The 57,671-nt window shown below is 72.3% G+C and carries 30 protein-coding genes (2 of these 30 cut by a window edge); 17 read left to right on the top strand and 13 right to left on the bottom strand.

What is annotated here, in order from left to right:
• The 11 genes from ACFYY7_RS07060 to ACFYY7_RS07010 form a co-directional block, all read left to right on the top strand.
• Positions 1–9,070, top strand: the 3' portion of a protein-coding gene (locus tag ACFYY7_RS07060; protein WP_388658077.1) for an SDR family NAD(P)-dependent oxidoreductase. Its footprint begins 4,247 nt before the window's first position; 9,070 of the gene's 13,317 nt are visible here — the last part of the coding sequence; the start codon falls outside the window, past its left edge; it ends in the stop codon at positions 9,068–9,070.
• Complete coding sequence (locus ACFYY7_RS07055) at positions 9,063–20,468, top strand: SDR family NAD(P)-dependent oxidoreductase (protein ID WP_388658074.1); 11,406 nt, start codon at positions 9,063–9,065, stop codon at positions 20,466–20,468. Before ACFYY7_RS07060 ends, ACFYY7_RS07055 begins: the two co-directional genes overlap by 8 nt.
• Positions 20,465–21,313, top strand: coding sequence for an ATP-binding cassette domain-containing protein (locus tag ACFYY7_RS07050; RefSeq protein WP_388658071.1), 849 nt, complete (start codon positions 20,465–20,467; stop codon positions 21,311–21,313). Before ACFYY7_RS07055 ends, ACFYY7_RS07050 begins: the two co-directional genes overlap by 4 nt.
• Entirely contained in the window at positions 21,310–22,059 is a 750-nt protein-coding gene (locus tag ACFYY7_RS07045) for a hypothetical protein (RefSeq protein ID WP_388658068.1), read from the top strand. Before ACFYY7_RS07050 ends, ACFYY7_RS07045 begins: the two co-directional genes overlap by 4 nt.
• Positions 22,056–22,760, top strand: coding sequence for a hypothetical protein (locus tag ACFYY7_RS07040; RefSeq protein WP_388658066.1), 705 nt, complete (start codon positions 22,056–22,058; stop codon positions 22,758–22,760). Before ACFYY7_RS07045 ends, ACFYY7_RS07040 begins: the two co-directional genes overlap by 4 nt.
• Positions 22,757–23,413, top strand: a complete 657-nt coding sequence (locus ACFYY7_RS07035; protein WP_388658063.1) for a 4'-phosphopantetheinyl transferase — start codon at positions 22,757–22,759, stop codon at positions 23,411–23,413. Before ACFYY7_RS07040 ends, ACFYY7_RS07035 begins: the two co-directional genes overlap by 4 nt.
• Before the next feature lie 187 nt (positions 23,414–23,600).
• Positions 23,601–23,900, top strand: coding sequence for a TIGR02679 domain-containing protein (locus ACFYY7_RS07030; protein WP_388658406.1), 300 nt, complete (start codon positions 23,601–23,603; stop codon positions 23,898–23,900).
• Between the two features lie 448 nt (positions 23,901–24,348).
• The gene (locus ACFYY7_RS07025) at positions 24,349–24,762 is read left to right on the top strand and encodes an SseB family protein (protein WP_388658061.1); all 414 of its coding nucleotides are present in this window, start codon (positions 24,349–24,351) and stop codon (positions 24,760–24,762) included.
• The gene (locus ACFYY7_RS07020) at positions 24,759–25,361 is read left to right on the top strand and encodes a hypothetical protein (protein WP_388658059.1); all 603 of its coding nucleotides are present in this window, start codon (positions 24,759–24,761) and stop codon (positions 25,359–25,361) included. Before ACFYY7_RS07025 ends, ACFYY7_RS07020 begins: the two co-directional genes overlap by 4 nt.
• Positions 25,361–29,959 (top strand): putative T7SS-secreted protein, encoded by a 4,599-nt coding sequence (locus tag ACFYY7_RS07015; RefSeq protein WP_388658056.1) that lies wholly within the window; start codon positions 25,361–25,363, stop codon positions 29,957–29,959. Before ACFYY7_RS07020 ends, ACFYY7_RS07015 begins: the two co-directional genes overlap by 1 nt.
• A gap of 4 nt (positions 29,960–29,963) precedes the next feature.
• Positions 29,964–30,440: a hypothetical protein gene (locus ACFYY7_RS07010; RefSeq protein ID WP_388658055.1), complete on the top strand. Its 477-nt coding sequence runs from the start codon at positions 29,964–29,966 to the stop codon at positions 30,438–30,440.
• Between the two features lie 361 nt (positions 30,441–30,801).
• On the opposite strand, the gene ACFYY7_RS07005 is transcribed toward ACFYY7_RS07010, so the two are convergent.
• The gene (locus ACFYY7_RS07005) at positions 30,802–31,158 is read right to left on the bottom strand and encodes a hypothetical protein (protein WP_388658052.1); all 357 of its coding nucleotides are present in this window, start codon (positions 31,156–31,158) and stop codon (positions 30,802–30,804) included.
• A 410-nt stretch (positions 31,159–31,568) separates the two neighbouring features.
• Here ACFYY7_RS07005 and ACFYY7_RS07000 point away from each other — a divergent pair, with 410 nt between their 5' ends.
• A complete protein-coding gene (locus ACFYY7_RS07000) occupies positions 31,569–32,435 on the top strand; it encodes a peptidoglycan-binding protein (protein WP_388658404.1) in 867 nt (288 codons plus the stop codon).
• A 29-nt stretch (positions 32,436–32,464) separates the two neighbouring features.
• On the opposite strand, the gene ACFYY7_RS06995 is transcribed toward ACFYY7_RS07000, so the two are convergent.
• Complete coding sequence (locus tag ACFYY7_RS06995; protein WP_388658050.1) at positions 32,465–36,805, bottom strand: tetratricopeptide repeat protein; 4,341 nt, start codon at positions 36,803–36,805, stop codon at positions 32,465–32,467.
• Positions 36,806–36,843: 38 nt separating this feature from the next.
• A complete protein-coding gene (locus ACFYY7_RS06990) occupies positions 36,844–37,173 on the bottom strand; it encodes a CU044_2847 family protein (RefSeq protein ID WP_266729200.1) in 330 nt (109 codons plus the stop codon).
• A gap of 169 nt (positions 37,174–37,342) precedes the next feature.
• On the opposite strand from ACFYY7_RS06990, the gene ACFYY7_RS06985 reads away from it, so the two are divergent.
• Positions 37,343–38,368, top strand: coding sequence for a hypothetical protein (locus tag ACFYY7_RS06985; protein ID WP_388658047.1), 1,026 nt, complete (start codon positions 37,343–37,345; stop codon positions 38,366–38,368).
• Positions 38,369–38,553: 185 nt separating this feature from the next.
• Here ACFYY7_RS06985 and ACFYY7_RS06980 read toward each other — a convergent pair whose 3' ends face one another.
• The 9 genes from ACFYY7_RS06980 to ACFYY7_RS06940 form a co-directional block, all read right to left on the bottom strand.
• On the bottom strand, positions 38,554–38,919 hold the full coding sequence (locus ACFYY7_RS06980; RefSeq protein ID WP_376625529.1) for a PH domain-containing protein: 366 nt from the start codon (positions 38,917–38,919) through the stop codon (positions 38,554–38,556).
• Positions 38,920–39,283: 364 nt separating this feature from the next.
• Complete coding sequence (locus ACFYY7_RS06975; RefSeq protein WP_388658043.1) at positions 39,284–41,875, bottom strand: AAA family ATPase; 2,592 nt, start codon at positions 41,873–41,875, stop codon at positions 39,284–39,286.
• Positions 41,872–43,248 carry a hypothetical protein gene (locus tag ACFYY7_RS06970; RefSeq protein ID WP_388658040.1) on the bottom strand — a complete coding sequence of 459 codons (1,377 nt, stop codon included), beginning with the start codon at positions 43,246–43,248 and terminating at the stop codon, positions 41,872–41,874. The genes ACFYY7_RS06975 and ACFYY7_RS06970 overlap by 4 nt, the downstream gene beginning before the upstream one ends.
• Positions 43,238–43,915, bottom strand: coding sequence for a 4Fe-4S single cluster domain-containing protein (locus tag ACFYY7_RS06965; RefSeq protein WP_388658038.1), 678 nt, complete (start codon positions 43,913–43,915; stop codon positions 43,238–43,240). The genes ACFYY7_RS06970 and ACFYY7_RS06965 overlap by 11 nt, the downstream gene beginning before the upstream one ends.
• Complete coding sequence (locus tag ACFYY7_RS06960) at positions 43,912–45,474, bottom strand: VWA domain-containing protein (protein WP_388658035.1); 1,563 nt, start codon at positions 45,472–45,474, stop codon at positions 43,912–43,914. Before ACFYY7_RS06960 ends, ACFYY7_RS06965 begins: the two co-directional genes overlap by 4 nt.
• Positions 45,471–46,862, bottom strand: a complete 1,392-nt coding sequence (locus tag ACFYY7_RS06955) for a hypothetical protein (RefSeq protein WP_388658033.1) — start codon at positions 46,860–46,862, stop codon at positions 45,471–45,473. Before ACFYY7_RS06955 ends, ACFYY7_RS06960 begins: the two co-directional genes overlap by 4 nt.
• A complete protein-coding gene (locus ACFYY7_RS06950; RefSeq protein ID WP_388658030.1) occupies positions 46,859–49,516 on the bottom strand; it encodes a hypothetical protein in 2,658 nt (885 codons plus the stop codon). The genes ACFYY7_RS06955 and ACFYY7_RS06950 overlap by 4 nt, the downstream gene beginning before the upstream one ends.
• The gene (locus ACFYY7_RS06945; protein WP_388658029.1) at positions 49,510–50,718 is read right to left on the bottom strand and encodes a hypothetical protein; all 1,209 of its coding nucleotides are present in this window, start codon (positions 50,716–50,718) and stop codon (positions 49,510–49,512) included. The genes ACFYY7_RS06950 and ACFYY7_RS06945 overlap by 7 nt, the downstream gene beginning before the upstream one ends.
• Positions 50,719–50,747: 29 nt before the next feature.
• The gene (locus ACFYY7_RS06940; RefSeq protein WP_388658027.1) at positions 50,748–52,586 is read right to left on the bottom strand and encodes a hypothetical protein; all 1,839 of its coding nucleotides are present in this window, start codon (positions 52,584–52,586) and stop codon (positions 50,748–50,750) included.
• Positions 52,587–53,296: 710 nt separating this feature from the next.
• Here ACFYY7_RS06940 and ACFYY7_RS06935 point away from each other — a divergent pair.
• The 4 genes from ACFYY7_RS06935 to ACFYY7_RS06920 all read left to right on the top strand — a co-directional run bounded on the left by ACFYY7_RS06935 (position 53,297) and on the right by ACFYY7_RS06920 (position 56,948).
• Complete coding sequence (locus ACFYY7_RS06935) at positions 53,297–54,181, top strand: Gfo/Idh/MocA family protein (protein ID WP_388658024.1); 885 nt, start codon at positions 53,297–53,299, stop codon at positions 54,179–54,181.
• A gap of 300 nt (positions 54,182–54,481) precedes the next feature.
• Positions 54,482–55,162 carry a 4'-phosphopantetheinyl transferase gene (locus tag ACFYY7_RS06930; RefSeq protein WP_388658021.1) on the top strand — a complete coding sequence of 227 codons (681 nt, stop codon included), beginning with the start codon at positions 54,482–54,484 and terminating at the stop codon, positions 55,160–55,162.
• An 11-nt stretch (positions 55,163–55,173) separates the two neighbouring features.
• Positions 55,174–56,316, top strand: coding sequence for a P1 family peptidase (locus ACFYY7_RS06925; RefSeq protein WP_388658019.1), 1,143 nt, complete (start codon positions 55,174–55,176; stop codon positions 56,314–56,316).
• An 80-nt stretch (positions 56,317–56,396) separates the two neighbouring features.
• Positions 56,397–56,948 (top strand): hypothetical protein, encoded by a 552-nt coding sequence (locus tag ACFYY7_RS06920; RefSeq protein WP_388658016.1) that lies wholly within the window; start codon positions 56,397–56,399, stop codon positions 56,946–56,948.
• A gap of 61 nt (positions 56,949–57,009) precedes the next feature.
• On the opposite strand, the gene ACFYY7_RS06915 is transcribed toward ACFYY7_RS06920, so the two are convergent.
• A protein-coding gene (locus tag ACFYY7_RS06915) for an acyl-CoA thioester hydrolase/BAAT C-terminal domain-containing protein (protein WP_388658014.1) crosses the window boundary here: on the bottom strand, positions 57,010–57,671 show its 3' portion. 133 nt of this gene lie beyond the right edge of the window; 662 of the gene's 795 nt are visible here — the last part of the coding sequence; its start codon lies off the right edge, out of view; its stop codon occupies positions 57,010–57,012.

The raw sequence follows: 57,671 nt of genomic DNA, 5'->3' as shown, positions 1-57,671 counted from the left end.
CTCCGCCAGCTCGGTGACCGGTGTCGCCGGGCAGGCCGACTACGCCTACGCCAATGCCTTCCTCGACGGCTTCGCCGCATGGCGCGAGGACCGCCGCCGGGCCGGGCAGCGCTCCGGTGCGACGGTGTCGGTCGCGTGGCCGCTGTGGGAGGCGGGCGGCATGGACGTGGACGACAGCGCCAAGCGGTGGATCGAGGAGCACCTCGGTTGGGTCCCATTGCCCGTGGAGACGGGCCTGGAGCTGTTCGAGGAGACACTGCGCGGCCGGGACACACGGCTCGCGGTCTTCCACGGCCACCGGCCGCGGATCCTCGGCTCGCTCGCACTGTCCGACGACGGACCGAGGCCGGCCGCCCCGCCGGCCGCCCCGACCGCCCCGGCCGCGGAGCCCTCCGCGGACTCCTCGCCGCCGATCGAAACGAGAGAAGTGGAGCCACGTCCAGATCTCGCGCCCGCGGCGCAGGCACTGCTGAGCCACCTGACCCGCACAGTGGCGGCGGAACTCAAGCTGCCGGCCGAACGTCTCGACCCGCGCACGAGGTTCGAGCGGCTGGGGCTCGAGTCGGTGATGGTCATGAACCTCACCCGAGACCTGGAGACGGTGTTCGGAGCGCTGCCCAAGACGCTGTTCTTCGAATACCAGTGTCTGGCGGACCTCTGCGCGCACCTGGTGGAGACCCACCCGGACGCCGTGGCGGCCCGCTTCGGCAGCGCACCGCAGACCTCGCCGAAGACCGCACCTGCCGCACCGGCCCAGGCCGCACCGGTACCCGCGGCCGTCCGCACGGCCGGCGGCGGCGAGCGGCACGACGAGCCGATCGCTGTCGTCGGCCTCGGCGGCCGCTACCCGATGGCGGACACCCTGGACGAGTTCTGGGCGAACCTGCGTCAGGGCCGCGACTGCATCACGGAGATCCCGGCCTCGCGCTGGGACCACTCCCGGTACTTCGACCCCGCCGCGGACACCCCGGGCAAGAGCTACTCCAAGTGGGGCGGCTTCCTGCGCGACGTCGACCGCTTCGATCCGCTGTTCTTCAACATCTCGCCGCGCGAGGCGAAGCTGATGGACCCCCAGGAACGTCTGTTCCTGGAGACCGCCTGGCACACCCTGGAGGACGCAGGGCACAGCCGTGCCTCGCTGGCCGGGCGCCGGGTCGGCGTCTTCGTCGGGGTCATGTACGCCCAGTACCAGCTCTACGGTGCCCACCCCGCCATGCAGGCCCGGGGCTTCATCCCCAGCTCGCTGTCGGCTTCGGTGGCCAACCGGGTCTCGTACACGCTGGACCTGACCGGCCCCAGCCTCGCGCTGGACACCATGTGCTCCTCGTCGCTGACGGCGCTCCACCTCGCCTGCGCGAGTATCCGGCTCGGTGACTGCGACGAGGCGATCGCGGGAGGCGTCAACGCGATCCTGCACCCCAACCGGTACCTCCAGATCAGCCAGGCCAAGTTCGCCTCCACCGACGGCCGTTGCCGCAGCTTCGGGGATGGCGGCGACGGCTACGTGCCCGGTGAGGGCGTCGGCGCGGTACTGCTCAAGCCGCTGAGCCGGGCCGAGGCCGACGGCGACCACATCTACGCGGTCATCCGCGGCAGCGCGGTCAACCACGGCGGCCGGAGCAACGGCTACACCGTCCCGAGCCCGGTCGCCCAGAGCGACGTGATCGGCCGTGCCCTGCGCACCGCCGGAGTGGACCCGGCGGACCTGGACTACATCGAGGCCCACGGCACGGGAACCTCGCTCGGGGACCCGATCGAGGTCGCCGGTCTGGTCAAGGCGTTCGCGCACGCGGGCTCCCCGCGCACGTCCGACTGCCCGATCGGCTCGGTGAAGTCGAACATCGGCCACCTGGAGTCGGCGGCCGGCATCGCCGGTCTGACCAAGATCCTGCTCCAGTTCCGGCACGCCGAGCTGGCACCGTCCCTGCACGCCGAACGGCTCAACGCGAACGTCGTCTTCGAGGGCTCCGGACTCCGGGTGCAGCGCACGCTGGAGCCTTGGCCCGCCCGGACGGCCGACGGGCGCGAACGCCCCCGGATCGCTGCCGTCAGCTCCTTCGGAGCGGGCGGCACCAACGCCCACGTCATCGTCGAGCAGTACCAGCCGCGGGAGGTCGCTGTGGCAGCCGAAGAACGCCCCGAACTGATCACACTGTCCGCCCGCACCGAGGCCCAGCTGATGCGACTGGCAGCCGACCTGGCCGAGCGGGTGGGCCCGGCGGGCGCGCCGGCGAGCGAGGAGGTTCTGACGGGTCTTCGGACGCTCGCCGGAGACGTCCTGGGCGTCGCGGGACCGGAGATCTCGCCGGACGAGGACCTGGAGAACCTCGGCTTCGACGCCGCGGCACTGGCCGAGCTGGCGAACCGGCTCCAGTACGCCCACGAAGTGGACATCACCCCCGCCACACTCGCGGAGGTCCGCACCCTGCGGGCCCTGGCCGGCCAGGTGTCGGCCGCGGCCGTGGCCCCGTCGACGTACCGGCTGGGCGACATCGCCTTCACGCTGCGGGCGGGACGCGAGCCGCAGGAGGAGCGGCTGGCCCTGGTGGCCTCGGACGTGTCCGAACTGGCCCTCATGCTCCGCCGGTTCTGCGCCGGCGAGGAGGTGCCGGGGCTGTTCCGCGGCCGGGCGGCGAGCGCCGAGGCCGGGCCGTGGAGCTCGCTGCTGGACGGCGACGAGGGCGAGGCGTTCCTGGCAGCCGTGCAGCGCAGCGGAGACCTCGGCAAGCTGGCCCGGCTCTGGGCGTCCGGTCTGGACTCGGCGGCGTCCGCGCCGGCGCCCGTCGTCGGTGCGCGCCGGGTGTCGCTGCCCACGTACCCCTTCGCCCGCGACCGGTACTGGCTGCCGGAGGACATGGACACCGGCCTGCCGACCGGGCCCGTCCCGGCAGAGACCCCGGCACCGGCGCCGATCACGCCCGCCGCGTCCGCGCCGCCCGCGCCCACCCCGTCGGCCGGGCCGGCCGTGGCCCCCGCTCCGCTCGCGCGGCCGGCACACCCCGCGCCGCTTCCGGCCACCGTGCCGGCGGTGCCGATCACGGCCGTCGCACCGGCGCCCGCCCCGTGGGAGCAAGTGCGGAAGGTCATCGTCGAGTCCATGGCGGCCGTCCTGGAGATTCCGGCCGAAGAGTTCGGTCCGGATGTCCCGCACTCGGACTTCGGGGTGGACTCCGTCCTCGCGGTCGAGATCGTGGACCGGATCAACCGGGACCTCGGCGCGGAGCTCAAGCCGACGGACTTCTTCAGCTACTCCACGCTGCGTGGGCTCACCGACCACGTGACGCGGGCCGGTGGCCTGCGGCTGCCCGCCGAGCCGGTCGCCGAACCCGTGCCCACCGCCCCCACCGCGCCGGCCGTGCAGCCGGCACCGGCCGCGCATCCGGCTCCCGCCACGGCGGCTCCCGCGGCGCCGGCCGTCGTCGCCCCCGGCGACGTCGCGGTGATCGGCATGTCCGGCCGCTTCCCCGACGCGGCCGACCTGGACCAGCTCTGGGCCAACCTTGCCGCCGGCCGGGACTCGGTCCGGGAGATCCCCGCCGAACGGTGGGACGTGAACCACCACTGGGACCCCGACCCGCAGGCTCCCGGGAAGACGTACGGCAAGTGGGGATCCGTCCTGGCGGACATCGACCGGTTCGACCCCGACTTCTTCGGCATGTCGCCGCGCGAGGCACGGCTGATGGACCCTCAGCAGCGCCTCTACCTGATGGAGGCCTGGCGGGCCCTGGAGGACGCCGGCTACTCCGACCGCATGCTGGACGGGACCGAGTGCCATGCCTTCGTCGGCACCGCCATGGGCGACTACCACCATCTGCTGCGCGAGAGCGGGGTCCCGGTGGAGGGGTACACCTTCATGGGGACGCACCCCGCCGTGCTCTCCTCCCGTCTCTCCTACCACCTCAACCTGCGTGGCCCGAGCCTCGCCGTGGACACCTCCTGCTCGTCCTCGCTGATGGCCGTGCACCTGGCCTGCGAGGCGATCCGGGCGGGCCGCTGCGAGCTGGCCGTGGCCGGTGGCGTGGCCGCACTGAGCACTCCCGAGCTGCACATCCTGGCCAGCAAGGCCGGGATGCTCTCGCCCACCGGCCGCTGCCGGAGCTTCGACGACTGTGCCGACGGGTTCGTCCCGGGTGAGGGCGTCGGCGTGCTGGTGCTCAAGAGCCTCGAAAGGGCTCTGGCGGACGGTGACCACATCCACGGCGTGATCGCCGCCTCCGGTGCCAACCAGGACGGCCGGAGCAACGGCATCACCGCGCCCAGCATGCCCGCCCAGCAGCAGCTGGAGCAGGCGGTGTACGGGCGGTTCGGCATCGACCCCGACCGGATCGGGTACGTCGAGTGCCACGGCACGGGCACCCGGCTCGGCGACCCCATCGAGATCGAGGCGCTCACCACCACCTTCCGGGACGCCACCGCGCGCACCGGATACTGCGCGATCGGTTCGATCAAGTCGAACCTCGGCCACACGCTGACCGCCGCCGGGGTCGCGGGCGTCATCAAGACCCTGCTCAGCCTGAAGCACGGCCAGCTGCCGCCGTCCCTGCACTTCGACACGCCCAACCGCTACATCCCCTTCGCGGACAGCCCGTTCTACGTCAACACCGAACTGACCGCGTGGCCGCAGCCGCTGGACGGCGGACCGCGCCACGCGGCGGTCAGCTCCTTCGGCTTCAGCGGCACCAACGTCCACGCGGTGGTGCGCGAGGCCCCGGCGCTGCCCGTCCGGCCGGCCGAGCTGCCCGGCCGGTGGCGGCTCTGCCCCGTATCGGCCAAGTCCGAGCGTGCCCTGGACGAGCGGCTGGGCGCCCTGTACGACTGGCTCGCCGCCGAAAGCACCCGCCACGAGTGGCGCGACATCGCCCACACCCTCGGTGCCGGCCGCTCCCACTTCACGGTCCGGGCGGTGTTCGTCGCCCGCTCCGCGCAGGAGCTGCGCGAACTGATCGCCGAGTACCGGCGCTCGGGCCGGGGGCCGGGGGCCGGTACCGGACCGCTAGTGCCCCAACAGGCAACGTTCGCCCCGTCACGACGCCCGGCACGCACTCTCGCCGCACCGGCCGAAAGCCCAAGTACGTCCAGTACGAGGACTTCCGGCCGGCACGCCGAGAGCACGCACCGGACGCCGCTCCTTGACGGGCAAACGTTGCCTGCCGGGGCACTAGCCGACCTGGCGGAGCGCTATCTGGAGGGCGAAGAGCTCGACTGGGACTCCCTGCGGGACGGCGAGCCGTGCCGCCGGATCCCGATGCCGACCTACCCCTTCGCCCGCGAGCGGTACTGGGTGCCCGGTACGACGGATGCTCCCGCGCGAACCGCGCCGCCCGCGGCACCGCTCGCACCGGCCGCCCGCCCCGCCCCGCGCGAGGGCGAGGAGCACGTCTTCCGCCACCGGCTGGCGGTGGACCAGCCCCTGATCCGCGACCACGTCGTCGACGGCCGGCCGCTGCTGCCCGCCGCCGGCCACCTCTCGCTCGTCCACCACGACCTGCGCGAGCTCGCCGGGGACGGCCCGGTCACGCTGACCCGGGCGGTCTGGCTGCGGCCGCTGTTCGTCGAGGCCGACCGTGAGATCGAGATCGGCATCCGGTCCGAGGGCGCCGGCCGCTACTCCTTCCAGGTGCGCGGTACCGAACCCGGCGGCGCCACCACGGTGTTCAGCAGCGGCACGGCCCGGACCGGCGCCGGCCCCGACCGGCGGGTGGACCTCGCCGCGGTCCGGGCCACCTGCCCGGACCGCCTCACCGCGGAGGGCCACTACGCACTCTTCACCCGGATGGACATCCGCTACGGTCCGCACTTCCGCACCGTGCGGGAGATCCACCGGGGCGGGACCGAGGCGCTGGCCGCGCTGGTCCACGACGGAGCCGGACCGGACATCCCGGCGGGCATCCTGGACGGCGCCGTCCAGACCGTCGCGGCGCTCCAGCCGGACAGCGGGGGCCGGCAGCGCCCGCAGGTGCCGTTCGCGATGGACGAGATCCACGTGCTGCGCCCGGTGCCGGCGGAGTGCTTCGCCCATGTCCGGCAGACGCGGGAGGGGGAGTGCTCGGTGTCGATCGTCGACGCCGAGGGCCGCCCCTGCATCGTGATCGAGGGCTTCTCGTACCGTGAGTTGAAGGAGCCGGTACGCACCCGGCTCTACGTACCGCGGTGGAGTGAGCTCGATTGCCCGGCCCCGACCCCGGCAGACGGGACCGCCCCCGTGCTGGTGATCGCCCCGCCGCAGGACCACGGGCTCGCCGCGAGGATCGCCGAGCGGCACCGCGGCGCCCGGGTGGACGTCCTCCGCCTCGACCCGGCGGCCGGCCCGTCGGCCCTCGCGGCCGGACTGGCAGGACTGCCGCAGCCGCAGAAGGTCTACTTCCTCGGCGGCCTGCCCCAGGACCCCGGCGCGGACCTGCTCGACCTGGCGGCCGCGGAACGAAGCCAGGAACTCGGCTTGCGCTCACTGTTCCGCCTGGTCAAGGCGCTGCTCTCGGGCGGGGCCGGCGAGCGGGCGACGGCCCTGACCTCGGTGACCGCCGACGGCCACGCCCTGACACCTGGCGAGCAGCCCCGGCCGTCCGCCGCCGCCCTCTTCGGATTCACCCGCTCCCTGGCCAAGGAGCAGCCGTCCTGGCAGGTGGGCTGCCTCGACCTCGGCCTGCGCGAGCTCGCCGAGGACGGCGAGGCCGTCGCGGAAGCCGTGGTGGCCGAACCCGGCCACCCCGAGGGCCATGAGACCGTGCTGCGGCAGGGCCGCCGGTGGACCCGGGTGCTGGCGGCCGCCGAGCCGGCCGACCCGGCCGGCACACCGCTGCGCCACGGCGGTACGTATCTGATCCTCGGCGGCGCCGGCGGCATCGGCGCCGAGCTCGCCCTCCACCTGGCCCGCCGCGCGGCGGCCCGGGTGGTCCTGGTCGGCCGGCGCCCGCACTCCGCCGCGATCGACGAGCAGCTGCGGGCGATCGAGGCGGCCGGCGGGCGCGGGCTGTACGTCCGGGCCGACGGCACGGACGACGCGGCCATGACCGCGGCCGTCGCCACCGCCAAGCAGCGCTTCGGGGCGATCCACGGGGCTTTCCACTCCGCGCTGGTCCTGCGGGACGGCAGGATCGACGGCCTCGACGAAGCGGCCTTCGAGGCCGCCCTCACCCCGAAGGTGCGCGGCGCGCTGGTGCTGGCCAGGGCGCTGCGGACGGAGAGCCTGGACTTCCTGGTCTTCTTCTCCTCCGCCAACTCCTTCAGCGGCAACCTCGGACAGTCCAACTACGCGGCGGGCTGCACCTTCAAGGACGCCTTCGCCACCGCCCTGGCCGCCACCGGAGTTCCGGCCCGGATCGTCAACTGGGGCTACTGGGGCGAGGTGGGCATCGTTGCCAAGGCCGGCTACCGACGGCGGATGGAGGCCCTCGGCGTGCACTCCATCGGCGTCGCCGAGGGCATGGCGGCACTGGAGACCGTTCTGGCCCACCGGATACCGCAGGCCATGGCGCTCAAGGCGGAACAGCGCGTCCTGGGCCGGTTCGGCGTGGTGGACGAGGCCGGCGACGGGACACCGGGCGAGCGGCTGCTCCGCGCCCACGCCGGGCTCAACGCCCTCGGCGCGAGCCTGGCCGCCCGTTCGCTCCAAGAGCTCGGTGCCTTCAGGGCCGCCGGCGAGGAGCGCTCGGCGGCCCGGCTGGCCGCGGATCTCGCGATCGTCCCCCGACACCACGAACTCTTCGGCACCCTCCTGGGGATCGTGGCCGGTGCCGGGTACCTCGCCCGCGAGGGCGACCGCCTGCTGGCGACCCGGGCGGTCGAGGAACTGCCCCGCCGTGACCTCGCGGCCGAGGCGAAGCAGCTGACCGCCGAGCACCCCGAGGTAGCCGCCCACACCGACCTGCTGACGGCCTGCCTGGCCGAGTACCCGCAGCTGCTCCGGGGCGAGACGGACCCCACCGAGGTGATGTTCCCCGGCTCCTCGATGGAACGGGTCGAACGCATCTACCGCGGCGATCCGCTCTCCGACCGGCTCAACCAGCAGGCCGCGCAAGCGGTCGGCGACCATCTCGCGGGCCGCCCGCCCGGGGCCCGGATCCGCGTCCTCGAAGTGGGTGCGGGCACGGGAGGCACCACCGAGCGGGTACTGGCGGCGGTGGCCCCGTACGGTGCCCACGTCGAGTACGTCTACACGGACCTCTCGGCGGCCTTCCTGCGCCACGGCAGGCGCCGGTTCGGCGCCCAGCACCCGTACGTGACCTTCGCCCGCCTCGACATCGAGCAGAACCCGCTCGACCAGGGCTTCCGGCAGGGCAGCTTCGACCTGGTGGTGGCGGCCAACGTGCTGCACGCCACCAAGGACCTGCGGCGCACGCTGGCCCACGTCGCGCTGCTGCTCGGCGAGCACGGCCGGCTGGTGCTGAGCGAGACCACCGGGTTCACGCCGTTCACCACGCTCACCTTCGGCCTGCTGGAAGGCTGGTGGCTCCGCGAGGACGGGGCGCTGCGCATTCCGGGCTCCCCGCTCGCGGACGTGCCGACCTGGCAGCGGCTGCTGGCCGAGGCCGGGCTCGGCACCACGGCCGTCCACTCCCCGGTGGAGGGCTCCGCCGACGGCCTCGGCCAGCACGTGCTGGTCGCGGACCGGCGGCCCCGGGCCGCCGCGGCGGAGCACCCGCCGGTCGCCGCCACCGGCGGCGCCCCGGCCGGGCCCGACCGGGCCGCCGTCCGGGACCTCCTCGCCGCGAGCATCGCCGAAACCCTGGGCAGGGACGACGCCGAACTCGACCCGGACCGTCCGTTCATCGACTTCGGGGTCAGCTCGATCATCCTGGTCGAGCTGGTCAACACGTTGAACGCGAGGCTCGGCACCGACCTCAGGACCACGGCGCTCTTCGACCACCCCACGCTGGCGGAGCTCACCGAGCACGTCTGCGACGACCACGCGCCGGCGCTCGCCGGCGCCGCCCGCACCCCCGTCGCAGCACGCGACGACGAGAACGACGACACCGACACGGACCCCGAGGCCGCGCTGCTGGAGCGGCTGGCCGCGGGAGAGCTGACGGCAGACCAGATCTACGCCCGACTGGAGCGAGTGAGTGAATAGCGACCTGAAGCGGATCCTGCAGCTGGTCGAGGCGAAGGAGATCTCGCCGGCGGAGGGACAGCGCCGCCTGCGCGAGCTGCGCGCCGGGGCGGCGGCTGGTACTCCGGCCGTGTCCGCAGGGCCGGGCCCGTCCGCTCCGGCTGACGGCGTCCCGGCCCCCGCCGCACCGACTGCGACGTCCCCCGCCGGAGCGGCCCGCAGGATCGCCGTGATCGGCCTCTCCTGCCGCTTCCCCGGCGGCGAGACGCCCGAGCAGTTCTGGCGCAGCCTGGCGGACGGTGTCTGCTCCGTAGGGGAGGTTCCTGCCGAGCGCTGGGACGCCGACCTCTACTACGACCCCGATCCGCGTGTCCCGGGCAGGACCAACTCGCGCTGGGGCGGGTTCATAGCGGACCCGGCGGCCTTCGACCCGCTGTTCTTCAACCTCTCCGGACGGGAGGCCGAACTCGCGGACCCGCAGCAGCGGCTCTTCCTGGAGGGCTGCTGGACCGCCCTGGAGGACGCCGGGTACGCGGGCGACGCCGTCTCCGGCCTGAACTGCGGGGTCTTCGCGGGCTCCCCGGCCAGTGACTACCCGACGGACTCGCACCGCTCCGGTGCAGACGCGGACGCCCAGGTGCTGCTGGGCAATGACACCGCGATCCTGGCCGCCCGGATCTCGTACCTGCTCAACCTGCGCGGCCCCAGCATGGCGCTGAACACTGCTTGCTCCTCCTCCCTGGTCGCGCTCCATCTCGCGGTCCGGGCGATCGAGTCCGGCGAGTGCGAGATGGCACTGGCCGGCGGGGTGTGCCTGTTCGTCGGGCCGGGCTTCCACCTCTCGGCGGGCAAGGGCGGCATGCTGTCGCCCGAGGGCCTGTGCAAGGCCTTCGACGCCACGGCCGACGGCTTCGTGCCAGGCGACGGCGTGGGCGTCGTCGTGCTCAAGGACCTGGACGCGGCGATCCGTGACGGCGACCACGTACGCGGAGTCATCCTCGGCGTGGGCACCAACCAGGACGGCAGGACCAACGGCATCACCGCCCCCAGCGCGCAGTCCCAGACCGCGCTCCAGCTCTCGGTGTACCGGCGGGCGGGCATCGACCCGTCGACCATCTCGCTCGTCGAGGCGCACGGCACCGGCACCCCGCTCGGCGACCCGATCGAGATCCAGGCCCTGAGCCGGTCCTTCGCCGAGTACACCGACCGCAAGCAGTTCTGCGCCATCGGCTCGGTCAAGACCAACATCGGGCACACGGGCCAGGCCGCCGGCATGGCGGGACTGATCAAGACGCTGCTCGCCTTCGAGCACGAACTCATACCGCCGAGCCTGCACTTCGAGACCGAGAACGAGCGGATCGGCTTCGCCGGGACGCCGTTCCACGTGGTCACCGAGAGCACCCCGTGGCCCCGCCGGGAGGGCGCCCCGCGCCGGGCGGCGCTCAACGCGTTCGGCTACAGCGGCACCAACGCCCACGTGGTCGTCGAGGAGCCGCCGGTCGCGGCGACGGCACCCGCCGACGGATCCGCGCATCTGGTCCTGGTGTCCGCCAGGACGGCCGAGGCACTGGACCGCCGGCTCGCCGACCTGGACACCCGGCTCGGGGCGGAGGGCGACCAGCCGTCCCTCGCCGACATCGCCTACACCCTGCACGCCGGCCGCAAGCACTTCTCCCATCGGGCGGCCTTCGCCGCCCGCGACGCTGCCGAGCTGCGGGAGGCCATCCAGCGCCGACGCTCCCTGCCCGGCGAGCGACCGGTCCCGCTGCGCGCCGCCGAACACGAGCGGAACCTCCAGTCCCTCCGGGACGAACTGGCCCCGGCCGGAGAGCGCCGCGCCGTTCTGGAGCGGGCGGCGGGCCTGTACGAGCGCGGGCTGCCGCTCCCGGTGGACCTGTTCTTCCCCGGCGGCCGCGGCCGCCGCGTGCCGCTGCCCACCTACCCCTTCGCCCGTGACCGCTACTGGCTGGAGGGGGCGGCGCAGGCGGCCACCCCCGCGGACCGGGTGAGCCAGAGGGACTCCCTGGTCCCCGAGCCGCTGGCCGACGGCCCGGACGGCGAGCTGCGCTTCCGGTTCCGGCTCGCCGCGGACGGCTTCCTGGTGGCCGACCACGTCATCGAGGGCAAGGCCGTCCTGGCCGGCATGGTCTCGCTGGAGATGGCCAGGACCGCGGGCTCGCTCGCCGGACGGGGCGCGGTGGCCCGGATCTCCGGGGTCACCTGGCACCGCCCGCTGCCGGCCGACGCACCTGCCGGCCTGGAGGTACGGCTGGTTCCCGCCGGAGCGGAGCTACGGTACGAGATCCGCGTGCACGGTGATCCGGACGCGGCGCCCGGCGCCACCGGCACGCTGCACTTCGGCCCCACCGCCCACCAGCCGGCCGAACCCGTCTCCGCGAACCCGGGCACCCTGTCCGGCTCGCTCACCCGGGTCGTCACCGGCGAGGAGTGCTACCGCCGCTTCGAAGCGATGGGCTTCACATACGGACCGGGCTTCCGGGTGGTCAGCGAGCTGCGCAGCAACGCACGGCAGGTGCTCAGCCGGCTCCGGCTCACCCCGGAACTCGCTGCGGACCTGTCCGGCTACGGCATCCACCCGGCCCTCTTCGACGGCGCGCTGCAGTCGCTGATCGGCCTCGACGAGGACGGAACCGGCGGGCGCCGCGTTCCGTTCGCGCTCGACGAGGTCGTCCTGCACGCCCCCCTGGTCTCGCCGTGTCACGCACACCTCGTCCACACGGACGACGGGACCATCGGCATCCGGCTGGCGGACGAGGCAGACCGGCCGCTGGCCTCGCTCCGCGGACTGACGGTCGCGGCGACGGCACCCGCCGCGCCGGCCGCCGAACTGCTCCGCCATCGCCCGGTGTGGCGGGCGGCCGAGATCCCGGCGCGGGCCACCGAGCCGGGCCCGGTCCTCGTCCTCGACCTGGACGGGCGGGCGGCCGCCACCCTGCGGACCGAGCATCCCGGCGACACGGTGGTGCTCGCCACGCCCGCCGGGGAGTTCCACCAGGTGGACGACCGGAACTTCGCCGTCGATCCGTCCTCGGTGCAGGACTACCGCCGCCTCCTCACGGCGCTTCGGCCGAGCGGGACCCCCCGTACGATCCTGATGCTCTGGGGAGCGGGCCGGTCCGTCCACGACGGGGGCGCGCCCGAAACGGACCGGAATTTCCATGCCCTGCTGGCACTGGTCCGCGCACTCGGCGAGGAGCGGGGACACGGCCCGGCCACCATCCGGATCGCCCACCCGGTCGACGGGGCGACGGCCCTGCCGCAGTGGGCCGCGCTCGGCGCCTTCGCCCGCACCGCCCGCCTGGAGAACCCGGACCTGCGCATCCGGACGATCGGCCTTCCGGCCGGCACCGACCTGACCGACGGCCGGTCCCCGGCCTGGAACCTGCTGCTGGCGGCTTCCTTCGCCGACGAGCCGGTGGAGCTGCGACTGCGTCCGGACGGCACCGCCGAGAGCCGGGAGTTCGAGGAGATCGCCTCCACCGGTTCCCCGGCGATTACACCCGTGGTCCGCGCGGGCGGCACCTACCTGGTGACCGGCGGTGCGGGCCACCTCGGCCGCACGCTGGCCCGGCACCTGGCGTCCCGTCAGGCCAACGTGGTCCTGGTCGGCCGCTCCGAACCCGGCCCCGAGCTCGCCGCCGAACTGCGGGAGACCGGCTCCGGCGGGGCGGCGGTCGTCCACATGCGTGCCGACGTCACCGATCCGGTTGCGCTGGAGCGGGTGCTCGCCGAGACCCGGAGCCGCTTCGGCGGGCTGCACGGTGTCATCCACGCGGCCGGTGCGGTGCGCGACTCGTTCCTGATCCGCAAGACCCCCGAGACGGCACGCGAAGTGCTCGCGCCGAAGGTGGACGGCGCCGTCCTGCTCGACCGGCTGACCCGCGAGGACCCGCTGGACTTCATGGTCTTCTGCTCGTCGGTGGTCGGTTCCCTGGGCAACATCGGCCAGGCCGACTACGCCTACGCCAACGCCTTCCTCGACGAGCTGGCAGCGGTCCGCGAGAACCTCCGTGCCGGGGGACTCCGTCGCGGCGCCACGGTCTCGATCGGCTGGCCGGCCTGGGCCGGCGGCATGGGAGCCGCTGTGGAAGCGGAGCGCAGCGCCACGGGGCGCGCGGTCGCGGCCCTGACCGCGGACGAGGGCCTGGCAGCCTTCGACGAGGCCCTGACCCTCGGTGAGCCGCGCCTGCTCCTGGTCAAGGGGCGGCCCGCCGAGATACGCGCCGCACTCCGGCGGGGGAGCCGCGACGCGGCCGCCCCGGACGGCCCGGCCGGCGGCTGCGACGAACTGCGCGCGCCGGCCGTCAGCGTATTGAGGCAGCTCCTCGCGGAGGAACTGCGGCTGCCCGCGGACCGGATCGACCCCGCCGCGCCCTTCGAGGACTTCGGCATCGACTCGGTCCTGGTGATGCGGCTCTCCGCCCGCCTTGAGGACGAGTTCGGAGCGCTGCCCAAGACCCTCTTCTTCCAGTACCAGAGCCTCGACGAGCTGGCGGGGTACTTCGCCGAGCGGCACGGCGAGGCCCTGCGCCGCCGGCTGCCGAACGAGCCCGCCGAACCGGCCGCGCAGACCGCCACGGCTCCGCAGGCCACCACCACACCCACCCGGGCCGGCACACCCACGCCGGCCGCCACGGCTCCGCCGGCTGGACACCGCACGGACGACATCGCCGTGATCGGCGTCAGCGGCCGCTATCCGATGGCCGAGAACCTGGACGAGTTCTGGCGCAACCTCAGCGGAGGACGTGACTGCGTCTCCGAGATCCCGGCCGACCGCTGGCCGCTCGACGGCTTCTACGACCCCGAGGGCGGCGCGGGCCTCAGTTACTCCAAGTGGGGCGGATTCCTCAAGGACATCGACAAGTTCGACCCGCTGTTCTTCAACATCGCGCCCCGTGAAGCGGACATGATGGACCCGCAGGAGCGACTGTTCCTGCAGACCGTCTGGCACGTGCTGGAGGACGCCGGCTACACCCGCGCCACGCTGCGCGGTGGCCGTACCGGGGTCTTCGTGGGCGTGATGTACGGGGAGTACCAGCTCCTCGGCGCGGCCGAGGACGGTCGGATGCCGGTCTCCTCGTACGCCTCGATCGCCAACCGCGCCTCGTACTTCTTCGGCTTCCAGGGGCCCAGCATCGCGCTGGACACCATGTGCTCGTCCTCGCTGACCGCCATCCACCTCGCATGCGAGAGCCTGCGGCGCGGCGAGTCCACGACCGCGGTGGCCGGCGGGGTCAACCTCAGCCTGCACCCGAACAAGTACCGTCAGCTCAGCCTCACCCGGTTCGCCGCGTCCGACGGACGCTGCCGCAGCTTCGGTGCCGACGGCGACGGCTACGTTCCGGGTGAGGGAGTCGGCGCGCTGCTGCTCAAGCCGCTCGCCGCCGCGCTGGCCGACGGCGACACGGTGCACGCGGTGATCCGCGCCGGCGCGATCAACCACGGCGGCAAGACCAACGGCTACACCGTGCCCAACCCGAAGGCGCAGACCTCCGTCATCGCAGAGGCCCTGCGCGGGTCCGGCACCAACCCCTCCGACATCGGCTACGTGGAGGCGCACGGCACCGGTACCGCGCTCGGGGACCCGATCGAGGTGGCCGCCCTGACCGACGCCTTCGGAGAACGGCCCACCGGATCGGGCCGGATACCCATCGGATCGGTCAAGTCGGCGATCGGCCACCTGGAGTCGGCGGCGGGCATCGCCGCCGTCACCAAGGTCATCCTCCAGCTGCGCCACCGGACCCTCGTGCCGTCGCTGCACTCCGAGCCGCTCAACCCCCACCTGGACCTGGACGGCTCGCCGTTCCACGTACAGCGCGAGCTGACCGCGTGGGAGCTGCCCCCCTCCGGGCCCGGCCGCCGGATCGCGGGCATCAGCTCCTTCGGCGCGGGCGGCGCCAATGCCCACCTGGTGCTGGCCGAGCACCCGGCCCCCCAGCCGGCCGACGACCCACTGGGACCGCAGGTCCTGGTGGTCTCCGCAAAGACCCCGGAGCGACTGCGGGAGGCGGCCGCGCGGCTGGCGGTGTACCTGGACTCGACCGGGGGCGCCCCCGGCGCCGACGCGGCGGGCGACCGGCTGGTGACCGATCTGCTGGGCCGGGTACGCGGCCTGCTCGGGCTGCGCGACGGCGATCTGCTCCCCGACGACTCGCTGCGCGAGAGCGGCATGGACGAGGTGGCCCGCGCCGCCCTCGGCACCGCGATCGCGCAGAGCCACCGGGTGGGCTCGGACGAGTTGCCCGACGCGGTGGACAGCGTCGCCGAGCTCGCCGCGTGGCTGATCGACCGCCAGGGCGACGACCTTTCGCCGCACGTCGGTCCGACAGGTGAGCGGCGGCCCCGGCTGGCGGATGTCGCGTACACCCTCCAGACGGGACGGGAGGCGATGCCCGAGCGGCTGGCCTTCGTCGTCGAGAGCCTCGACGCGGCCGTCGAACGGCTGAGGGCCTTCGCCGCCGGTGAAGAGCCCGAAGGTCCCCTCCACCTCGGGACCCGCACTACCACCACCCCGTCACCCGCCGCCAAGGGGACCGAGAGCCCCGAGAGCCTGGCCCGGCTCTGGACGGAGGGTGCGGAGATCGACTGGCACGGCCTCCACGCCGGGGCCGTCCGGCACCGGATCAGCCTCCCCGGCTACCCCTTCGCCCGCGATCGCCACTGGCTGGAGCCCGCACGTTCCCTGCCGCAGCCCCCGGCGCGGCGCCCCGAAACCGAGGAACCGAAACCCTCCATGACGCCCACCCCTTCCGCAGCCCCCGTCGCGGACATCCGTTCCTGGCTGGTACGGGACCTTGTCGCCCTCGCGGCCCCGGCGATCGGAATCGACCCGGCCCGGCTCGAACCGGGCACCGCCCTGGGCGAGTTCGGCTTCGAATCGATGTCGCTCAAGAGCCTCGCCGACACGATCGCCGACCGCTTCCGGGTCTCCTTCTCCCCTGCCGTCCTCTTCGAGCGCACCGGCATCGACGGCGCCGTCGACTGGCTGCTGGACGAGTACGGAGACGAGATCGAGGCGACCGTCCGGACCCTGATGACGGCCCCGCCCGCCGCGCCGCCCGCGCCCGCCGCGTCCGCCCCGAGCCCGGCGCCCGCCACCGGGTCCGTGTCCGCTCCCGCGCCCGCGGCCGTCGTGCCCGCACCGGGACCTGCCCCGGCGTCCATCCTGGCGGCGGGGGCCGCCGGTGAGGGCAGTGGGGAGCCCATCGCCATCATCGGTATGAGCGGCCGCTTCCCCGGATCGCCGGATCTCGCCGCGTTCTGGGACAACCTGCGTGAGCGGCGCAACCTCGTCACCGAGGTGCCGGCCGACCGCTGGGACTGGCGTGAGCAGGGCGCGGACCTGTCTCCGGAGTACCGCCGTGGGCTTCGCTGGGGTGCCTTCATCGATGACGCCGACCGGTTCGACCCCCTGTTCTTCGGGATCTCCCCGGTGGAGGCCGAACTGATGGACCCGCAGCAGCGGTTGCTGCTGCAGGCGGCCTGGGAGGCGATCGAGGACGCCGGCTACCGGGCTTCGGAGTTCGCCGGCAAGGACGTCGGACTGTTCGCCGGAATCCAGTTCAGCGACTACCAGCACCTGCTGCACGAGGCCGGCCTGCTCAACGTCCAGGTGGCTCTGGGCAACGAGCACGCGATCGCCGTCAACCGGATCTCGTACCTGCTCGACCTGCGCGGCCCGAGCGAGCCGGTGAACACCGCCTGCTCCAGCTCGCTGGTCGCCATCCACCGGGCCGTACGGTCGCTGCGCAGCGGCGAGAGCACGCTGGCCATCGCCGGCGGAATCGGGCTCAACCTGGCCCCGCACTCCGCGGTCGCGGACGCCGCGATGGGCGTCCTCTCGCCTGACGGCCGCACCCGCACCCTGGACCGCGGCGCGAACGGCTTCGCCAAGGGCGAGGGCCTGGGCGTCGTGCTCCTCAAGCCGCTGAGCCGGGCCGTCGCGGACGGCGACCGGATCTGCGCGGTCATCCGTGGGACCGCCGTCAACCACGGCGGACGCGCCGCCTCGCTCACCGCCCCCAACTCCGAGGCTCAGGCGGCGCTGCTGCGCACCGCGGTCGAGGAGGCCGGGGTGAGCCCGGAGAGCATCGGCTACCTGGAGCTGCACGGCACCGGTACGGAGCTGGGCGACCCGGTCGAGGTGAACGGCATCAAGTCCGCGTTCCGCAAGCTGGCCCGGGCGCGGGGCGGCAAGCCGGCCACCGGACCGCACTGCGGCATCGGATCGGTGAAGACCAACCTCGGACACCTGGAACCGGCCTCCGGCATGGCCGGACTGCTGAAGGTGGTCCTCGCCCTGAAGCACCGGACCCTCCCGGGCATGGCGCACTTCGACGAGCTCAACCCGTACGTCGACCTGGACCGCAGCCCCTTCCACGTCGTCGCGGACACCGTTCCGTGGCAGCGGACCGTGGACGGGAGCGGCCGCGAACTGCCGCTGCGGGCCGGGGTGAACGCCTTCGGATTCGGCGGTGTCAACGCGCACGTCCTGCTGGAGGAGTACCGGGCCGACGAGGCCGCCCCGGCCGGCTCCGTGCCGGAGGGCGACCGCGTGTTCGTCTTCTCGGCACGGAACGCCGCGGCGCTCGACCGGACGGTGACGCGCTTCCTGGAGCGGCTGACGGCATGGGAGGCCGCGCCGGACACGCGGCCCGGCATCGACACGGTGGCCTTCACCCTGCAGGAGGGCCGTGAGGCGTTCGACGAGCGGCTGGCCGTGGTCGCGTCCGGCTTCGGCGTACTGAGCGAGCGGCTGGCCGAGGTGGCCCGCGGCGACCTGAGCCACCCCCAGGTGTTCCGGGACCGCGTCCAGCGGCGCCGTCCTGCGGAATCCGAGGCGGCCGAGCCCGTTTTGCCGGCCCAGGAGTGGGTCCTCGGCGGGGACGTGGACTGGGCGGCTCTCCGCCCGGCCGCGGCACCCGGCGTCCCGCTGCGGACCGCCCTGCCGACGTACCCGTTCGAGAGCAAGCGCTACTGGTTCAACGCGCCGGCCGCCAAGGCCGGCGCCGCACGGGCCGCCGTGCCTGGTGCCGCGGCCCCCGCACCCACCGCGGAAGCCGCCGTCGAGCCGGCTGCCGTGTCCGCACCCGTACGGGCCACCGTGCCCGCCGACGCCCAGGCGGCCGTACCCGCCGACGCCTCCATCGAGGACGAGCTCCGCGAGCTCCTGGTCGAGCAGCTCAAGCTGTCCGCCGCCGAGATGGACGGGGACCGCACGTTCCGCGAGATGGGCGTCGACTCCCTGCTCAGCGTGGGCATCATGCAGTCGGTGCAGGACCGCTTCGGCAGCCAGGTGCCCTTCTCGGCTCTGGTGGAGTACCCGACCCTGCGCTCCCTCGCCGAGTTCATCGGTGCGGAGTTCCCCCGGCCCGGCCGCGGGCCGGCGACGCCGCCCCCGATCTCGGCTGCCACCCCGCCCGCCAGGGCCGTCGCGCAGCCGCGGCTGCCCGCCGAGATCATTCCGCTGAACGCCGGCGGTTCACGGCAGCCCTCCTTCTGGGTCCCCGGCGCCGCCGGTTACGCCGCCTCGGTGGCGAACCTCGCCCGGGCGCTCGGTCCCGAGTACCCGTTCTACGCGTTCCAGACCCGCGGTACCGACGGGCACTCGATGCCGCAGATGCTCGACGAGATGGTCGACCACTACATCGCGTGTGTCCGGATGGTGCAGCCCGAAGGCCCGTACGTCCTCGGCGGCTACTCGTTCGGCGGCCTGGTGGCGATGGAGATGGCTCGCCGCCTGGAGGAGCAGGGGGAGGAGATCCGCCACCTGATCATGTTCGACACGTACCCGGCCACCCAGGAGGTGTTCGACCGTCACAACGACAGGTACGACGACGACTTCATGCAGTTCTACATGACCAACTACTTCCTCGACCTGAAGGAGAACCCGGAACTCGCCATCGGCAAGGAGGACGTGGCCCATCTGCCGCGCAGCCTGCAGCTGATGGAGCTGGCCAGGCTTGCCAAGGAGAGGAGCGGCAGGCCCATCTCCGCCGACGACATCTACCTGTACCTGCGCGGCGGCCTGATCTGCGCCGAGCACTCCGCGGGCCTCTACCAGACGTACGAGATGCGTCCCTACACCGCCTCCGACGTGACCTTCTTCAAGGCGGGTGACGGCTTCACCGGCCAGGCGAGCGAGATCTACTGGCGGCGTACCCAGATCCTCGACGGGTACGACTACCTCACCCCGTGGCGGGAGCTGATCGCGGGTGAGTTCCGGGTGACCGAACTCGACAGCGACCACCTCAACATGCTGGAAGAGCCCACCCTGAGCGTCGCGCTCCGCCAGATCGAGCAGGCACTCAAGGAGCAGCCGGCGATCAACCGCGCCGAGCAGTCCCGCTTCGAGGACGCCCTGGAGCAGGTGACCGGCTTCGGCCGCAGGCTGCTCGCCGACCGGCTGCTGGCCACGGGCGCGCTGCCGGCCGCCGGGGAGAGCATCACCCGGGCGGCGCTGTCCGGGAAGCTCGACGTCCGGCCCGAGCACGAGGCCCTCTTCCGGGCCGACCTGGACATCCTCACCCGAGAGGGCCTGCTGGCCGCCGACGACGAGCAGGTCACCGTGAACGCCGAGCTCGCCGGAGCGGCCTTCCCCGACGGGGAGGCCGGCATCAAGGCCGAGGTGGACCGGCTCACCGCCGAACACCCCGGTCTTGCCGGTCACATCACCCTGCTGACCGAGAGCCAGGCCGCTCTCCCGGACATCCTGGCCGGGCACCGTGACACCGGGGACCTCCTGCGCCCGTACGCCCACCAGCCCGCCGGGGCCCGCGGGCTCGGCAGCCCGCTGGGCGCCTACTGCGACCGGGTGACCGCCGAGCTGATCGAGGAGAGGGTCGGCCGATCGGCCCGCCGCTTCCGCTACTCGACCGTGCAGGTCCTGGAGACCGGTACCGGGTCGCGCTCGCTGACCGAGCCGGCCCTGCGGGCGCTCAAGGCCCACGCCGACCGGGTCAGGTACTTCCAGACCGACAGCCGCGCGGAGGCCGTGCGCGAGGCCCGGCGCCTGTTCGCCGCCGAGTACCCCTTCGCCGAATTCGCCCCGTATGCCGTGGAGAAGCGGCCGGACACCCAGGGATTCGAGCCCCACACCCTGGACCTGGTGGTCATCGGCCAGGCCCTGGACGGGGGAGCGCCGAATGAGGACGTCCTGGAACAGTGCCGCCGCCTGCTCAAGCCGGGCGGCACCCTCGTCATCAACGAGGCCACCCGGTCGCTGGACTTCCACACGCTGACCGCGAGGACCCCGGCCACCGTGCTCCCGGCCGCCGACTGGCTCGACGCCCTGAGCCTGGCCGGGTTCGAGCAGACCGAGGTCCACGGCCTTTTGGGGGCGGACCTCTCCGACCACGCGCACTGCGTGATCACTGCTGTCTCCGGGGAGGCCCGGTGATCGAGGTCGAGGGACTCTCCTACCGCTACGCGTCCGGCTCCGCCGCCCTCCAGGACCTGAACTTCCAGGTCGGCCCCGGCGAAGTGTTCGGTTTTCTGGGCCCGAGCGGTGCGGGCAAGAGCACCACCCAGAAGATCCTGATCCGCCTTCTCAAGCCGTACACCGGTCAGGTCCGGGTCATGGGGCGCGAACTGCGCGAGCAGGGACCGGAATACTACGAGCGGATCGGCGTCGGCTTCGAGCTGCCGAACCACTTCATGAAGCTGACCGCACTGGAGAACCTGCGCTTCTTCGCCTCGTTCTACGGCGCGACGGCCGACCCGCGGGCGCTGCTCGCCAAGGTCGGTCTGGAGGAATACGCCGACCACCGCATCGACCAGTTCTCCAAGGGGATGAAGATGCGGCTCTGCTTCGTCCGAGCCGTCCTGCACGACCCGCAGGTGCTCTTCCTGGACGAGCCCACCAGCGGCCTCGATCCGGTCAACGCCCGGCTCCTCAAGGACCTGGTGCTCCAGGAGAAAGCACGCGGCAAGACCGTCTTCCTCACCACCCACAACATGCACGACGCAGCCGAACTCTGCGACCGGGTGGCCTTCCTGGTGGACGGCGAGATCCGGCTCACCGGCTCCCCGAAGGAGCTCTGCGCCGAGGGCGCCCGCCGTCGGCTGACGGTCGAGTACGAGGAGGGGGACACGACCGGCTCGCGGGAGTTCCCGCTCGATTCGCTGGGGGAGGACCAGGAATTCCTGGAACTGCTGCGCAGCCGCCGGCTGGTGTCCGTCCACTCCCAGGAGCCGACTCTGGAGGACGTCTTCGTCGAGGCCACCGGCAGGAGGCTGATGTGAGCACGCGCGCCGGTTCCGGCGCCCCGACCGGGCGCCGGACCCTCCAGGTGCTGGTCCGAGCCGTCGGCTGGGACCTGCGCCTCCAACTCCGCTACCACATCGTCACGGTGGCGGCCCTGGTGACCGCGCTCTACGCGGTGGCCCTCCGCGTCCTCGGGGCGGGGAGATCGGACGAGCTGCTGGTCTCGATCCTCTTCTCCGACCCGACCATGATCGGCTTCCTCTTCGTGGGGGTGCTGGTCCTCTTCGAGCGCGGCAGCGGCACCCTCCAGGCCGTGCTGGTCACCCCGCTGTCCACCGAGCAGTACCTCTGGTCGAAGGCCGTATCGCTCACCCTCATCGCCGTGCCGTGCGGCACGGCGATGGCGCTCGCCGGCGGAGGGTCGCGGACCGGCATCGTCCCGCTGGTCGCCTCCCTCACCCTCACCTCCCTCCTGTTCGTCTTCATCGGGCTGGCGGGGGTGTCGCGGGCCCGCACCCTCAACGAGTACCTGCTGCTGGTGCCGCTGTTCCTGGTACCGATGAACCTGCCCCTGCTCGACCTCTTCGGAATGGTGGATTCCTGGCTGCACTACCTGATCCCCACGCAGGCCTCACTGGTCCTGCTGCAAGCGGCCTTCGCCTCGCGGCCGGGCTGGGAGGCGGTCTACGCGGTGGCGTACCTGAGCTGCGCGGTGGCAGCCGCCTTCCAATGGGCCCGACGGGCGTTCGAGACCTCGGTACGGGGCCAGGGGAGGGCGCGATGAGGGCCGCACGAGCCGTGTGGGCCAACGACCTGCGCAACATCGTCCGTGACCGGACCGTGGCCGTGCTGCTGGGAGTGCCCCTCCTGCTGGTGGCCGTGCTGCGCTTCGGTGTCCCGCTGCTGGAGCGTCAGGTGCCCGGCGCCGCCGACTACCGGCCGGCGATGCTGGCCCTGTTCTGCGCGGTGTCGGGCCTTCTGCCCGCGCTGATGATGTCCTTCATCATGCTCGACGAGCGGGACCAGGACCTGACGACGGCCTTCCGGGTGCTGCCCATCGCGGCCTGGCGCTTCCTCGCCTACCGGCTCGTGACCGTTGCCGTCCTCGGACTGCTCTTCGCCCTGCTCGTCATCCGGGGCTCGGGGCTGGTGTCCTATTCCCCGCCCGTCGTGCTGCTGCTCGGTGCGCTGTGCGCGCTCGGCGGGCCGCTCGGGACGCTGATCACCGTGTCCATGGCCGACAACAAGATCGAGGGCCTGACGGTGTTCAAGGGACTGTTCTTCCTGGCCGCCGTTCCGGCCGCGAGCAGCGCACTTCCCGGAGCGTGGGGCCGGGTGCTCGGGGTGCTGCCCGGCTACTGGACGTACCGGGCGTTCGAGATCCGCGAGGGGGCCGGCCTTGCCGCGGTCTGCGCCGTCTCCGTGGTGTTCCACGTGGCGGTGACCGCCGCCGCGGCCCGGCGCTTCCGGCGGCGGGCCCTGTGATCGACCGAATCCTGCCGGCCGAGGTGGTCAGTGCCGTGGCGTACGAGGATCCCGCCTGCGCGACCCTCTTCCCCGAGGAGTCCGCGGTGATCGCCCGGGCGCTGGACGGACGGCGCCAGGAGTTCACCACGGTGCGGCACTGCGCCAGGGTGGCGATGGCCGGACTCGGTCTGGCGCCGCGCCCCGTCCTGCCGGGGGAGCGTGGTGCCCCGCAGTGGCCCGACGGGACCGTCGGCAGCATGACCCACTGCCCCGGATTCCGCGGCGCCGCTCTGGCCAGGAGCCGGGACATCGCATCGGTCGGGATCGACGCCGAACCCCATGAACCTCTGTCGGAAGGACTGCTGGAGCGCATCACGTTGCCGTCCGAGCGGGCCAGGGTCACCGAGCTCGGACGGGACCGCCCGGACGTGCACTGGGACCGGCTCACCTTCACGGCCAAGGAGAGCGTCTACAAGACCTGGTTCCCGCTGACGGGGAGGTGGCTCGAATGGGAGGACGTAGAGCTGACATTCGAGCCCGGGAGACAGACCTTTCAGGCCGGACTGAGGGTTCCCGGCCCGTGGGTCGGCGGCAGGGAACTGCAGTCCTTCGCCGGGCGCTGGCTGGTCACGGAGACCCACGTGCTCTCCGCCATCACGGTGACCGGCTGACGGCCCACCGGAATGCCGGCAGCGCGGCAACCCCGACCCGTCCTTCGATTCCACACGACCACGGGGACGACTCATGGCGCGCCTGTTCACAGGACGGCCCATCGGGCCCGGCGCGAGGAGGAAGCCGCGTGGGAGCGGGCGCACGCCCCCTTGACGAGCTCACCGCGTCGGTTCCTCCGCTGGCGGACTGGGCCGCCGGGGTACGGGCCGATGGGCTCGCGCGACGCCCGGGCCGTGCCCCGCCACCACGCACAGCCTGCTGGCCGGGGCGTGCGTCGCTCCGCGCGCTTCCCGCCGTTCCGGCCGTGTCTTGCTGCCTGCCTTCGCCGCCCAGATCCTCGGCTCGGCCCACGGTCTTGACGACGGCACACTGCTGGCCACGCTCACCCTGTCCGGGGTCCGCGCGCCGATCGGATTCCCGACGGTCAGGGCGCCGAACGGCGACGCGAGGCGTGGGCCTCGGCGGGACTGCTCCGGGAGCCAGTGAGCTGTGTCATGGGCGTAGGCGGGTTCGTGGCCGTCGCGGAAGAGCTCAGAGGACATCCTCAGTCTTGGCATGAAGCCGTCGTCGAGGTTCCCCAGGACCGCGGCCGGATTGCCGGGATCTTTCGGAATCAGGCCACCGGGGACGGGCAGGATGGTGGGGACGTTATCGGCCTCTGGTGCGTCACTCTCTGCCCGGTTCTGGAGCGAACGAGGACTCAGGGGCTCAGCGGAGCGTTTCCGATGGGTGTGTGCGGGCCCACCCGTATGTGCGTGGAGCTGGGCCGGTTCCGGACCATGGCTGGCTGGCCATTTTTGTCCGTTGCTATTGGAAAGCGTGCCGTGACAGCATTCGGCGCGTGTTCGATAACGGGGATGACATAACAGAGCCGCCTGCCCGGCGTTCGAAGATCGCCGACTTGGACGCCTGGCCTGCTGCCACGGCGCCTTCCATGGTGATTGAGGAACCGGCACCGGCCCGTGCGATGGAGCCGGACGGCGATCCGACGGCGGCGGCTCGGCGTGAGTTTGCTGTTTTGCTGGGGGAGTTCCGGCGTACGGCGGTGTTGGTGCCGCTGGATGGTTCGGGGGATCTGTGGTCGGCGGAGCAGGGCGGGGTCCGGTGGATCTGTGCGTTCTCGGACGAGGAGGCGCTGGCCCGGTTTGCGTGGGCTCGGGGGGATGCGGCGCGGGAGTGGGTGTACCGGACGGTGTTGGGTGCGCGGTTGCTGGATGTGATGGTGCCGATGTTGCCGGGGCCTGCGGGGGTGGCGCTGGATGCGGGCAGTGAGGACGGGATGTTGTTCCCGCCGGTTGCGGGGATCGTGCCGGATTCGGTGGCGGTGGACCTCGGGGGTGTGGAGTGAGCGGGGACGGGTCTGATCTTCGTGTGCCGCCTGAGGCGTTGGCCGCGATTGCGAAGGGGATCGATCTGGCGCATGCCGAGCTGAAGGATCTCGGGATGGTCGGTGAGGCCTGGGCGGGCCGTGGTTTCTCGGATCTCGGCTTGTCGGGGCTGGAGTTGGGGCATGGCGGGCTCGCGGCGGCGTTCGAGACGTTCTGTGATCGCTGGGAGTGGGGTGTGCGGGCGTTGACGCAGAAGGGCAACAAGTTCGCCGTGGGGGTCGGGTTGTCGGCGGGTTCGTTCGCGGAGCATGAGCAGTACGTCAAGGACTCGTTCAAGATCGGTGTGAATTCGCTGAACGGGAATCCGCACCTGTCCGAGGACGAGGTCAAGGAGATGAGCTGGGACACGGTCCGGAGCCAGACGATGTACGACAACCCGGACTTCAGTGGGGAGTCGGCGCTGAGGGCGACGGAGGAGGTGGATCAGCTGTGGCGGGACACCGGTGCCGAGGTGGGGATCGGGGGGCCGGATCCCACGGGGAACGCCTGGACGGTGGATCCGGCGTTGCGGGAGGCGGTTGCTGAGGCCGAGCGGTCGGAGCGGGGGCAGGGGGACTGATGGTGGACTGGGGGAGGCTCGGGGACGGGCTGGTCGACGGGGCCGGTCATCTGCTCGACAAGGGCAAGGAGTTAGCCGGCGAGGCCATTGACACCGGTACCGACATGCTGGGTGCGGGCCTGGACAAGGTCGGGGCGCACGGCTGGGCCGACGGGGTCGAGGACTGGGGGGATGAGACCGCGTCCTCGCTGGGGGCGGAGGTCGGTGAGAAGCAGCTCGGGCAGAGTGAGGAAGCGGACGAGCTGATCCATGGCAGGCCGGAGAAGATCGCTGCCACGGTGAAGAACCTCCGCGACTTCCAGCGGGCGTTCGATCTCGTCGGCGGTGGGATGAAGAAGCTCGACTCCGGCCACTGGAAGGGGGAGGTCGCCGACACGTTCCGGAGGTATTTCGAGACCCTGCCGACCGACTGGCTGCGTGCGGCGGATGCGTTCGAGGACGCGGCCAGGGCGCTGGAGACGTATGCGCGGACGGTGACCGGTGCTCAGGGCAAGGCCCGGGAGGCCATCGCCCTGCACAAGGAGGGCAAGCAGGACTACGAGACGGCCGCTGCTGAGTTCCAGCAGAAGGCGGCGGCGTACAACGCGGTCCGCAACACCGATCATCCGCTGCCGCATCCGGGGAAGTTCTCCGATCCGGGGCTGGCCAAGCGGCAGCTTGCGCAGGAGATCCTGCAGCTTGCGCGGCAGACGCGCAACGAGGCGGCCGAGACGGCCAAGGGCGCGGTCACCGCAGCGATGGCACACGCGCCGAAGGAACCCACTGGCCTGGACCGCCTCAAGCGGGAGGCCTACGACCACGCCCTGGGACAGGGCATCGAACTCGCCCACTTCAGCGGCGGGATCATCAAGGGCGGCGCGGGGCTGGTCAACTTCACCCGCTCGGTCAACCCCATGGACCCGTACAACCTGACCCACCCGGCCGACTACTACAAGGGCGTCCACACCACACTCGCCGGCCTCGTCTCCACCGCAGCCAACCCCGACCGGGCCCTCAAGACCGCCTGGGAATCAGCCAAGGGCGACCCCTCCGAATTCATCGGCCGCCTCGTACCCGAAATGATCGGCACCAAGGGCGGCGGCCTGACCAAGGGCGGCCTACGAGCCGGGATGAAGGACCTCCTCGAACGCCGAAAAGGCAGGAACCGGCACGGACACGAACAGAACCCCGACCCCAACTCCAACCAATGCAGCAACGTCAAATGCGCCGGAGACCCCATCGACGTCGCAACCGGACGCATGCTGCTCCCGCAGACGGACATCGTGCTCCCGGGGTCTCTGCCCCTGGTCTTCGAGCGCGTCTTCGACTCCTCGTACCGGGCCGGCCGCTGGTTCGGATCCGGCTGGTCGAGCACAGTCGACCAGCGCCTGGAGATCGACGCCGAAGGCGTGGTGTTCAGCTGCAACGAGGGCAGCCTGCTTGCCTACCCGCACCCCGCGCCAGGCGTTCCCGTCATGCCCACGCACGGCCGACGCTGGCCCTTGGACCGGGTGGACGACGGCTACACCATCACCGACCCGGAAACCGGCCACGTCCGGCACTTCGTCGACCAACCAGGCGGCGAGCTGGCACTCCTGGCCCAGATCGACGACCGCAACAACCGCTGGATCACCTTCGAGTACGACGAGACAGGCGCCCCGACGTCGATCGTGCACCACGGCGGCTACCACCTGAAACTCACCACGAACGACGGCAGAATCACCGCCCTCCACCTTGCGGGCGCCGCACCGGACGGCACCGACCAGGAAATCCTCCACTACGGCTACACCGACGGCCACCTCACCGAAGTCACCAACTCCTCAGGCAAGCCCCTGCGCTTCGGCTGCGACGAACAGGGCCGCATCACCTCATGGACGGACACCAACGGCAGCCGCTACGAGTACGTCTACGACGAACACGACCGCTGCGTGTACCAGACAGGCACCAACGGACACCTCGAAGCCCACTTCACCTGGGACGACACCGACCCCGACACCGGCCTGCGCATGACGTCCATGACCGACGGCCTCGGCCACACCAAGCGATACGTGATCAACAACCGCTCCCAGGTCGTCGCCGAGATCGACGCCTTGGGCGCGGTCACCCGCTACGAGCACGACCGCTACCACCGGCTCCTGTCCGTCACAGACCCGCTGGGCCACGCCAGTCGCTTCACATACGACGAGAACGGTTGGCTGACCGTGGTGCAGCGACCGGACGGACGCCACTCGAGAGCGGAGTACGACGAGCTGGGGCTGCCAGTGCGCATCACTGATGCGGCCGGGTTGATAACGCATCAGACGTTCGATGAGCAAGGCAACCGCACGTCCGTCACCGATCCATCGGGGGCTACAACGCGTTTCTCGTACGATGAGCAGGGTCACCTCGCGTCAGTCACTGACGCCATGGGGCAATCCTCGGCCATGACATGCAACAGAGCAGGGCTCTCCATAGAAATCACCGACCCGCTGGGTGCCGTCAACCGGTTCCAACGGGATGCTTTCGGCCGGAAAGTAACCATTACCGATGCGGTTGGCGCGACCACCCATTTTGAGTGGACGGTGGAGGGGCAGCTGGCGTGCCAGGTTATGCCGGACGGCAGCAAGCAGAGCTGGACATTCGACGGGGAAGGCAAGTGCATCGCACACACGGACCCGATAGGAAGAACCACCACTTCCGAGTACGGCGACTTCGATCTCCTCGTGGCGCGAACGGATCCCGACGGGGCTCGCTTTGAGTTCAGTCACGATGCCAACTTACGGATGACGGGTGTCATTAATCCCCAGGGGATGGAGTGGTCCTATGAGTACGATCCGGCTGGACGCCTCATATCCGAGTCCGACTTCGATGGTCGCACCATCACGTACACCTATGACGCGGCCAACCGGATGGCCTCAAGGACGAACAGCCTCGGCCAGACCATCCGTTTCGAGCACAACAGCCTCGGCAAGGTAGTTGTCAAAGACAGTGACGGCGAAGTAACCACTCTCGAATACGATGTCTTTGGTGAACTAGCCGCAGCAAAAGGCACGAACTCGGTGCTGTCCCGGTTGCGGGACCGCTACGGCCGTCTGCGCTCTGAGACGGTGAACGGACGAACCGTCACCTACCAGTACGACAGGCTCGGCCGGCGTGTGGGGCGGACGACTGCTTGCGGCGCCGTGAGTGAGTGGACCTACGACGCGGCAGGGCGCCGGAACCACCTCACGACGTCCGGCCGGGAGGTGTCGTTCCAGCGTGACTCTGCAGGGCGGGAGCTGATCCGCCACATCGGCGAGACGGTCACGCTGGCGAACGTTCTGGATTCGGCCGGTCGCCTTGCCCGCCAGGACATCACGACCCGGGGCCGGAGTCTTCAGCGCCGCGACTATACCTACCGCGCGGACGGTAGCCTCGCGAGAATCGGTGATCAACTCGCTGGCGCGAGCACATATGGCCTGGACGCCGTCGGCCGTGTTACAGAAGTGCGAGCTGCCAATTGGACAGAGCAGTACGCATACGACGCGGCTGGCAACCAGACATCAGCAGTATGGCCGTCGGGTCACACGGGCCATGAAGCGACTGGGGCACGTACCTACCTAGGTACCAGCATCGAGGGCGCCGGTCGCATTCGCTACGTACACGACAAGCAGGGGCGAATAGTGCTCCGCCAAAGGGCTCGCATCTCGCGCAAACCCGAGACTTGGCGCTACGAATGGGACGCCGAGGATCGCCTGAGATCGGTCACCACGCCTGACGGCCAGAAGTGGCGATACGCCTACGATGCACTTGGACGACGCATTGCGAAGCTCCGCGTCGCGGAGGATGGGCACACCGTTCTGGAACAGATCTTGTTCACCTGGGACGGTGCCGTCCTCTGTGAACAGCTCAACGAGGGCGAGGGATTTCCTCACCCTGTCAGTCTCACGTGGGATCACGACGGTCTAAGCCCGGTGACCCAGACGGAGCGCCTCCTTGCTGCGGACACATCGCAAGAAGTGATTGACGAGCGATTCTTCGCCATAGTCACCGACCTCGTAGGGACTCCCAGCGAGCTCATAGACGAGTCAGGTGCGATCGCCTGGAGAACTCGCCGCACAATCTGGGGGGTGACGACATGGGCGGCCAAAAGCTCGACGTACACACCGCTGCGCTTCCCGGGTCAGTATTTCGACCCAGAATCCGGGCTTCACTATAATTTTCATCGTTACTATGATCCGGAAACGGCCCGCTACGCATCCCCGGATCCTCTCGGCCTCATTCCGGCGCCCAATCCCATAGCGTATGTCCGAAACCCCCACCTGTGGATTGACCCGCTCGGGCTCAAGGCTTGCGTCGGGCAAGCCGACCCCGCAAGTCAGGCGGGCGACCTCGGCAGGCTTGCTGACAAGATAGCCGCGCATGGTGACATCAACGGGCGAGGCATCCCGGGAGTCGATGATCTGGATGTCCCGGAATATCTCGAAGACATGATGACGGCAAGTCCTGGCATCAAAATGCGGGACACCCCATCAGGAACCCCTCGCTGGGCCTGGTGGGATCATCAGACCGGCACGATGTTGATTCGTGAGGGGTCCAACGGCACCTTCATGCAGCCGGGCGACGGCTACAGCTACTACATGCGCCAACTCCAGGAGTAATATAATGAATGAACGGTCGGCGGAGACGCCTAATACGGAAGAGCTATGGTCTGGGCTGACGCCGTCGGCGATCGGCAGCGTCTCTCGGTACGATGCCTGGCGATTGGAAATCGAGCGATCTCGGGTTGCGCCAAGCATTCGTGAGAAAATTACAGACCCAGTGTATTCACTTAAGAATTTGTTCTCGTCCTGGGAACGCCTTGTGCGCAGGATGGAGTCCGACTGGCAACTAGCGGGGCAGTACCCGATCAGTGCTTACATCAACGATCTGGATGCACGTGATCAACTGCAGATCGCCATGGGCACACTGACCGACGAGGCCCGGATAAAGTTGTCTGCTCTGCTGGCAACGCTGGATGCGCGCTTCGTCCAAGGGTCGGTGCCGGATGAGGAGGGTGAACTCCGCCCATGGCTGAAGCCGTCCTCGGGTGAAGAGCCGCATGGATTCTGGCTGCGCAAGCCTCGTAATCACCCCTGGTAGATCAACTACGCCTCTCTCGGCCGCCGCATAGCCAATCAACGCCCACAAGCCCAAGGCGACGCAGTGAGGTTTTCTCAACGAAATACGGTTCGGGCCCGGTCGTTGACGGGGTGGGCTGGCGGACACCGACGTCGACAGGACGGGACGCTGGTTCGGCCCGCCCTGGGAATCCACTGCGGACCAGCGACTGGACATCCTTTCGGGGCCGGCATCGGCACGGCCTCGTGGTCATCTTCTCCTCCACTCGCAGCTGCGCACGGTGACATCAACAGGCGAGGTATTCCAGAGGCTGCAGGTCAACGCCGTGGCAGACGGCGTCGCGGACGACGATGGGTGGTGGGCGGGGAGGGCCGAGGCGTAGTCAGCCTTGGCCTGGGGCGACAGGCCAGCCGATGATGGCATCTCCGGTCGTGATGCCGATCACGTTGCCCGTGCTCCGATCTTGAGGGGACAGAAGAAGGCCACGATGGCCCTTCTTCGTCTCCTCGAGCCATCCAAAATCGAGCGGGAGCTTGTCTTCGCGGCAACCCACCACCAGGGTCGTGACTTCCTCGAATCCGTGCTGCACCAGGCTCTTCAGCAGACGCTCAGCCTCACACTTGTCCAGGACCTCCGCGTCGTCCACCACCACGACGACCGGCTCATCGGGGGACGCCGACGACAGGGCTTCCTTGACTTCCTCGTGCCCGATGTTGTCTCGGACGAAGCAGGTCACCACGCTCGCCGAGCTGATGGCCCGGTTCTGCGCCGAGGGAAGTCGCGTCGCGGGCGATCGCAACACATACGGCCAAGGCCAGACCAAGGAACACGAGGCCGCCCTGCCTTGACTGTCGGTGCGTCTGCGACGCTTTGTCGAACCGTCTGCTATGCCGGTACGCGATTCGCCCAGGGCCCCGCGGGCCCACCGTAATCGGAGGTTGTGGTGGGCCTGCAGGGCCCTGGAGGGTCGCCCTTCTCCCTGGCATGCTCTCGCCAAGCAACGCGCGTAGAACGCGTGGAACTCAAGGAGGACGGGACATGTGTGAGCACTGCGGTCCGGCCGACGGAGCCGCTGAGGAACTGATGGGTCTGCGACCGGCGGGCCCGTCGCGCAGAAAGATGCTGCTGGGCGTCGGCGCCGGGCTCGGGGTGGTGTTGACGGGCGTGCCGGCCCTGACCTCGTCGGCCGCGGCGGCGACGCTCAAGGACGGCCGGTGGTGCAATCCCGCCCGGGGGCACTTCCCCGCAGGCGGCTACTACGGGGCCCCGCGCGGCCCCTACCTGCACGCGGGCCAGGACGTCACCAACTCGACGGGTACGGCCGTCTACGCCGCGGCCGCCGGCACCGTCGTACGTCGCGGCACCGGCGTCCTGTCGGGGCGTACCGGGAACGGTCTGGTCATCGCGCACGGCGGCGGGCGGTACACCTACTACGGGCACCTCAGCGCGTTCCGGGTCCCGCTGAACGCCAAGGTCGCCGCGGGGCAGCGCATCGCCGACATGGGCGCCACGGGCAAGGTGACCGGTCCGCACCTCCACTTCGAGACCCACAGCGGAGGGCTGGGTTCCACGGTCAACCCGGTGTCGTACCTCGCCGCCCGGGGCGTGGACCTGGGCGGTGGCTGGCCGGCCATCGACCCGGGCGCCGTGGGCGCGACGGTGAAGGCCGTCCAGTACCTGATCACCCGGCGCGGCACCGCGCTGGTCGCCGATGGCAACTACGGTTCGGTCTCGGTGAAAGCGGTCAAGAAGTTCCAGTCCTCCCGAGGCCTGGTGGCGGACGGACAGATCGGTCCGAAGACCTGGCCGAGCCTGGTCTACTCGCTCCAGCGGGGCAGCTCCGGAGCGCATGTGCGCGGTCTTCAGGCGGTGCTGAACAAGCACAGCGCGGGACTCGCCGTCGACGGAGACTTCGGTTCGGTGACCAACTCGGCCGTGCGCGCCTACCAGAGCGTCAACCGCCTGGTCGTCGACGGCAAGGCGGGCCCGAAGACCTGGGAGGCCCTCGCCGGGTGACGGCGGCGCCGACCAACACCCGCTCCGGCTCACTGGTGACGCGGGGACCGCGCCGCGCCGAGTGCGTACCAGAACGCGGCTTCCTCCTCCTCGCCCTCCGCGTGCGCGACGTCGCCCAGGAGTGTGAGCAGGGCCGCGGGGAGCGGATGAGGGGGTGGAGGAGGCACGGGGGCGGGGGCAGAAGCGGGAGGGGGTGGAGTGGGGGTGCGGGGGTGGTGCGGCTCGGTGGGGGGTGTCGGTGGTGCGAACAGCTCGCGGGCCCGCGACTGCTGGCCCTCGCTCATCAGCAGCTCCGCGTACATCTCGCGTGCCTCGGCGGCGGTTTCGGCGTCCGCGCACTCGATGGCCTGCTCCAGCCAGGGGTACGCCTCCTCCGGCCTGCCGTCCGCGGCCAGTACCCGGCCGAGCAGCAGCAGCGCCTGCGGACGGTGCTCGGTGTCCTGCGAGTGGGCCAGTGGCAGCAGGACCTCCGCCGCCTCGGGCAGCAGGCCCAGGCGGAAGAGGGTGCTGCCGAGGTAGCGCCGGGCCAGCGGGTCGACGGACGGGTCGCCTGCGGCGAGGGCGTCGGTCAGCAGGCGGCGGGCTGATTCGAGGTCGTTGACGGAACGCCGGACCACGCCGAGCAGCGCACCGGCCCAGGGGGTCGTGCGTGGGCCCGCCAGCTCCAGCACCGCCTGGAGCAGTTCTCCGGATGCCTGCACCTCCCCGGTGTCCAGCAGATACTCCGCCGCACGCAGATAGGCGAGAGCGAGGCCCTCCTCGTCGTCCGATTCCTCCTCCCGGACCAGCAGTTGGCCCGCGGCGTCGGGCTCCCGGTGCAGCAGCCGCACCGCCAGATATGCGCGTGCCACCTCGGTGACCTGGGACGGCTCGCCCGCGACGACGGTGCGCAGCAGCTCCTCGGCGGCCTCGCCCTCGCCGTCCTCGATCAGGCACTTGGCCAGGTGGAACCGCCCGAACTGGGAGGCGGCACCGGCGTCCGCCTCCGCCGCGGCCCGGAACTCGCCCAGCCCCTCCTCCCGCCGGCCCACGGCGACGAGCACCGTGCCCAGCACGGCGCGCGCCCAGACCACGGCCGTGGCGTCGTCCGCGTCGGCCACCACCCGCAGCAGGCTCTCCGCCCGCTCGTAGTCCCCGGCACCGGCGAGCATGCCCGCCAGGTCCATGCCGGCGATCAGCGACCACTGCGGATGCCCGGAGTCGATGGCGACGCGGTACGCGCGCTCGGCCTCCTCGAAGCGGCCGTCCAGGGCGAGGAGGTCCCCGAGGAAGTCGGCCGCCCGGGGGGCCTGGTGAGGGTGCGCGGAGTCGATGACGGCAGTCAGCAGGGCCGCTGCCGCCGCCGCGTCGCCCCTCTTGTTGGCGAGCATGAGCGCGAAGTCGACCTGGGCCGTCCGGGACCAGTGCTGGTGACCGGAGTCGATGGCGGTGCGGTACGCGCGCTCGGCCTCCTCGACGCGGTCGTGCAGGGCGAGGACCTCGCCGAGGACGGCGGCGGCGTACGGGCCCAGGTTGGGGTGGGCCGAGTCGACGACGGCGGTCAGCAGTTCCGTCGGCCGGGTCAGGTCCTCGTCCAGGGCCGCGAGCACGACGGCGAACTCGATCCGGGCCATCGCCGACCAGTCCGGATGGCCGGTGGCGATCGCGCGCCCGAACCATTCCTCGGCGGCGGGACGATCGCCCTGGTTGGCGTACCACTCGCCGAGCCCGCAGGTCGCGCGCGGCCCGTGGCCGGGATGGCCGGAAGCGGCAGCCTCGTGCAGCAGGGCCATTCCCTGCTCGATCCGGCCCTGCGGGTGCAGCACCACGGCCAGCAGGATCTTGGCGTACGAATCGAGCAGGGGATTGCCGGAGGCGATCAGCTCCCGCAGGATCCGCTCGGCCTCCTCGGCCCGGCCGCGCACCATCAGCAGCTCGCCCAGGCCCACCTGGGCCAGGGGCACCGCGTGCGACTGCCCGCCGGCCAGCACCGAGCGCAGCACCTCCTCGGCGCGGTCCAGCTTTCCCCGGCCGGCCAGTACTCCGCCGAGGTTCGCCCGTGCCACCGCGGTGACCTGCCCCGCCATCGACTCGCCCATCGCCCGGGAGAGTGCCCACGGCTGCTCGACGGGCTCCGCCGTACCGCCGCGCGAAATGCCCGTACCCACCCGGGACTTGCCCCGGTCCGCACCCGCCACCTGCCCGGTCCGTACACCGGCGGCTTCACCGGCCCCGGTCAGTGCGTTGACCAGCTGCGCCTGCGCCCGGTGCGCCACCTCGTGGTCCCCGGCGGCGACGATCGACTCCAGCAGCCGCTCGGCCCGGTCGCTCTCGCCCTCCGCGAAGAGCAGGGCCGCCAGGCTGACCTGGGCCATCTGGGAGAGCTGGGGATCGAGGGCGCCCACGGCGCTCTCCAGCAACTGCCGCGAACGGTCCCGGTCACCGGCCATCATGAGGATCTCGGCCAGCATGACCTGTGCCAGCGGGACCACACTGTCCACGGTGGTGGCGGCGGCGCGTTCGAACCGGTCCGCCGCCGCCGTGAACTCCGCCCGGTAGAGATACATCTCGCCGAGCACCAGCATCGCCCACGCCGCGCCGTCCCGGTCGTCCGAGCCGTCCGCCACCCGCCGCAGCATCCGCTCGGCGGTCTCCGACTCGCCCCGGACCAGCGCCGTGTATGCGCTCGGCAGGAGTTCGGTGGCCGCCCGGCTGCCTGCCAGGTACTCCCAGGCGAACCGCGGCACCGCGGCCGAGGGATCGTCGTCGCGGGTGTCCAGGTACTCCGACATGTACGGAGTGCCGGCGTACTCCGCGGGACCGTCGGGCGCCCCCGTGCGGTGGAGCAGGGCGATGGTGCCCGCCACCGGTTCCCGGGCCCAGGCCAGACCGGTGCGGTACGTGCTCTCGTCGGCGTCCAGATCCGGGCGGTGCTCGGCCAGGTAGGCGGCGAACAGCTCCCGCAGCGTGGCCTCGGGGACCGGCTCGGCGACTCCCATGCGCAGCCAGTCCAGGGCCACCCTGGCCAGCGCCCACCCGGCCGGGCAGCTGTCGATCCCGTCCGCGAAGCGCTGCTCCAGGCTGGGCGCGGCGACCATGAGTTCGCCGATGCCCCGGGCCGTGAAGTCCTCCTCGGGGTACGCCTCCCGGGCGGTCGCCGCGTCCTCGGGGGCGAGCAGCGACGGCAGCTCGACAGTGCTCGCCTTGTTCAGGACGGTGCGCGCGATACGGCCGATCTCGCTCTCCATCCCGGTCAGCGCGGCCCGTTGCGCGGCCGGGATCGTCGCCACGACGGTGACGGCCGGCTCCTGCCGGGCCAGCCGGTCCAGGATCTGCAGATCGAGGCCGCCCGGCCGGAGATAGCGGTGCAGATCGTCCAGCCAGAGCACCACCGGGTCGGATCCGGTGGGCAGCCGGAGCCGGCTGAGATCGTCCAGGACCCGGCGGCCCGAGTCGTCCGGGCGCGGCACGACCAGCCGGGCGCCCGGCACCGTACGGACCAGCGCCTCGTACAGGGTCCGGGACTTGCCCGCCTTCGAGCGCCCGGCCAGCACCACGAACCGCCGGTCCGCGAGGAGTTCGCCGAGCCGGTCGTCCTGGGCGCGGCGGGGTACGTACGGAGCACCGGCCCCCGGATCGCCGCCTCCGGAGCCGCCGTACTTGGAGCGGGCCACCCCGATGTCGTACGGGTCCACCTCGTCGACCCGGGGGATCTCGCCGTCCCCGGTCAGCGGGACCCACAGCAGGCTCTCCAGCCGGTCCCGCAGCTCGGTGCCGGTCGAGCCCTTGACGTGCTGCCCGAGCTCCGGCCAGTAGCGGACGAGCGTCTCGACCTTGATCGCGTACGCGGTGCGCCGGTCCACCGAGGTCACCGTGTCGCGGGCGACCAGCATGCCGACGACGCCCCGGCTGTTGACGTCCCACACGGGGGAGCCGGAGAAGCCCTTCTCCAGTCCCCAGCCGGTGTGCGGGGCGGCCTCCACCTGGAGCCACTCGCTGCCCGCGTGGCCGATGATCTCGCCCCGCACCGGAACGCCCCGGCGCCGGTGCTCCTCGGGGTAGCCGTAGGCCCGGAAGCGGTGGTCCCAGGTGCCGGGGTCGGTGGTCCGCAGCGGGGCCGGCCGGGCCTCCGGGGGCGCGGGCGCACCGAGTTCGAGCACTGCGACATCGCCCGTCCCGTCCCCGGTGTCGGGATGCCAGCCGCCCGGCACCACGGAGGCGGGCAGCGGCTCGTGCCCGGAGGCGTACTGGAACCCGACGAAGACCGGCTGTTCGGGCACGTCCGGAGCCCTGCCGGGGCGTACGACATGGGCGCAGGTCAGCACGTGCCGCGGGGTGACCAGCAGTCCGGCGCCCACCGGGTCGCCGTGCCCGGTCCTGCGGATGCTCACCAACCAGGGCGGACGCTCCCAGTCGGGGGCCACCGGGTTCAGGCCGTACGGTCCGGGTCGGGCCGGGTCCAGCGGACCTTGACCATGAAGTGGCCCTCCACCGCGGTCTTGGCGATCACCACCCCGGACTCGGCGTTGAACTTCATCCCGAATTCGATCTCGTACTCGTCCGGCCCCAGCGCCCGGACCGAGTCGACCACCGACCGGATCGCGGGCCGGGCCTGGGCGAGGGCGTCCTCCAGCCGACGGCCGGCCCGGACGACCTCGCCCGAATCCCGGGAGATCCGTTCGAGCCCCGGTGCGTCATCGGCCACCTCGACCTGTAGCGAGGCGCCGTCCGGTCCGTCGAAGGACACTACCTCGGTCATCAATTCCCCTTGGAACGAAGGTGATTGAGCAGGGCAAGGGATTTCGGTGGGTCGATCATAATGGCCGCGACAGCGGATCGGCGCAGGATCCGGGGGATGCGATGATGCACCTTCGGTGCGGCCCGGGAGGGCCTCGCCGGGTCGGCGCACCCGGGGGACGGAGACCGTCGTGAACGATGCCGGACATGAGACCGCCGCGCTGGAGTACGCCGGGACGGGCGGGGCGAGCGGGACAGACAGGGCAGGCGAGACGGACGGAGCAGCCGGGGCGGGCGGGACGGAAGCCGCAGACGCGCTGCGGGAGCTCGGGCAGGCGTTCCGACGAGCCGCTGCGGCGCTGGGCGAGGTGGACGGCGGTGCGGGCGGCGCCCATGCGCTCGCCGCCCTGTACGACCTGGACGAGGCGCTGGAGGAGAGCCGCGCGCTCGCCGACGTGCTGCCGGGACTGCTGGCCGCTGCCATGCCCGGGGACCAGGTCGCGGCCGGCACCGAGGAGCTGATGCGGCAGCTCGCCGAGGTCGCCGACCGGGTCGGGAGCGAACGTGCCGCGCTGGACGAGCTCGCCGCCGCCGAGGAGGAGCTGCGCGACCGGCTCGCGCGGCACGGGGCGCTGCGCCGGCAGGTCGATGAACTGCGCCGCCTGGAACGGCTGGTGCTCGCCCTGGACGCCCTCCAGGAGCAGCAGCAGGTCATCGCGGACCGGCTGGCCGCCCTGCGGGGCCGGGACACCGGGGTCGACGAGGCGCTGCGCACCAGCAGCGACGCCCTGGTGCGGCTCTCCGACGACCAGCTCGCCGCTCTCGCGCCCCAGACCCGGCAGCTCCTCGAACGGGCCGCCGCCGCTCAGCACGTACTGGCCGCCGAGGAACGTGAGAGCCAGGAAGCGGCCACCGAACTCGCCCGGTCCGAGGAGCGGTTGGCGCAGATCCGGGACGCGTGCGGCGCACGGATCGCCTCGTTGCGGAAGTACGCGGCCGTCGACCGGGAGCTGGCCCGAGCGCTGGCCGCGCCGCAGGGGGCGGCCGCCGGCACCGGCACCGCTCGGCAGCGGCTCTCCCTGGCCGAGGTGGAAGCCGCCACCGCCGACATCGAGAACCGGCTCCGCGCGGCAGACGAGGCGCTCGGGCAGGTACTGACGGAGCGCGAGGCCCAGGACCGCGAGGGGCGGTTCACCGTCCCGTGGGCGGGCCAGTAATGCAATCACGGTTACTGGCAGGGCGGTTGTGAGCTCTGCCGGTGACTGCGGTGGTGTTCTGCTGTGTCTGTGGATCTCGGGGTGGGCAGATCGAGGTCCGGCGGAGCGGGGGAGCGGAACCCTGGGAAGGCGGTGTGGTGCGCGTTCCGACTCGCGGAGGCGAAGGTCTGACGGCCGCCTGGCGGTCAGCGCGCGACGAACTGCGTCAGAATCGCCTGCACCTCATAAATGTTGACCCCCTTGGTGAAGGTCTTCTCTATCGGTGTCGCGCTCCCCGAGACCCAGATCTTCAGCTCGGCATCCAGGTCGAAGTGGCCGGCCGTCTCCACGGAGAAGTGCGTGATGCTGCGGTACGGCAGCGAGTGGTACTCGATCTTCTTGCCGGTCAGCCCCTGCTTGTCGATCAGGATCATGCGCCGGTCCGTGAGCAGGATGGCGTCCCGTATCAGCTGATAGGCGCCGTGGACCTGCTCGCCCTGGCCGAGCAGCCGGGCGTACTCCCGCGCCGCCTTGCCCGGATCGATGGTGTGCGCGTTGCCGAACAGTGCCACTGGGGTCCCCGTCTTTCGTCCTGCCGTTCCATCCTTCGGTCGTTCAGTGAACGGGTGAGTCTGCAGGCGAGTTCCCCAGCGTTCCGAGGCTCCACTCGTAGTGGCCGAGGGTCTTGGCGAGGCCGATCGGCCCGGTCACCCACAGCAGAGTCCCGACGAAGGACAGCAGCCGCACGTGAGGCTGGACCCGGGTGCAGGCAGCAATTGCGTGGAGGCGCGCGCCTCGTCCAACGCCGGCCGGTTCTGACGCATGTGGCGGGGGTGATCGCGCCGCCGGAGACGCCTCGGCCGGACCCGGGCCCGCCGCAGCCACTACGAACGCCGAGGACACGCCCTGCGACTGTGATTGCGGCCCCTCAGCCCGTCACCGGGACGGCGGGTCGGGGACGTCCTCGGGCAGGAACTCCGTGGGGACGGCCTGCCCGGCGTCGGCGGGGTCGTAGCGGGTGGCCATCCGGGCCTCCATGAGCTCCAGCAGACCGCGGACCGTGCGGGCGTTGCCGAACTCGGCCGGGCTGAGCCGATGGGCCGCCTCCAGCCAGGCGGCGGCGCGCTCCGGCACACCGGGGGCCAGGGTGCAGCGCTCGCTCGCGGCCATCCGGCGCAGGATCTCGACCAGGTCGTCGATGCCGTAGTGCGGGAACTCCACACGTGTGGTGAAGCGGGACGGCAGGCCGGAGTTGGCGGACAGGAAGGCGTCGATCTCGCGGGGATAGCCGGCCGCGATCACCACGAGGCGGCCCCGCCGGTTCTCCATCTCCTGGACCAGGGTGTCGATCGCCTCCTGGCCGAAACCCCCGTGCCGGGCGTCGCTCACCAGGCTGTACGCCTCGTCGATGAACAGCACCCCGTCCATCGCGTCCTCCACCGCCTGCCGCGTCTGCCGTGCGGTGTGCCCCAGATAGGCGCCGACCAGGGTGGCGCGGCCGGCCTCCACCACATGCCCCTTGCGCAGCAGGCCCAGATCGCGGAACATCGCCCCGGCCAGCCGGGCCACGGTGGTCTTGCCGGTCCCCGGCGGGCCGGTGAACAGCAGATGCGGCGGGGCGAAGCCGTCCTGGCCCCTGGCCTGGCGCAGCCGCAGCCGCCCGGCCAGGTTCGTCAGCACCTCGCGTACCGCTTCGAGACCCACGTACGCGTCGAGTTCGGCCAGCAGCTCCGCGGGGTCCGGCGCGGGACGTCGCAGGAATTCGCGGTAGCTCGCGGGCACGTCCTCGGGGGTGACCGGTTCGGCGACCCGGCCGCGCACCCGGCGGGCCCACCGCTTGAAGACGCTGTCGGCGAGGGTGCGCATGTCACGGGCGTTGCCGAAGGAGTCGCCCCGGACGTGGTGCATGCCCGTGATGATCTCCCGCAGCCGGTCCGCCGTCTCGTCCGAGGGCCGGCCGCCCCGCTCCGTCAGCCGGCGCAGTGCGATGGTGTGCAGGGTGTCCGGCGGGTAGTCGGGGAAGCGCAGGATGTTGTCCTCGGCGAACCGGCTCGCCAGACCGGGGTTGGCGGCCAGGAACTCCGCCATCTTGTCCGGGTACCCGGCGACGATCACGACCAGCCGGGCGCGGTCGTTCTCCATGCGCGTGAGCAGCGTCTGAATGGCCTCGTCGCCGAACCCGTCGCTCTGGTCGCTCAGCCCGTACGCCTCGTCGATGAAGAGCACTCCGTCCAGCGCGTCGTCGATCGTAGCGTCGGTCAGCCCCGCCGTCTGCCCGACGTAACCGGCCACCAGGTCCCGCATCTTCGCCTCGACGACATGCCCCCGCTCCAGCAGCCCCAGATCGCGGTAGAGCTCCCCGGCCAGGCGGGCCACCGTGGTCTTCCCGGTGCCCGGGTTGCCGGTGAACACCAGGTGCAGGGAAGGAGGTTCGGCCTGCTCGACCCGGCCGTCGGCGCGCAGCACCGCCATCGTCTCGACCTCGGCCCGCAGCTGCTCGAAGTGGTCCCGGATCACGTCCAGTCCGGACATGGCCGCCAGCCTCTCCCACGGACCGCGGGCGTCGGCCGGGGCGACGGCCGCGCCCGCCTCGCGCACCACCGCCGCGCTCAACGCGGAGCCCGGCGAACCGGCCAGCTGCTCCAGCGTCGCCATCCAGTTGCGTGCCTTGCGGGGATGGGTCGCCATGGCCCGGACCATCGTGTCCAGTTCGCGCCAGTCCTCGATCCGCAGCCCCGTGCGCAGCCGCACGGCGTGGATCAGCCGCTCCGTCTCGGCCGCCTGCGGATAGTCGATCCTGGCGGTGCCGGGCCGTCCCGGCTGCCGGGCCTGCTGGCGTACGTACGTCTCCAGCAGCGGGTAGTCGTGGCACGTCTCCACGAACCGGGCCACGTCCTCCAGCGTCGTCCTCGAGAAGACCAGTACCCACAGATTGCCGTTGTCGTGCTGTGCGGCCCAGTTGGCCATGGCACCGGCCAGAGGCCGGGACGCCCGGTTGTAGCGCAGGTAGTTCTCGGCGTGCGGGACGACGACGGCCGTACGGATGTCATGCTGCTTCAGGCAGTCGACCAGCGTCATGACGGCGAACGGATCGGACAGCGCCGATGCCGGACGGGGTGGACCGGCGGTTTCCCGGCGCGGTCCGGCAGCGGCCTCGGCGGCGGGGCCGGGTGCGCCGGTCACCCGGAGGTTGCCCATCGGGCCCCGCATGCCCGGGGTGCGCATGGTGCGCGGCCCGGGGGCCGGAAGCTGTTTCCGGGCCGGGGAGCTGCGGGACAGGTCGCGTGATGCCGCGTCCCGGAAGTACAGCGGATGGTCCGTCGAGCTGAACACGATCCGCTCGTAACCGGCGGCCCGCAGCCGTCGCCACAGCACCTGCTCCAGGGTGCACACCTGGTAGGCGCTGTCGACGAAGACATCGCTCACCCCCGGCCCGTAGAAGATGGTGAACGGCTCACCGGTGCGCAGATCGGCCCCGCCGAACCGTTCCACGACCGGCCCGGAGAAGGCGGACGGTCCTTCGGTCATGCGCCGCCCTCCGCCGGACGCCGCGGCTGTTCGCGGTGGCGCGCGATGTCGGGCAGCCTCGGGTCGGGCACCCCCGGCTCGGACACCGGCGCCGCCGGCACCGGATGGCCGTCGTCCTGGATCGCCCGGCTGACCATCTCGGCCCGGTCGTGGAGCTCGGCCTCGGCGGTGATGTCGTGGTCGTACGACAGCACCCGCACCACGTGCTGTCCGGAGTCCCGGTCGGTCTGCGAGATGTCGAGCACGATCTCATTGCCGTTCGCGTGGCGGAGCTTGGCGTAGTAGGAGCCGCGCGGGTCCGAGTCCTCGTACTCGCCGTCGACGAATTCGTAGTACGCCATCCCGGACAGGGCCTGGGTCACCGCGTCCGCCAGGTTCACCCGGATCTGCGAGGACAGATGCCGCAGACACGCCTGCCCCACGGTGTCGCCGAGCGCCTTCTCCAGCCGGGGCGCCTCCTCCTCCCGCAGCCGGCGCAGCTCCGCCGTGCCGGTCCGGTCGTCGCGGGCGCCCGCCAGCCCCTGTTCGGTCTCCTGCCGCAGCCGGTCCACCTCGCCGTCCGACCAGTAGTCGACGTCCACCGTGTACCCGTCCAGCGGCTGCCCGTCAGGAGCCACGACCGGCTGGATCCGGTTGCCCTCGATCTCGTTGGCCACCGTGACCAGGGCGTCGATGGCCGCGATCTGCGCCGTGCAGCGCTCCAGCTCCCGCTGCTCGGTCTCCGCCCGCAGCTCGCTGAGCGAGTGGTACGTCTCCTGCGCCATCGCCAGCGCCGCGTCGAACCTGCCCTGCGCCGCGTTCTGCTCCGCCGTCGTCAGCCGGCCCGTCAGCCGGTCGAGCTCACCGGGCGCGTACCGCTCGTGCAGCCCCGCTTCGGTGATCGCCCCGGCCATCGCCCCGGCGTCGGACAGCCAGGCCGCAACCAGCTGCCCGGCCCGGGTCCGGTCCTCCTTCCACCAGTCGATCTCGGCGGACAGCCGGGCCGTCTCGGCCCGTCGCTCGGCGCGTTCGGCCGCGATCTCCCGCCGTGTCCGCTCCTGCTGCTCGGCCAGCCGCTGCCGGGTCTCCTGCCGGATCTGCCCGGCGGACGCGGCCAGTTCCCCGCGCAGCTGCGCGGCCTGCCGGCCGAGCTGTCGCGCGGTGTCGGCCTCCAGGCGCCGGGTCTGCTCGCTCAGCTCCCGGACCACCGACTCGTGCCGCTGCTGCCGCTGCTCGACCTCGGTGAACACCCGGTCCAGGTCGGCCGCGGTCTGCTCCCGCACCGCGTCGATGAGGCGGGGGACGCTCCGCTTCACCTCCTTCAGCTGCTGCGCCTGGCGCTGGATGCGGTACCACTCCGACTCGTCGACCTGGATGCGCTTCCTACCGCTCATGGTGGGGTTCCCGTCCTTCTGATGCGTGGGGAGGTACCGGGCCGGCCATCCGGCTGCGAACGGCGTCGACCGCGTGGTCGAAGGCGCCGATCAGGCCGGGCGGAGGCACCCCGACGAGCAGCGCCTCCGGGCCGCTGACGGCGATCTCGGCGGCCCGGGGCCGGCCCACGAAGTCGTAGCCGCCGTCCGCGTACCGTGCGGTGAGCAGATGGACGCGCTGGTTGGAGCTGCCGCGCAGCCCCCGTCCGTCGTCGAGCGCGGCCACGTACGGCCCGTCGATCAGTACGTCGGTCTCGTCGAGGAGCCGGCGCACGCCGGGGCTGGGCGGCCGGCTCCGCAGCCGTTCCAGCCGGTGGCCGGTGAAGCAGATCACCGACACGTCCCGGACCGCCTTCGCAGCCCTCGCCACCTCGGCCAGCCCGGCCGCCTGCGCCATCGGCTCGCCGCCGGAGAACGTCAGGCCCTCGACGCGCGGATCGGCCAGCAACTCCTCGGCCAGCTCAAGCGGTTCGGCGCTCCGGGCCGGCCGGAAGGGAATCCAGTCCGGCGCCATGCACCCGGCGCACGACAACGGGCAGCCCTGGACCCACAGCACGGACCGCACCCCCGGCCCCAGCACCTCGGTGCCGACCCGGGTCGCCGCCACGTTCAGCGCGGTGCCGGTCACCGGGGCCACCCGGAGGCCGGAGCGGGGCCCGGGTCGGCGACATAGGTGAACGACATGCCGCCGACGACGACCCTGCCGCCCGGGGCGCAGGTGGCGACGGTCTCCCGGGCGGTGGAACCGTCCGGTGTGTACCAGATGCGCAGATCGGTCCGCGGACCCTGCTCCGTGGACCGGAGCCTGCCCACGACCCGGCCGTGCCCGCCCACCGCGGGCGGCCCGAGCACCCCCCGGCGTCCCGCCAGCACCACACGGTCCGGAAGCTGCTCGCCGAACGCGGGCGCCACCAGCAGCACCCCCCGCAGCAGCGGCCGGTTGATCCGCCGCCACCACAGCCACGACCCGACCGCCACCAGCACCAGGGCCGCCGCCAGCGCGGGCAGCAGGACCACCGAACCGGCGGTCGCCCGAAGCGGCACCGACTTCCGCTCGACGTGCACCGCGCGGGGTATGTCGAGACCGACGTCCGGGGCGAGCGGCCGCTCCCAGGCCGAGCCGACCCGGCCGGTCAGCCGCAGCGTGGCATCGGCGTGCTCGGTACGCCGGTACGGCAGCGGGCCCCCCGCCAGCCGGCCGGTCAGCCGCACGTCGAAGGTGCGGGACTCACCCGGTTCCAGGGTCACCCGGCCGGGCAGTCCGGCGATCGCCACGGACGGACCGGCCAGGGAGGCCCGCAAACCGTCGACGGTCAGCGGCAGATGGCGGGTGGTGGACCGCAGGGTGAGCTTCGCGGTGGCCGAACCGCTGCTGAGATCGGTCCCGCCGGTGTCCTGCCAGTCGGCGCGAACGCCCCGGTCCGCGTCCCCGGCGAGCAGCCCGGCGGCCTTGCGGGCCCGCGCGCGGTCACCGGCGCGCGCCAGGTACCCGCCGAGGTCCTGGATGCTCTGCGGCCGGAGCACCGAGGTGCCCTCGACGACCCTGCCCAGCAGATCGGCGCCGGTCGCCCCGCTGCTCAACGGGAGCGCGTATCCCGCGAGTTCGGTCCGGGCGGTGAGGGCCTGCGCCCGCTGGTGCAGCTGTGCCCAGGGCGTGCCCGAGGCGGTGGGGTAGCGGGAGCCGCGCGGCGGATGGTGCTCGCCGTCGGTGAGCAGCACGACCGAGGCCACGGGAGCGGCGCCGTCCCGCCCGAGCTCGGTCAGCGCGGTGTTCAGCGCGGCGCCGATGTCGGTGTCACCCGCCGGATCGGGCCTGGACGGCAGCGACGCGACGATCCTCGCGGTGTCCCCGGCCGGACCGATGTACCGGGGTTCCGGCCGGGAGTCGAATGTGAACAGTGCGACGTGGTCCTTGGGTGTGAGGCCGTCCAGGAACCGGCGCAGGGTCGAACGCACGGTGCTGTAGCGGCCGCCCTGCGCCATCGAACCGGAGGTGTCCACGAGGATCACATGGTCGCCCGGCGCCTGGTCCAGCGCGAGCGCCCGGTAGATCTCGGCGCGGGTGGGGTCCTGACCGCCCGGTGCCGCGTGAGCGGCTGTCACCGGCGCGGCCAGCAGCGCCGCCGTGAGCACGACGGCGCATCCGCGCCCGAACCGGAACGCCCACGACGGGCTGGTGTGCTTCACAGACGCACTCCCTTGGGATCGGTCCTGAGATCGGTCGGCAGTTCACCGAGCGGGAATTCCGCGGGTGCCCCCGCGTCCAGCGGACGCAGCACCAGCCGGGCCGTCCCGTCCACGGCGAGGCGGACACCCAGATGGAAACGGTCGTCCTCGGCGCCACCGGGCAGCGCCAGGGTGCGCACCGGCACGCTCACGGCGCCCTCGGGATCGCGCACCCGCACCTCCACGGGCCGCCCGGCCCCGGTTCCCGCCGGCCCGGTCCGCACCCGCAGCCGCTTCCCGCCCGCCTCCGCGAAGACCGCCGCGCCGCCCGGCTCCAGGAGCCCGGCCCCGCAGACCAGCAGCTCCTGGTTCTCCGGCCGCCCCGCCACGGTCCGATGGGCGCCCACGCACACGGCGTACGGGTAGCGGTCCGCCGGGTCGGCCAGGCCGGCCGCGACGAGCGCGGCGCCGTACACCGCGGCGAGCGCGGGATCGGTGCCGGCGGGCAGCGGCACGAGGGGCCACCCGCCGCCCGTCAGATGCCGCAGCAGCGGCGCGAACCGGGCGGTGCCGCCCACCGCGACCAGCCCGCCGACCGCCGCCCGCGCGGCTTCTTCAGCAGGAGAGGCCTCCTCCGCGGGAGCGGGAGCGGCGTCGTCCAGCGCTTCGGCCGTCGCCAGGTCCAGTCCGGCCGCGAGCCGGCGCAGGGCCAGGCGGACCGTGCCCGCGGTGATGGCGCGCCCCGCCACGCGGTGGACCGCGGTGGCGTCGTAGCGCTCCGGGTTGCGTTCGGCGCGGTCGAGGGCCAGGTCCAGACGGAGCGCGGCGCCGTCCTCGCCCCGGAGCCCGGCCAGCACCCGGCGGCCCGCCTCGTCGCAGGGCAGGCCCGCCTCCGCCAGGAGAGCCGCCTCGAAACCGGCCCCGTACCCGTCCGCGGGCGCGTGCCGGGCGGACCCTGCGACCGCGACCGCACCGGCCGTCACCACGCACACCGACACCTCGGCCGCCGCCGCACCGAGGTCGCACACCACGTGCCGGCCGGCCGTCGCCGTCCCCGCGTGCCGGAGCAGGGCCAGCACGGCGTGCGGGGTGCTCAGGAAGCTCGGCGGCGGCATCCGGCAGCCGGTCCCGTGCAGACCGGCCGACGCGTCGGCCCCGTGGCCCGGCGGCCCGGACCGGTCCCGCGGCGGAGCGACGATCACCAACCGGTCCGGGACGCCGTGCTGCCCGACGTACGCGGAGCAGGCCGCGCGCAGGGCGGCGTCACGCCGGCCGTCCTCCCCGGCCGGAACCGGCAGGCCCTCGCCGGGGACCGCCCCCGGCAACTCGACGAGCTCCGGCGCCCCGTGCGCGCCGACGCGGGCGATCCGGGCGTACCCGGAGCCGATGTCGATGGCGATGGCGCTCACGGACGCCCCCGGTTCTTGAACCGGCCGAGGAGCCCGCGGCGCTGGTCGTCCGCCTGGTACTGCTGGGCGACGGTCCGGTCGTCGGGGTGCTCGGGGTACCCGGTGGCCGGCGGCTGAGGCTGCGGCGGCGGAGGCGGCGCGGCCGGAGCGGCGCCGGGGACGGGCCCGGCGGCCGGGCTCGGCGGCGGACGGTACGCGGCCCGCTGGGGCGGCCGGTCGTGGCCGGGGGCGGCGGCGCGCAGCGCCCCGAGGATACGGCGGTGGCGGTTCTCCTCGTCGGCGCTGTACCGGACCAGCCGGTCGCGGACCTCCCGGTGGAACGGGCTGCTGCCCAGCGCCTCGTACACCGCGAACCCGAGACCGGGCAGCCGCTGGTCCAGCTCCGTCGTGAGGTCGAAGGCCCACCACGCCCCGAAGTCCCCGATGAGCGAGGCGATCTCGTCCAGCAGGGGGCCGGAGAACCGGCGGTCGGGGCAGGCGTCGGCGATGATGCGGCTGAACTCGCTCACCTCGGCGCGGCCGCGGGCGGCGACCCGCAGCCGCTGTACCGGGCGCAGCCACCCCAGGCCGCTGCGGTAGGCCAGGCTGTCGACCAGGTCCTCGGGGAGGTCGATACCGACCCAGCGGGAGTAGTCGGCCGAGGCGAGCCGCCGGGCCAGCCCGTCCCGCACGGTGGCCTCGGTGCTGGGCCGCCGGCGGATCCACCAGGACAGCACCGTCCAGGAGTTGCCGGGGTCCGGCTCGTCACCGAGCAGCGCCTCGACCACCCGGTCCTTCAACGCGGGGTCGCCCTCGGTCCGTCGTGCGATCGCGGCGGCGTAGGCGTCGAGAACGGCGGGGTCGGCGGAGAGCCGTCGCAGCCGGGACATCGACAGGGCGAGCCGGGAATCGGCGCCGTTCAGCCCGGCCAGCACCCGCAACAGGTCGGCGTCGGCGGCCGCTTCCGGCAGCAGGTCCGGCGCCCCGGGCGGCAGCAGGGCGTCCAGCAGCGCCAGTACGTCACGCTGCCCGCCACTGCAGACGGCCTGCCGCAGGACGTCCCACATCAGGCCGAACACGACCGGTCGGCCGAGCTGACGCGCGGTCTCCAGAGCGATCCGCCACGCGTCCTCGTGCGCCGAGGCGAACTCGGCGGCGTCGCCCGGAAAGACCTCGGCCGGACCGGTCTGCCCGGTCAGGACCCCGGCGAAGCGCAGCCAGCCCGGTCTGTGGTCGACGCGGACCTGCCCGGCGAGCGCCACCAGGCGCGACAGCGGCCGCAGGTCGCGGACCCGGTCCCCCAACAGCACCCGCAGCCAGGCCGGCCCGGCCTCCCGCGAGTCGACCAGGATACGGTCGACCGCCTCGGAGGTGTGCCCGAACTTGCTCTCCACCATGTACGCGAGCGACCCGACCCAGGCGGGGTCGTAGCTCTCGGTGGCCGCCAGAACGGTGAACAGCCGCTCGAACGAGCCCGGATGCGGCCCCTCAAGACCGCGCAGCAGCTCCAGGTACCCCTTGGCCAGCGTGAGCGTCTCCTTCGACGCCGCGTGCGAGACGACATCGGTGGCCAGCAGGTCCGGGACCCGCGGTGTCCAGTGCCGGGTCAGCACGGCCCGCGCGGCCGCGCCGTCCGGACGCCGGGCGCACCCGGCCAGGAAGGAGACGAGGATCCCGAGCCGTTGCTCGTCCAGTGACCCGGCCGCCTGCAGATCCAGCAGCCGCTGTACGTCGTCGACCCTGCCGCGGCCCCGCCGGATGTCGTTCAGCACGGAGTCCAGCAGGTCCAGTTCCTGGAGGACGCGTACCGCCGTGCCGGGCTCTCGCAGCGCGACGGCGGCGGTGGCGGCCAGCAGATGGGCCACCACGTCGGTCGTCGACTCCCGTTTCGCCCGCACCCGCAGCAGCTCGGCGAGATAGGTGCGGGCCGCTTCGCCCTGCGGGGCCGGCGGGCGGCCGGTGCGCAGCGCCACCTCCTGCTGCCCGGTCCGGGCGGCGGCGGCGAAGACCAGCCGCAGACCGTGCTCGGCCTTGCCGGTCCAGGTGGCGCCGCTCAGCCAGGCACGGCAGCCGTACGGCAGCAGCGAGCAGACGGCGTCCAGGATCCGGACCCGCTCGGCGACGTCGGGGACGGTGCCGCCGGACGGCGGAGTGATCACCAGCTGATGGCCGTCCAGCAGCAGGGCGGCCATCCCGGCGGCCCACTCGAAGCCCAGCCGGTCCACGGTGCCCGCCAGTTCGGTGGCGGGGGTGCGCACCGGGGTCACGGTGGCGTCCCGGGGAACGGAGTCGGACGCGGCCAGGGAGACGGCCCGGTCCAGCGCGGTCCAGGTCACCCCGGCGCGGCTGGCCGCACTCCATTCGAGCAGCAGCAGCCGCCAGGTGTAACTGGGCCTGCCGGTACCGTCCTTGGAGCCGTCCCAGCTGGTGTCCACCACGGCGCAGACCGAACCGGTCTCCTTCTCCGCGCTGCTGAGGAACACCCGCCAGGGCAGGCCGCTGGCCGGTTCGCGCGCGTCCGGCGTCCCGGTGGTGGCGCTCCAGAGATAGCGCTGGGCGCGGGTGCTCGGCAGGCTGCCGGCCAGCACCTCGTACCCCATGCTCTGGCCCGGGTGCTTGCCCAGGACCGCCCACTCGGCGGGCAGCCCCGCGGCGCCGGACCGGTCGCTCACCACGGCCGCCGCCTGCGCGCGGCCGTCCGGATCCGGCTCTCCAGCTCGGTCAGCGGTTCCAGGACGTTGATGGGTACGGGGGAGGTGCGGATCCGGGGGACGTGGTCGACGGTCTCCACATTGAGGTAATTGCGGTAGTCGAAGATGTGCTGGGGGTTGAGCCGGAAGCCGATCGCGGAGGAGACGTAGTACGAGATGCGCTGCGGGTGGAAGAAGTTCAGCAGCCCGTCCCGTACGAGCCGGGCGTTGGAGCCACGGAACTCGTCGCACAGCCACTGGAAGTAGCGGGCGGCCTGCTCGGCGGGCACCCGGGGCAGCCGGGAACCCACGGAGTCCTGCGTCACCCAGCCGGCCTCCACCGCCGGGCGGAACACCTTGGGGTCGTCGAACTTGGTGACGCAGACGGAGACATGGTGCGGCAGCCGGTTGCGGTGGAGCCGGCCCGCGTTGCGGACCCGGGTGTTGAGCTCGTTGAGCATCGAGTAGAGGAAGTCGAAGCTGTTGGTCGACTGCTCGCCGTCGAGCAGCGGGTCGAAGAGGTAGATCAGCCCCTGGGAACGGGCCAGCTGGTCGAGGACCCGGGGGCGCAGGGCGTGCTCGACGTCCCTCCCGTACACCTCGCCCGCCACGTCCTGGACCTCCAGTACGAAGCCCACGTCGCGGCGCTTGCGGAACGAGGCGTTCGCCGTCTCCTCGCCCTGGAAGGACCAGGACAGCGACCGCACGCCCACGGTGGCCTCCGGGAACACCCGGTCGCTCGCCAGCTGGGTCACACCGGAGGTGAGGAATTCGTTGGACTCCGGATTCATCCCGCTGATCACCCAGTTGGGGCGGCCCTGGCGCTGCTGCTGCATCGCGGCGATGGGCATCGCGGCCAGATACGACGTCTTGCCCGAGCGCGGTGCGCCCCACAGCGCGATGCGGATCCGGTCGTTGCCGGCGGCCGCCGTGCCGCCGGGGGGCCTGGGGACCTCCTCCGGTTCCAGGGAGCCGTCGAATCCGGAGTACGAGGGCTGCGAGGCGGGGTGGTCGGGGTAGTACTCGGTCCCCGTCTCCTCCGGGCGGGCGGCGGACCGCGGGGCGGGGTCGGGCCAGTGCAGGGTGGTGTCATCCGGGAAGGAGCGGGGCGGCTGCGGGTCCTCCGGTGCGGAGGGAGCGCCCGGGTCCTGCGGGTCCTCGTTGGGGTCGTAGTACGGAACGGACATGGTGTTTCTCCTCGTACCGGAACGGCGGATCACAGCAGGGGAGTGGCCAGGGCCAGGCGGCAGGGCGGGCCGTCCCACCGCCATGCGGGGGCGAGGACATCGGCCACGGCGGCCGCGCTGTCCTTGCCCCGGAGGAAGGGACGGCCGGCGGAGAGCGTGTCCCACGCGGCGGCGGTGTAACGCTGCACGGGACTCGCGGGGCCGTCCACGTGCGGCTGGGCACGGTCCAGCCGGGCCATGACCCGGACTCCCCGGGCCCGCAGGCTGTTCAGCTCGGTCCGCCAGTCGGCGCCGAGCGGACAGGACGGCACCACGTCGTGCTGCTCGGGCAGTCCGGGCGGGCGGCGGCCGACGATCAGCACGGCGCGCTCGGCGCGGGGGTGCGGGGCGTTGTCCGTACCGGCCATGGTGAGCCGGACCTTTCGGAGCGCGTCCTCCAGCGAGGAGGCGGTGTCCTGTTCACGCCGCGCGGGCCGCCAGCCGGCCAGGGCGGACCGGGCGGCCGTCGCGGGTCCGGGCGGGACCGTCAGAAGCAGTACGGAGCGCGGGGTGTAGCTGTTCTCGTGGACGACGTGGTCGTAGTGGCCCACGACGCCTACGCGCAGGCGCCGGCCGGAGCCGGGGCGGCGGGCCAGGGCCGCGATGAATTCCTGGGCGAACGCCAGCCGTTCTGCGGTCTCCGCCGGTTCGGCGCCGCTCATCTCCACGGTGAGGACGACTTCCAGGGCGGGGGGCCGGATGATGCCGCGAGGAAGACGGCCGACCAGCGCGGAGACATCCGCCGGGCGGTCGCCGGCGGCGCCGTCCGTCGCCCCGCCGTCCAACCGTCCGGCCGCCTGCCGGCTCGGCGCCCCGGTGCCAGGCGCCCCGGCCAGCGTCACTTCCCCCGGGCCGCGCAGCACGAACGCCAGCCGCGCCGGGGCGAACGCGGTGAGCGCGGTCTGCCGGGCGGACAGCACCACCGTTCCCGAGCCGTCCCGGCCCGCGGCGGCCAGCACGGGCAGTACCACCGGCACCCGGTCGGCGGGCCCGCCGAACACGGTGATCTCCGCGGTCGCCGTCTCCCCGGGCCGGAGCCGGGAACCGGCGGGAAAGAGCACATGGGTGTGTGTGCGAACCGCGCCGGTCCCCTGGTCGACCCGGGCGAGCAACAGCGTGTGGTCGGCCCGCAGCGGCGCGGTGCGCAGCGCCTCGCGCACCGCGTCCCGGGTGTCCGTGGTGTCCGTCCCGGGCGCGCCGTCCGGTGCGGCGGGCGCCGGGCCGATCTCGGCCCGCGGCGGGTACGCGGCGCGGAGCAGGGCCGCCGCCCGGTCCAGCAGGGCCCAGCCGGAGCGGCGGTTCACCAGCACGATCGAGCGGGCGTGCGGGGGCGGGACGAATTCCCGGAGCCACCGCGTCACCGCCGTGTCGAAATCCTGGCGGCCGGGTACCGGGAGCGTGCCGATTCCACCGGCGAGCTGGAATCGGAGAAATTCCGGACGGCGGTCGAGCGAGGGAACGACCGAGGTCCACTTCGTGGTCCCGGCGTCGGTCTGCCGGGGTATTCCGTACGCGTCCGTGACGGCCTTGATCACGTTTATGCGATCGGGAGTGAATTCGATGAACAACAACGCGCCGACGCGGCCGTCGATCAGGTCGGCGAGGGCCTGCCGGCCCTGCGCGGAGTCATGCGCCGGGAGTTTTCCCGGGTAAAGGGGCCACGGCTGCCGAGTCCGCTCTCCGGGCTCCGCCGGACCGCCGCGCAGCAGCGACGCGGACCGCGCCGCGCCGTCGTCGTCGGCGAAGGCCAACTCCGCCGCCCGTACGTCCCAGGCGTGCTCCGCCGCCCGCAACGCGGCGGTGGCGGACTCCTGTTCCGCCTCGGTCATTTCCCCCAGGACCGGATCCCCGTACATCCGCCATCCGCAGAGCACGCAGAGAGCCGCGCCCTCGTCAGGTGTTCCGCAGACCGGACATCCTCGTTCGATCCTTCCGGTCAATGACCCCTACCCCCTGATCGCACGGTCGGCCGACCCAGTGAGGACCTGGTCGCGCGCTGATCGCCGTTCGGAACAGTTGCCGGTCCGGCCCGGTTCGGCCCGGTCCGGTTCGCTCCGGTCCTGTCCGCACGCATCCCCTTGCACAGGGACGCCGACTCGAATAGCGCGGTTCCGGAGGCTTCATGCTGGCATAGGGCGAGCGGAATCCGTGAGGGTTTGGATGCGAAGAGTCAGTAGAACTATTTCCGGGTTCGAAACGGCTTGAAATAGGCGCGCAATATATTCTCATCCCCGCAAAATGTTTCATTGATCAAAAGTGTCGCCTTGGTCCCATTTGGCCGGGTTGGATGCGGCACCGAATGAGGCGGAACAAGAGCGGATCAGCCGGTCGAGGGGCCTGTGGCCTGCTCTTTGACGGGACTTCGGACGCCTGGACGGCTGTGCGAAACTCGACCGTGCGCCGCGCCGCACCGGCCGGGCCGCCGGCTCCCCGTCAGCCGGGTTCCGGTCAATCGGGTGCGGCGGGCCGCTGCGGGGCGGCCCCGGCCATGATCCGCCGGACAGGCCCGAGCCTGTCACCTCGAAGGGAAGCTCTCCGGATGCGCATCGGGATCGTCGGCACCGACAACAGTCATGTCGACCAGATCGTCCGCCACCTCAACGTCGAGAAGGCCGGCGGCGACGCGCGCGTCGTGGCACTCAGCGGTGGGCGTAGCAGGCGCAATGTCACGCTGGCGGGCGCCGGCGGGATACCGGCGGTCGTCGACGAGCCGGCCGGCCTGCTCGGGCTGGTCGACGCCGTCGTCGTCGCGGACCGGGACGGCGCGAACCACCGGGACCAGGCGGTCCCCTTCCTGGCCCAGGGCCTTCCGGTCTTCGTCGACAAGCCCCTCAGCCGCACCGTCGCGGACGCCCGGGTCATGATCGACACCGCACGCGCCCACGGCGCGCCGCTCACCTCGTCCTCGGCGCTCCGCTGGATCCCGGACACCGAGGCGCTGGTGGCCCGGTCCGCGCCGGGAGGCCGGCCGGAGCTGGTCGTGGTGTCCGGGCCCGCCGACCCCGCCGGCGACCACGGCGGGATCTTCTTCTACGGCATCCACGCGGTGGACATCGCCCTCCGGCTCGCCCCCGGCGAGATCTCCGGCGTACGGACCGACATCACCGGCACCACGGTCGTCGCGTCGTTCACCGCCGGTGACACCCGCGTCGTCGTGAACCTCGTCAAGCCCGGCAGTGCGGACCAGATCCCCTTCCACGCAATGACGTTCACCCGGCAGAGCATGGTCCAGCAGACCCTGACCCCGGGCGCGGACTACTGCCTGCCCGGCCTCGAAGTGTTCCTGGGGATGGCGCGTGCAGGCACGCCGCCGATCGGCTACGGGGACCTGCTGCGCCCCATCGAGGTCCTGGAGGCGGTCGCCACCGCCGTGCGCGAGGCGTCCGACACTGCCCCGAGCGAGGTGTCCGCCACCGCCCGCTGAGTCGCGCGCACCACCCCGGAGAAGCACCGTCGCAGGCTGCGCATGCCGGCTCGCGTGACGGCTGGGGCATGGGCGCCGTCGCCGTCTCGGCGATCCTGGTGTCCCTGTGCGCCACGCAGATCCGCTGGCCGCAGCCCGCCGACTCCCGGACCGTCCTGGCTCCCGAGTCCTGAGCCCTGAGTTCCGGGCCATGAGTTCCGGGCCATGAGGTCATGTGCCCGGGGCTCTGTGGCCACCGGGCGGTTGGGCGAGCTCCCGGCACCAGGCAGGATGGTGCTGTCCAGCCGGTAAGGGGAGATCATGATCGAGAAAATTCTGCCGTCCCGGGTAGCCGTGGCAGAGGCGTTCTCCGACCTGCCCGATGCCGTACTCCTGCCCGGAGAGGAGCAGCTGACCCGCGGATTCGTGGCGAAGCGCCTCGGGGAGTTCGCCACGACGCGTCACTGCGCCCGCCGCGCCCTCGGATCGCTGGGCATCGCCCCCGTCCCCATCCTCAAGGGCGAGCGCGGTGCCCCGCTCTGGCCGCAGAAAACGGTCGGGAGCCTGACCCACTGCACCGGCTACCGGGCCGCCGCCGTGGCCCACCGGACCGACGTGCTCACCGTCGGCATCGATGCCGAGGGCGACGCGCCGCTGCCCGGCGACGTGCACAGCAGCATCGCGCTGGTGACGGAGCAGCGGCGCGAGCGCGAACTGCGCCTGGAGCAACCGGGGATCAACTGGGACCGCCTGCTGTTCAGCGCGAAGGAGGCCGTGTACAAGGCCTGGTTCCCGCTCACCCACCGCTGGCTGGGCTTCGAGGAGGCCGACATCGAGCTCCGCCTCGACGGCAGCTTCACGGCCGAACTGCTGGTCTCCGACCTGGAACCGGCGGCCGGGACGGGAGTGACGGCGGTCCCCGCCCGTTTCAGCGGCCGCTGGCTGGCCGAGGACGGGCTGCTGCTCACCGCGATCGTTGTCGGGAACCACCCCGCGCCGTAACCTCTGTCCGCATGAGCGCAGATCACCCGGGCGAAGAGCGCAGGCGCGCACGTGAGTTGGGCATTCCCCTGACCGGCGAGCCGGGGAGGTGGAACGCGATCACGGATGTGCCGGGCGTCGAGGTCGGATACGTCACCCTCGTCGACGGCGACGACGTACGCACCGGAGTGACCGCGTTGCTGCCGCGCGGCCGGGACGGTGTGGGCACCCCCTGCGCGGCCGGCTGGCACTCGTTCAACGGCAACGGTGAGATGACCGGCACCGCGTGGATCGAGGAGACCGGCTCGCTCGCCGTGCCGGTGGTCATCACCAACACGTACGCGGTCGGCCCGGTGCACCGGGGCGTGGTCGAGTGGGTGCGCGCCAACTGCGGGGGCATGGCGCCGGAGTGGCTGCTGCCGGTCGTCACGGAGACCTGGGACGGCCACCTCAACGACATCCACGGCTCGGCCGTGGAGTCCCGCCACGCGGGGGAGGCGATCGGGGCGGCGGCGTCGGGCCCGGTCGAGGAAGGATGCGTCGGTGGCGGCACGGGCATGCGCTGCTACGGCTTCAAGGGCGGCTCGGGGACCGCGTCGCGCGTGGTGGAGTACGGCGAGGACCGGTACACCGTCGGAGCCTTCGTCCAGGCCAACTTCGGCGCCCGGCGCGAACTGGTGGTGGCCGGTGTGCCGGTGGGGCGCGAGCTGACCGACCCGGTCGGGGCTCCGGCCCCCGAGGCGGCGCCCGACGGGGAGCGCCCGGTGCCGCCCGGCGCGGGCTCGGTGATCGTGGTCGTGGCGACCGACGCCCCGCTGCTGCCGGGTCAGTGCAAGGCGCTGGCCCGCCGGGTGACGCTCGGCCTGGCCCGTACCGGCACCACCGGCAGTCACTTCTCCGGGGACCTGTTCCTGGCCTTCTCCACGGCCAACCCGTCCGCGTTGACCAGTACGTTTCCCGAGGACGACGGCAGCGCGCCGTACGAGTCGATGCGGTTCGTGCCCTGGGGCCGGATGGACCCCTTCTACTGCGCGGTGGTCGAGTCGGTGGAGGAGGCGGTGCTCAATGTGCTCACCGGCGCGCGCCCGATGACCGGCCGGGCCGGCCACCACGTCCCGGCCCTCCCGCTGGGCCGGGTGAGCGAACTCCTGGCGGCGCGGGGAGCGGTTCTGTAGCCCGTCACCGGGGCGGTTCACAGGTGTTTCGGGGCGGGGTTCGTTGGCCCGGTACAGGTTCGTCGGCCATACTGCCCGCCGTGGAGCAGCGCATAGATCCGAACACTCAGCCCGGATACGCCGCAGGGACAGACCCGGCGTTCATCCCCGGTCTCACGGCCCCTGTCAAGGCCGGCAAACCGGACACGAGCCTGGAGCAGCCAGACCTGGAGCAGACAGAACCGGAACAGGCGGAGCAGGAACAGCCGGAGCGGGAAGCGGCGCAGGAGGGAGCGGCCGACGCCGCCGCCCCCGACGACGGCGACGAGGCGGAGGCCGTGTCCGATGCGGCCGACGACAAGGAGGCGGCGGACGGTCCCTCGTTCGAGGTGAGCGACCGTCGCGGCTCGATCACCGCGGACCGTGCGGGAGTCCGGTTCCGGCTGGACGACCAGGAAGCCGATTTCCGGTGGGACGAGATCGGCGCCGTCGAGGTGAAGCTGCCCCGGTTCGGCCGCCGGTTCACCGTCACGGTCCACATGTCGACCCGCCGGTGGTTCAACGCCGAGGTCGAGGCGCCGGCCAGGAGCAGCCTCAAGGCGTGGGCGGCGGAACTCGACGAGGTTCTGGACGCCTACTTCGAGGAGTCCTGACCCGGGGGCCGTGTGGGCGAGGCCGGCGGCCCCGTCCCGCCCACCGGCCTCCGCACGGTTCTCAGACCGGGCCGTGCGTGCCGCGCAGCGCGTCGAGGATGTGCGGCCAGGCGGCCGTCCCGAGCGCCGCGTCCGCCGCGGCTGAGCCTCCGTACCGGAACTGCGCGGAGGCGGGCGCCGGGCCCTCACCGGGCAGCCGCGGGCGGTGGCCCGCGTCGGGGCTGCCGACGACGCGTACGGGCAGGCCGGCCGCTCTGCGGCGGTCGGCCAGCTCCTCGGCGCAGGGCAGCGAGGGCCACATCTCGTCGTCGCCGCCCGCGACCAGGACGAGCTCGGCGCCGGACCTCTCCACCGGGATCCTCGCCGCGTCGACCCGGTCGGCGAACGTGCGCCGGCTCTGCCCGTACCAGCCGCGAACGGCGACCGGACCGCCCTCGGGCCGTGTGGGCGCGGGTGCCCAGGAGTCGTCGTAGGGGACGAACGGCAGCGGCTCACCGCGCCAGGTCCAGGAGGACCGGCACGGCCGGTCCTGTCCATCGGTCCCGGGCCCGACGTTTGCCCAGGTGAGGGACGTGGGCGAGAGCGCCACCACGGCGTCCACGCCGGGCAGGAGCACCGACAGGTGCAGAGCGGCCTCCGCGCCCTTGGACGTACCGAGGACGCCTATCCGCCGAGCGCCGCCCGCGCGCAGTACCTCGATCGCGGGCTCGAACGTCTCCAGCG

This window comes from Streptomyces sp. NPDC001933 (assembly GCF_042890955.1).
Lineage (GTDB): Bacteria > Actinomycetota > Actinomycetes > Streptomycetales > Streptomycetaceae > Streptomyces.
The sequence above is the reverse complement of the archived record's forward strand: the minus strand, read 5'-3'. Positions and strand labels throughout refer to the sequence as shown.

Bases quoted from the DNA above. Each gene is read 5' to 3' on its own strand.
- ACFYY7_RS06990 (WP_266729200.1), bottom strand. From the start codon at position 37,173: ATGACCGAGGTAGTGTCCTTCGACGGACCGGACGGCGCCTCGCTACAG.
- ACFYY7_RS07010 (WP_388658055.1), top strand. From the start codon at position 29,964: ATGAATGAACGGTCGGCGGAGACGCCTAATACGGAAGAGCTATGGTCT.
- ACFYY7_RS07025 (WP_388658061.1), top strand. From the start codon at position 24,349: ATGGTGATTGAGGAACCGGCACCGGCCCGTGCGATGGAGCCGGACGGC.
- ACFYY7_RS06940 (WP_388658027.1), bottom strand. From the start codon at position 52,586: ATGACCGAGGCGGAACAGGAGTCCGCCACCGCCGCGTTGCGGGCGGCG.
- ACFYY7_RS06975 (WP_388658043.1), bottom strand. From the start codon at position 41,875: ATGACCGAAGGACCGTCCGCCTTCTCCGGGCCGGTCGTGGAACGGTTC.
- ACFYY7_RS06945 (WP_388658029.1), bottom strand. From the start codon at position 50,718: ATGTCCGTTCCGTACTACGACCCCAACGAGGACCCGCAGGACCCGGGC.
- ACFYY7_RS06970 (WP_388658040.1), bottom strand. From the start codon at position 43,248: ATGAGCGGTAGGAAGCGCATCCAGGTCGACGAGTCGGAGTGGTACCGC.
- ACFYY7_RS06925 (WP_388658019.1), top strand. From the start codon at position 55,174: ATGAGCGCAGATCACCCGGGCGAAGAGCGCAGGCGCGCACGTGAGTTG.
- ACFYY7_RS07015 (WP_388658056.1), top strand. From the start codon at position 25,361: ATGGTGGACTGGGGGAGGCTCGGGGACGGGCTGGTCGACGGGGCCGGT.
- ACFYY7_RS06930 (WP_388658021.1), top strand. From the start codon at position 54,482: ATGATCGAGAAAATTCTGCCGTCCCGGGTAGCCGTGGCAGAGGCGTTC.
- ACFYY7_RS07040 (WP_388658066.1), top strand. From the start codon at position 22,056: ATGAGGGCCGCACGAGCCGTGTGGGCCAACGACCTGCGCAACATCGTC.
- ACFYY7_RS06935 (WP_388658024.1), top strand. From the start codon at position 53,297: ATGCGCATCGGGATCGTCGGCACCGACAACAGTCATGTCGACCAGATC.